The sequence below is a fragment of the Mesorhizobium sp. M0664 genome, from assembly GCF_040320565.1.
GTDB lineage: Bacteria > Pseudomonadota > Alphaproteobacteria > Rhizobiales > Rhizobiaceae > Mesorhizobium.
Genome location: NZ_JAMYPW010000002.1, coordinates 340,508 through 398,178, shown reverse-complemented (window position 1 = coordinate 398,178; position 57,671 = coordinate 340,508). Strand labels below are relative to the sequence as shown.

The following is a 57,671-nucleotide window of genomic DNA, read 5'->3' as shown; positions in this document are numbered from 1 at the left end:
CAGTCTCAAGGCGCATCGCCTGATCACCAAGGCCAATCAGGAAGGCCTGGTCAAAGTCTACATCGACGGCGAAGTCTCAGAATGCGTGGAGCTTGAGGATGAGTTGTCCGGCCGGTACGGCCTCGACTACTGCGAGGTGGTTCCGGACTTCGATGCCGAAGACCTGCCGCTCAAGGCGCTCGGCATTGCCGGCGCGCAGTTTCTCAAGCGCGAGATCGAACGCGGCGAAGAGGCGCTGATCGGCGTCGGCCACGGCCGCACGCTTGCCGCCTGCGTGGAATATCTGCCGCGCATATCGGCCGGCAGGATCCGTTTCGTCTCGCTGCTTGGCGGCCTGACGCGCAAGTTCTCGGCCAACCCCCATGACGTCATCCACCGCGTCGCCGAACGCACCGGTGCGGAGGCCTATGTGATGCCCGTACCGATGTTCGCCAACACGGTCGAGGATCGAACAGTATTGCTCGGGCAGAAAGGCGTCAGCGATGTCTTCGACCTCGCCAAGTCCGCCGACTTGCTCATCGCCGGCATCGGCACCGCCGAACGTGAGGCCTCGCTTGTCGCCACCGGTATGATCGAGAAGGGCGAGATGGAGGAGATCCGCCGCAACGGCGGTGTCGGCGAACTGCTCGGCCATTTCTTCGACGATGCCGGAAAGGCCGTTGCGACGACGCTTTCCGACCGGGCGCTGGCACTGGCGCGCGAAGACATCAGCAACCGCAGGATTGTCGCCGTCGCCGGCGGCAAGGTGAAGGTTCGCGCCATCAAGTCAGTGCTGGAGGGCCGTTATCTCAAAGGCTTGATAACCGACGAGCGGACGGCGCGATCGCTCGTGGAACAGACGCCGGTCGGGTAGCCGGCAACCATTTCGTTGAAACTACCCTGTGGAGGAGAAGAGAAATGCATGAGAAAGAGAAAGACCTCATCGACGCATTCCTGCGTGGACAAGTCGACCGCCGTGGGCTGATCAAGGGCCTCGGTGCAATGGGCCTTGCCGCCAGCACCGCCGGCACACTGCTCAATTTCGGGCAGACCCGCGCCCTGGCGGCTGATTTCGACTGGCAGGCGCATAAGGGCAAAACCATCAAGCTGTTGCTCAACAAGCATCCTTACGCCGATGCGATGATCGCCAACCTCGACAATTTCAAGAAGCTGACCGGCATGGAAGTCGTCTATGACGTGTTCCCCGAAGACGTCTATTTCGACAAGGTTACCGCCGCGCTGTCGGCCAGCTCGCCCGAATACGATGCCTTCATGACCGGCGCCTACATGACCTGGACCTACGGTCCGGCCGGCTGGATCACCGACCTCAACGAATGGATCAAGGATCCGGCCAAGACCAACCCGAAATATGCCTGGGACGACTTCCTGCCCGGCGTCAAGAACTCCTGCGCCTGGAACGGCCAGCCGGGCGGCGCCCTCGGTTCGGCGGACGCCAAGCAATGGTGCATTCCGTGGGGCTTCGAGCAGAACAACATCACCTACAACAAGGGCATGTTCGACAAGGTCGGCGTCAGCGTTCCCGGCAATATGGATGAGATGGTCGCTACGGCGGCGAAGCTCACCAAGGACGTCGGCGGTGGCGTCTACGGCATCGGCGTGCGCGGCTCGCGCTCTTGGGCGACGATCCACCCGGGATTCCTGTCGGCTTACGCCAATTTCGACCAGAAGGACCTGAACGTCTCGGCTGACGGCAAGCTGTCGGCCGCGATGAGCACCGCCGAATCCAAGGCTTTCCACAAGCAGTGGGTCCAGATGATCCAGGAGAGCGGCCCGAAGGACTGGTCGACCTACACTTGGTACCAGGTCGGCACCGATCTCGGTGCAGGTGCTTCGGCGATGATTTACGACGCCGACATCCTTGGCTACTTCATGAATGGCGGCGACAACAAGATGGCCGGCAAGCTCGCCTTTTCGGCATTCAAGGCCAATCCTGCCGCCAAGGCGCCGACGCCCAATATCTGGATCTGGTCGCTGTCGATGTCCAACTTCTCCAAGGACAAGGACGCCACCTGGTACTTCATGCAATGGGCATCCGGACCCGAGCATGCATTGTTCGGTGCGACCAAGATGGACTTCGTCAATCCGGTTCGTCAGTCGGTCTGGAACGACGAGATGTTCCGCGAGAAGCTGAACAAGAGCTATCCGGGTTATGTCGAGATGTTCGACGTCTCGGCGCCGGGCGCCAGCATCAAGTTCACCCCGCAGCCGCTGTTCTTTGATCTCACCACCGAATGGGCGGCGACGCTGCAGAAGATGGTGGCCAAGGAAGTGCCGGTCGACGAGGGCCTCGACAAGCTGGCCGAGAGCATCAACAGCCAGCTCAAGGAAGCCGGGCTTGGCTAAGCCGCGGCCAAGGCTGGCCCGTCCGCGGGCCAGCCTTTGAGATGTGATACGTTTGCGACGCGGTCCCGAAAGGTGCCGCCTGCTCGCCCGACCGGCCGCCTTGCTCCCTTGGGCGGCCGGGACGGCGAAGCAACAGGATGACGGAGCAGCCGATGACTGCGGCGACAATACAAAGAAACAGGCCGTCGGGCTTCAGGATCAGCAAGCGGGTGCTGCCCTATCTCCTCAGCCTGCCGGCTCTGCTGGTCTGCATCGGCATCCTGATCCCGTTCCTGACGTCGGTGGTCTATTCGTTCCAGCGCTACCGGTTGAGCCAACCCTGGGCGCGGCAGTTCAACTGGGGCGACAACTATATCTCCTTCTTCACCGACCCGAAGTTCTGGAACACGCTGGAGATCTCGCTGCTCTACGCCGGCATCACCGTTGTGCTTGAACTGCTTCTCGGTCTCGGCATCGCCATGCTGCTGCAAAAGCGCTCGACGCTGAACAACTTCATCTCGATCATGCTGCTGATGCCGCTGATGACGGCGCCGGCGCTCGCCGCGCTGATGTGGAAGCTGATGACCAATCCCGGTTTCGGCGTGCTCAGCTATCTCGCCAGCCTGATCGGGTTGCAGGATTTCCGCTGGGCCTCGTCTCCGTCGACGGCGCTGCTCACCGTCGTGCTCGTCGACATTTGGGTCTACACGCCCTTCATCATGATCCTGCTGCTTGCAGGTCTGCGCAGCCTGCCGACGCAGCCCTTCGAGGCGGCAGCACTCGACGGCGTGCCACGCAGCTTCGTCTTCTTCCGCATCACACTGCCGATGCTGACCCCCTACATCCTGACGGCGACCCTGTTCCGCCTGCTTGATTCCATCCAGCAGTTCGACATCATTTACGCCATGACGCAGGGCGGTCCGGGCGACACACTGACCGTGTTCCAGGTCGAGGCGTATCTCAATTTCTTCCAGTCGACCAATGTCGGCCGCTCGGCGGCACTGATGATCATCCTGTGGGCGATCACCTATTTCCTCTCGAACATTTTCATCAAGAACTGGCTGCGGCTGCGCGAACGCGCCCGCGGCCAGGCATAGGAGGCTGGCGTGGAACACACCTCGCTTCTCGAACGCATCCTGCGCGGCATTGCCCTGGCGCTGGTCGTGATCTTCTTCATGTTCCCGATCGTCTGGATTCTGATGATGTCGTTCCAGACCAACGAGACAATCCTGCGGATTCCGCCGCAGCTTGTCTTCGAGCCGACGCTCGCCAACTACACTGCCTTGATCACCGGCAAGCTGATGACGGCGGCCGGCACGCTCGACATCGCCTTCATGCGCAACCTCTGGAATTCCGTCTTCCTGTCGGTCACCTCGGTTGCCGTCGCGTTGCTGCTCGGCGTTCCGGCGGCCTACGCCTTTGCGCGGCACAAATTCCGCGGCTCGGAGGACATTGCCTTTACGCTGCTGTCGTTCCGGTTTGCGCCGGCGCTGCTGGTGCTCCTGCCGCTCACCCTCTATTTCCAGAAGCTCGGGCTGGCCAACACCTATATCGGGCTGATCTGGGTCTATCAGTTGATCTGCCTGCCGTTGATCCTGTGGATCGTGCGCGGCTATTTCGAGGACATTCCCGCCGACATCGAATACGCCTACCGCATTGCCGGACATTCCTGGTTTGCCACCTTCCGCAAGATCGCGCTGCCGCTCGCCGGCCCAGGCATTGCCGCTGCCGGTCTGCTCGCGTTCATCTTTGCCTGGAACAATTTCGTTTTTGCGCTGGTGCTCGCCTCGGCCGACAAGCAGCCGGTGACGGTCGGCGCGCTCGCCTTCATCACCTCCTCGGGCATCCAGTATGGCCAGATCTCGGCGGCGATCGTGCTGTCGATCACGCCAACGCTGGCGCTCGCGCTCTATGCGCAACGCTATCTCGTCGAAGGCCTGTCGCTTGGCGCGGTGAAAGGATAGTCCGATGGCAAGCCTCGAACTGCGAAACATCGTCAAGCGCTATAAAAGCCAGACTGTTCTCGACAATCTGTCGCTGACCGTCGCCGACGGCGAAACGCTGGTCCTGTTCGGGCCGTCCGGCGCCGGCAAGACCGTGCTGCTGCGGCTGGTGGCCGGCGTGATCGACCCCGACGAGGGAAAGATACTCATCGGCGGCGAGGACATGACCGATCTCGACGCCGAGTTCCGCGGCGTCGGCATGGCATTTCAGAACTTCGCGCTGTTCCCGCATATGACGGCGTTCGATAACATTGCGACGCCGCTGCAGGCGAAGCACTCATCGCAAGGCACGATAAAGACCGGCGTCGAGAGCGTCGCCAAGCTGTTGAAAATCGGCCATGTGCTCAGCCACAAGCCGCGGGCGCTGTCCAATGGCCAGAAGCAACGCACCGCGCTTGCCCGCGCCCTGGTCGGCTCGCCGCCGCTGCTGCTGCTCGATGATCCCTTGCGCAACGTCGATGCCAAATTGCGCTTCGAAATGCGGCTGGAACTGCCAAGACTGCTGGCGGATCGTGGCGCGACCGTTATCTACGTCACCCAGGACTACAAGGAAGCGATGGCGCTCGGCGACCGCATCGCGGTGATGTCGCAGGGCGTCGTCAAACAGCTCGGCACGCCCGAGCAGATCTATCGCGAGCCGGCCAATGTCGAGATTGCCCGGCTGTTCGGCGACCCGACCATCAACCTTCTGGACGTCAAGCCGGCGCGGGACGCCAAGGGCATCTATGTCGGCCTGTCCAACGTCCAGGTCCATCTTGCCGGCGCTCATGAGGCGGCGGTCGCCCGCGACTGCGTGATCGGTTTGCGGCCGGAGGCGCTGGCGTTTGTCGATGAACGCACGCTCGGCGCCATCCCGGTGACGGTCGAGGCTGAGACGCCGCTCAACGAGAAGATCGTCACGCTGGTGCGCACCGTGCGCGGCCGTGAAATTCTGGTTTCGCGTCCTTCCGGGACACCGGGCCAATCCGAGGGCAAGGTCTACATTGCCGTCGACAGTAAAAGCGCCCTTTTGTTCGATCGCACAAGCGGCGAGCGCATCGGCTCGAAAAACGTCGTCAATTTGCGTAGCGGAGAAGCGGCATGAGCCCGACCGCAATCACCATTTCGGGCGTCGACAAGTTCTACGGTCCGATCGACCGTGGCGTACACGCCGTCAAGAACCTGACGATGGAAATCGTCAAGGGCGAGATCGTGGCGCTGCTCGGCTCGTCCGGCTGCGGCAAGACCTCGACATTGCGCATGATCGCAGGCTTCGAAGAGGTCTCGCGGGGTAGCATCTCGGTTGCCGGCCGCAAGGTGCACACGTTGCCGCCGGTCAGGCGCAACGTCGCAATGGCCTTCGAGGGCTATTCGCTCTACCCGCCGCTGACCGTGCGCGAGAACATGGCCTTCGCCCTCAAGGCCGCCAGGCTGGCGAAGAGTGCGGTCGATGCAAAGGTTGCCAACATCGCCAAGCTGCTCGAGATCGAGGACATTCTCGAGCGCTATCCGAGCTCGATCTCCGGCGGCCAGCAGCAGCGCGCCAGCCTCGGCCGGGCGCTGATCCGCGAGGCCGACCTGCATCTGCTGGACGAGCCGATGGGCCAGCTCGAGCCGCAGCTTCGCGCCGTGCTGCGCGGCCGCATCAAGCATTTCATCAAGGAGCGTGGCCTGACCGCGATCCTTGTCACCCACGACCAGACCGAGGCCAATGCTCTGGCCGATCGCATCGCTGTCATGGAGGGCGGCGTGCTGCAGCAGTTCGATACGCCTGACAGGCTCAAGGAGCGGCCGGCAAACCTGTTCACCGGCACCTTCGTTGGCGAGCCGCCGATGAATGTCTTCGAGGCCTATGTCGGCACAGCTGCCGGCAAGATCAGTCTCAAGCTGCCCGACGGGCTTTCGCTCGAATACGACAAGGATGCGTTCAGCGGCCCGGTTCGCGACGAATTGCTCAACCGGCAGCGCGTCGTCATCGGCGTCAGGCCCTATGCGGTCCGCCGCTCGAAAGATGGTGTGCCGGCGACGGTTTCGGCCAATCAATGGCTCGGCGACCAGACCCATATCGCCGCCGATTTCGCCGGCGGTTCGCTGGTCCTGGTCGAACATGACCGAACCCGCTTGGAGCTTGGCGCGCCGATCAAGATCAGCATCGATCCGAAAAACCTTCACGTCTTCGATCAGGCGAGCGGCAATGCCATTTCGCACGGCACGGAGCTGGCTTGATGCAGGATGTGCTGATCGGCATCGACGCCGGCACGTCTGTCATAAAATCCGTCGCCTTTGACACGGCGGGCAGGCAGATCGCGTCCGCCGCGCTGCCCAATAAATACGAGACACTGCCGGGCGGCGGCGCCGAGCAGGACCTGACACGCACCTGGGCCGATACCGCGACGACCTTGTGCGAGCTTGCCGACAAGGTGCCGGATCTCGCCAGCCGGACCATTGCCATCGCCGTGACCGGGCAGGGCGACGGTACCTGGCTGATCGACAAGGATGGCGAGCCGGTTGCCAAGGGCTGGCTGTGGCTCGACGCGCGCGCTGCCGCGGTCGTCGAGGAGATCCGCGCGCGGCCGGAGGACCGGCTGCGCTTCGAAAAGACCGGCAGCGGGCTCGCTGCCTGCCAGCAGGGATCGCAGTTCGTGTTCATGAAGCGCCACATGCCCGCGATGCTTGCCAATGCAGCGACCGCGTTCCACTGCAAGGACTGGCTCTATTTCAAGCTGACCGGCCACCGCGCCACCGACCCGTCCGAGGGCACCTTCACCTTCGGCGACTTCCGCACGCGCGGCTATTGCGATGATGTGCTCGAGGTACTCGGCGTCACCGATCTCCGGCATCTGTTGCCGCCCATCGTCGATGGCACCAGGCAAAGCACCTCGCTGTCGGCGGCAGCAGCCGATGCGACCGGCCTGCTCGCCGGCACACCGGTCGTTCTGGCCTATGTCGATGTCGCCTGCACGGCGCTCGGCGCCGGCCTGTTCGATCGCGAACGCAAGCCGGGATGCTCGATCATCGGCTCCACCGGAATGCATATGCGGCTTGCCGAAACGCCGGACCAGGTTCTGCTCAACGAGGCTGCAACCGGCTACACGATGACGATGCCGGCACCCGGCGTCTTTGCGCAGATGCAGTCGAACATGGCGGCAACGCTCAATATCGACTGGGTCCTTGGCCTCGCCTCCGGCATTCTCGCCTCGCAAGGTATTACGCGGACCAATGGCGAGATGATCGCGCTGGTCGACCAGTGGATATCGTCGTCCGAGCCAGGCGCGCTGCTCTACCAGCCCTATGTCTCGGAGGCCGGCGAGCGCGGGCCGTTCGTCGATGCCAATGCCAGGGCCGGCTTCATCGGCATTTCGTCCAGGCACGGCTATGCCGACATAGTCCGCGCGGTGTTCGAGGGGCTGGCTTTCGCGGCGCGCGATTGCTACGCCGCCATGGGGCCCCTGCCCAAGGAAATCCGCCTGACCGGCGGAGCGGCCAGGAGCCCGGCTCTGCGCAAGATCCTGGGTGCTGCGGTCGGCGCCGACATTCGCACCAGCGAGCGCGAGGAGGCCGGTGCTGCGGGCGCCGCAATGATTGCTGCGGTCTGCGTCGGCCAATACGCATCGATGGACGATTGCGTCAGCGAATGGGTCACGCCTTTGCTCCGTACGGCCGAACCCAGCGATCGGAAACTTGCCGCTGCCTATGAGGCGATGGCTCCGTCCTACACATTGGCGCATGAGGCGCTGCGGCCGGTCTGGCGCTCGATGGCCGCGTCCAGGCAAACCGACGTGAATTGAGAAGAGCATGCCCAAGAAAATTGCGATCATCGGCGACCGCTTCATGCTTCCGGAAGTGTTTCGCGAGAAAATCGAGGCGGCCTGCGGCGACAATCTCGACATCCGCAGCATTGAGACCGCTTGGCCCGACGAGCCGATGCAATTCGGCAATGCCGCGCTTGGTCTGGACAAGGTCAAGGAGTATTTCGGCGATCCCGACGAGGTGGTGGATTTCATCGGCGACGCCGAAATCTTCGTCACCCAGCTTGCGCCGCTCTCCGAAAGCATGATGCAGCGCCTGCCCACGCTCAAGCTGGTTGCGGTCTCGCGCGGCGGACCGATCAACATCGACATGGCCGCCGCCAAGGCCCACGGCATCACCGTGGTCAATGTGCCCGGCCGCAACGCCAGCGCCGTGGCCGAGTTCACCATCGGCGCCATTCTCGCTGAAACGCGGCTGATCCGCGTCGGTCACGAAGCCTTGCGCAAGGGCGAATGGCGCGGCGATCTCTACCGCGCCGATCGCACCGGCCGCGAGCTCAACGAAATGACCGTCGGCGTCATCGGCTACGGCAATATCGGCACCAGGCTGGTTCGCCTGCTGCGCGCCTTCGGCTGCCGCATCTTGGTTTGCGATCCCTATGTGCAATTGAGCGCCGAGGACCGCAATGCCGGCGTCGAACTGGTTGCGCTGGACGATCTGCTGTCGCGCTCCGATGTGGTCACGCTGCATTCCCGGGTCACCGAGGAGACGCGCGGCCTGATCGGCAAGAACGCCATCGCCCGGATGAAACCCGGCGTAATCTTCGTCAATACCGCGCGCGGACCGCTGGTCGACTACGATGCGCTCTACGATGCGCTCGTCTCGGGGCAGATCGGCAGCGCTATGCTGGAGACGTTCGCCATCGAGCCGGTGCCTGCCGACTGGCCGCTGTTGCAACTGCCGAACGTGACGCTGACGCCGCATATCGCCGGCGCGTCGGTACGCACCGTGACCTACGCGGCCGAGCAGGCGGCCCAGGAAGTGCGCCGCTACATCGCCGGGCTGCCTCCGGTCAATCCATGCTGACGACAGGGCATAGAGCGAGATGAACGGTGAAACCGAAATCGTCGACCTCTTCGTCATCGGCGGCGGTGTCAATGGCGCCGGAATCGCGCGCGATGCGGCGGGCCGGGGTCTGTCGGTCATTCTTTGCGAAAAGGACGATCTTGCCGAGGGCACCAGTTCGCGATCGGGAAAGCTCGTTCATGGCGGTTTGCGCTATCTCGAATATTACGAGTTCCGCCTGGTGCGGGAGGCGCTGATCGAGCGCGAGGTGCTGCTCGAATCCGCGCCGCACATCATCTGGCCGATGCGCTTCGTGCTGCCACACAGCCCCGATGATCGGCCGGCCTGGCTGGTGCGGCTCGGCCTGTTCCTCTACGACCATCTTGGCGGCCGCAAGCGACTGCCGGCCACCCGCACGCTCGACCTGCGCACCGCGCCAGAAGGCGCGCCGATCAAGGACAGCTTCAAGCGCGGCTTCGAATATTCCGACTGCTGGGTCGACGACGCCCGCCTGGTCGTCATCAATGCGCTCGACGCCGCGGAGCGTGGGGCCAGGATATTCACCCGCACTGCCTGCACCGCTGCCCGCCGCGAAAACGGCCTGTGGTCGGTGGAGATGCGCGACGGTCGAACCGGCGTCAGGACCACAGTCCGGGCACGGGCGCTGATCAACGCCGCCGGACCCTGGGTCAACGACGTCATCAACCGCGTCGGCGGCCAGAATTCCAGGCGCAACGTGCGCCTGGTCAAGGGCAGCCACATCGTTGTGCCGAAATTCTGGGAAGGGCGGCAGGCCTATCTCGTTCAGAACAGCGACAAGCGGGTGATCTTCATCAATCCCTATCAGGACGATCTGGCGCTGATCGGCACCACTGACATTCCCTATGAAGGGCGGCCGGAGGACGTGACCGCCGATGCGAGCGAGATCGATTACCTGATCAAGGCAGTCAATCGCTACTTCAAGCGCCAGCTCGCACGAAGCGACGTCGTCTACTCGTTTTCCGGCGTCAGGCCGCTCTATGACGACAATGCCGACAATCCGAGCGCGGTGACCCGCGATTACATATTCGAACTCGACGCACCGGCTGGGCAGGCGCCGCTGCTTTCGGTCTTCGGCGGCAAGATCACCACCTTCCGCAAATTGGCCGAGCACGCGCTCGACCGTATCGCCCCGTTCTTTCCGAAAATGGGCAAGCCGTGGACCTCGAAAGGGCACCTGCCGGGCGGCGATATCGCCAATGCCGATTTCGAGCAGTTCCTCGGCGACCTCGGCCATGAATTTCCCTGGATGCCGGCATCGCTGGTCAAGCATTACGGCAGGCTCTTCGGCACAAGGACGCGCGATCTGGTCGGCGCGGCCACCTCGCTCGCCGAACTGGGCCGGCGCTTCGGCAAGGATTTTTTCGAGCGCGAAGCCAATTACCTGTTCGAGCATGAATGGGCCGAGACCGCCGCCGATATTCTCGAAAGGCGCACCAAGCACGGCCTGCATCTGTCCGCCGCGGAAAGAACCGCCTTCGAGGACTGGTGCTCGAGCCGGCTGGCAAAGGCCGGCTGATGGCCTTTACGCTTTCGCTCAACACCAATCCGCTGGTCAACCGCTTTGCGGAGCCGGACGACCTGATCGACGCGATCGCCTATCAGATCGGTATCAGGGACGTCCAACTCACCCATGAATTCGTCAATCCCGGCTGGCCGGCGGCGACGATCGCCAAATTCGTCCGCCTGTTCCGCTCCGCGCTCGACCGCACCGGTGTGCGCGTGACCTCCGCGATGACCGGCCCTTACGGCCGGCTCAATCATTTCGGCCATCCCGATGCCGACGTGCGGCGCTACTACGTCGACTGGTTCAAGACCTTTTCAGAAGTTTCGGCCGAGCTCGGCGCCGCAGGCATGGGCACGCAATTCGCGATCTTCACTCGCCGGGATTACGACAATCCTGAACGTCGCGCGCGGCTTTTCGACATCGCGCTGGAATGCTGGCGCGAGGTCGCCGAGCATGCCAAAGCAGCCGGCTTGACCTACCTGTTCTGGGAGCCGATGTCGGTCGGCCGCGAATTCGGCCATACGATCGAAAGCTGCCGGGCACTGCAGCGCGAGATCGAAGCGGCCGGCATGGCCGTCCCGCTCAAGATGATGGTCGACATCGACCATGGCGACGTGACCTCGAGCAATCCGGCGGACACCGACCCTTATGCCTGGGCCGAAGCCTTTCCCAGGCAATCGCCGATCATCCACGTCAAGCAGTCGTCGATGAACAAGGGTGGTCACTGGCCGTTCATTGCCGCTCATAACAAGGACGGCCGCATCACGCCGGAAAAGCTGCTGGAGACGGTTCGCCGTGGCGGCGGCGTCGACAACGAGATCTGCCTCGAATTGTCGTTCCGCGAGCGCGAGCCCGTCGACCACCAGGTCATCGCCATGATCCGCGAGTCGGTCGACTACTGGGCACCCTTTATCGAGACCGGCCGGGCCGATCTCTTGCCGCGAGCATGATCGGATGAGCAGGAGCTGAGGCAGCTCCTGCTCAGAGCCGGAATACGTCAGCCAAATTTCGGATCGAGGCTTCCGGACTTGTAGCGCTTGGCCATTTCCGACAGCGGCAGCGGCTTGATCTTCGGTGCGTTGCCGGCGGTGCCGAATTGCTCGAAGCGCTCCTTGCACAGCTTCCGCATCGCGGCCATTGCCGGCGTCAGATATTTGCGCGGATCGAATTCGCTCGGGTTCTCGGTCAGCACCTTGCGGATTGCGCCGGTCAGCGCCATGCGGTTGTCGGTATCGATATTGATCTTGCGCACCCCGTGCTTGATGCCGCGCTGGATCTCTTCGACCGGCACGCCCCATGTCGGCTTCATCTGGCCGCCATATTTGTTGATGATCTCCTGCAACTCCTCCGGCACCGAGGACGAGCCGTGCATGACGAGATGCATACTCGGCAGACGGCGGTGGATTTCCTCGATGACGTTCATGGCCAGTACAGCGCCGTCCGGCTTGCGGCTGAACTTGTAGGCGCCGTGGCTGGTGCCCATGGCGACTGCCAGCGCATCGACACGGGTGTCGCCGACGAACTGTTCGGCCTGCACGGGATCGGTCAGCAGCTGGTCGTGGCTGATGACGCCCTCGACGCCATGGCCGTCCTCCTGCTCGCCGCCGCCCATCTCCAGCGATCCGAGAACGCCGATCTCGCCTTCCACCGAGACGCCGCCCCAATGCGCCATGTCGACGACGCGGTGGGTGATGCCGGAATTATAGGCGTAGTCGGCCGGCGTCTTGCCGTCTTCCTTCAGCGATCCGTCCATCATCACCGAAGTGAAGCCGTGCTGGATCGCGGTGACGCAGGTCGCTTCGTTGTTGCCATGGTCGAGATGCATGCAGACCGGGATATCGGGATGGATTTCGACCAGCGCTTCGATCAGCTTGGCCAGCACCACATCATTGGCGTAGGCTCGTGCGCCGCGGCTCGCCTGCAGGATAACCGGCGATTTGGTCTCCTCGGCTGCCTCCATGATGGCGAGGCCCTGTTCCATATTGTTCATGTTGAAGGCAGGCACGCCATAGCCGTATTCGGCGGCATGATCGAGCAATTGTCTCAGTGTGATGCGAGCCACTCAGTAGTCTCCCGTATCCGGTTTCGAGCCAGTGTTTGCGGGCCGTTCGGTTGTCGACGAGCCCCTGATGCTTCTGGCCGGATTTCCGCGGCACCGCAACCGCTGGGCGCTCGGCCGGCAGCAATTCTTGTTACAGGACGCGACCAGAAGCGTCATGATATCCCAAAGAGATATAACATTATCACAAAAATTTGGTGGCTTGTGCGACGTTTGCTGTTATATCTCGGAACCGGATTGCACAAGGATGCCGCGGAAATGAAGAGCGACGGCCGCCGGCAAGGCATCATGGATTTTCTGATGGACATCGGCACCGCCAGTGTCGACGATCTTGCCTCACGCTTCGGCGTGTCAAAGATGACTGTCCACCGCGACCTCGACGAGCTCGAGGAAAGCGGCTTCCTGCGCAAGGTGCGCGGCGGCGCCTCGATCCAGCCGAGCAGCCTTTTCGAGAGCGATTTCCGCTACCGCCAGCGGCTGGCCGGCGACGAGAAGAAGCGCATCGCCGCCGCTGCCGTGACGATGATCGAACCGGGTCAGACGGTGATCATCGACGATGGCTCAACCGCGGGCGGCGTTGCTCGGCATCTTGCCGATCTGCGTCCGCTGACGGTGATCTCGAACAATCTGGCCGTCATCCAGGATTTGGCGGGCGTTGCCGGCATCAACCTGATTGCGCTCGGCGGCCAATACAACAAGAAGTTTCACGGCTTCTTCGGCCTGCTCGCCGAGGACACGCTGAAATCATTGCGCGCCGATGTCGCGTTCCTGTCGTCATCGGCCATCCATGGTGCCTCTGCCTTTCACCAGGATCAGGAAGTGGTCCAGACCAAACGGCTGATGATGGCCGCAGCAGCGCGCAAATATCTGCTGGTCGATCATGGGAAATTCGGCCGCACTGCCTTGCACTTCCTGACAGATCTCAAGGCCTTTGACACGGTCTTCACCGGCCGCGAGCCGCAGCCGCAGATGCGCGCCGCGCTGGATGGTGCCGGCGTTTCGCTGACAGTGATCGCAGAATAGGAGGGCACGTACGGTTTATTGGGTCGGCACCAGCTGGAAAATGAACAAGACGCTCGCCGAGGCGATGGCTTTCGCCGAGGCGCTGGCGGAGTTCGTCCCCGGTTTCGACGAGCGCATCCAGCCTTTCGTCATCCCGCCCTTCACGGCGATCCGCGAGGTCAAGAAAGCGCTGTCGCCGACGCGCATCAAGGTCGGCGCGCAGAACATGCATTGGGCCGACGCCGGCGCCTGGACCGGCGAGATCTCGCCGGTCATGCTGAAAGACTGCGGCCTCGACATGGTCGAGCTCGGCCACAGCGAACGGCGCGAGCATTTCGGCGAGACCGACAACGCCGTCGGTCTGAAGACTGCGGCGGCGGTGAAGCATGGTCTCGTGCCACTCATCTGCGTCGGCGAGACCCTGGCTCAACGCGACAGCGGGCAGGCCGCTGCGGTGCTGGCCTTGCAGGTGCACGGCGCGCTGCAGTTTCTCGAAGGCGCGGCGAAGGCGGCGACGATCCTGTTTGCCTATGAGCCCGTCTGGGCGATCGGCGACAAGGGCGTGCCGGCCAGTTCGGACTATGCCGACAGGCAGCAGGCGCTAATCAAGAAAATCGCACGCGACCTGCTGCCGGTGGTGCCGCCGGTGCTTTATGGCGGCAGCGTCAATCCGCAAAATGCCGCCGAACTGGTCGGCCAGCCCAACATCGACGGCTTGTTCATCGGCCGCTCGGCCTGGCAGGCGGACGGCTATATCGACATCCTCAAGCGCGCCTCGGCGGCGATCTGAATCACCAAACAGGAAGGAAACGGAACATGAAAATTGCCATTGGAGCTGATAGCGCCGGTAAGCCGCTGCTCGACGTCATTGCCGCTCACCTCGCTACCAAGCCCGGCCTCACGGTTAGCGACCTCAGCCAGTCGGGCTACTATGCCGACCTGTCACAGAAGCTCGCCCAGACCATCCTGGACGGCGAAAACGATCGCGGCATCCTGTTTTGCGGCACCGGCATCGGCGTATCCATATCCGCCAACAAGGTGCCCGGCATTCGCGCCGCACTCACCCACGACACCTATTCGGCCGAGCGCGCGGCAAAATCCAACAACGCCCAGATCATCACCATGGGCGCCCGCGTCATCGGCCCGGAACTGGCCAAGTCGATCGTCGATGCATGGCTTGCATCGGAATTCGATGAGAAGGGACCGTCGGCCGGCAATGTCCAGGCGATCGACAGGCTCGACGCGGCGAAGCGGGGCTAAGCCAGACTGTTCCACATCGCTCTGATAATCGTCACGGCCGATGCGGCGCCGGGGTCCATATGCCCGAGCGAGCGCTCGCCGAGCCGCGATGAGCGGCCCTTGGCGGCGATCATGCCCTTGGTCGCCTCGGCACCTCGTTCGGCCGCTGCAAGTGCAGCCTCCAGGCTCTCGGACAGGCTCTTGCCGGCTTCCTGCGCGGCACCCGCTGCTTGCGCAGCCGGCAGCCAGGCGTCGACCATGGTCTTTTCGCCGAGCTCGGCCTTGCCGCGATCCTGGATGCCTTGCGCCATCGCCCGGAGCATGGCGATGGTGTCAGCGTCCTCCAGAATTGCCTTGCCTTTGACGGCGGCGGCACCGCGCATGAAGGCGGTCGCATAGAGCGGGCCTGACGAGGCGCCGACCGCGTTGAGGAAGGATTTCGCCGCAGTGTTGAGCAGCGCCGTCGGCTCGGTCGCCGCGAGGTCGAGTTGCGCTAGTGCATCGCGCGCAGCTGTGAAGCCTAGTGCCATGGCGATGCCATGGTCGGCGTCGCCGATGACGCCGTCGAGTTGGCTGAGCCTGTCCTTGTCGGCGTCGATCGCCGCCGCGATCTCATCGAACATTCTTTTCAAGCCGACTGAATCGATCGAGGTCATGATGCTTTCTCAGCCGGCGCGGAACATGGCGCCGTCGCAAGGATGGTCGAGCATCGCCTGCAACTCGCCGTCGAGATGCATCAGCGTCACCGAGGCGCCGGCCATTTCGAGCGAGGTGCAGTAATTGCCGACCCAGGTCGCGTGGACGGAAATACCGACGTCATCCAGCCTCTGCTTGACGCGTCGGTTCATGATGTAGAGCTCCATCAACGGCGTTGAGCCGAGCGAATTGACCAGAACGGCGACCTTATCGCCGCGCGCCGGCGCCATCTCGTCGAGGACCTTGTCCAGCATTTCGTCGGTGATCTCGTCGGCCGTTTTCAACTTTCCGCGCGCGATGCCTGGCTCGCCATGGATGCCCATGCCAATCTCCATCTCGTCCGGTCCGATCTCGAAATTGGGCCGGCGGGTCTGCGGCAGCGAGCAGGGCGACAGCGCCACGCCCATGGTGAAGGTGTGATCGTTGGCCTTCCTGGCGATACGCTCGCATTCATCGAATGACAGCATCTGGTCGCATGCGGCACCGGCGGCCTTGAAGATGAAGAAATTGCCGGCGACGCCGCGCCGCTTCTGCCTCTGGTCGCGCGGCGCCGAGGCGACATCGTCGGTGGTCAGCACGGTGCGCACCTCGATGTCGTCCATTGCCGCCATTTCGGCGGCCATGTCGAAGTTCATCACGTCGCCGGCATAGTTGCCGTACATGAACAGCACGCCGGCGCCACCGCTGGCCGCCTTGGCGCATTCGAGGATCGGGTCCGGCGGCGGCGAGGCGAAGACATTGCCGATCGCGGCGGCGTCGGCCAGCCCCTTGCCGACGAAGCCGAGGAAGGTCGGCTCGTGGCCCGAGCCGCCACCGATGACGAGACCGACCTTGCCTGGGCGCGGTCCGTCGCGGGCGATAATGGCGCGCGGACTGCCGTCCGCGCTTCTGAGATGGCGCGGATGCGCGGCCAGGATGCCCTCCAGCATCTCGTCGACGGAGCGGTTACCGTCATTGATGATCTTCTTGGTCTGCACCGGCATCCTCCCTGGTTTTCGTGAGATACTACAGCGCCTTACCGGGATTTCCACCCGGCGGTGGAGGTTTCACGCCGCGATGTGTTCGCGTGCCGCCAGCAGTTGCACGCAGGCACTGGCCGCCTCTTTGCCTTTGACCCTGAAATGCTCGAAGAAGAAGCGGTGATGGTCCGCGCTGTCATGGTAGTTGTGTGGCGTCAGCACCGCCGAAAGCACCGGCACGCCAGTCGACAATTGCACATTCATCATACCGTCGATGACCACGCTTGCAACAAACTCGTGCCGGTAGATGCCGCCATTGACGACGAACGCGGCGCCGAGGATAGCGGCATAGCGGCCGGTCACGGCAAGCGTCTTTGCATGCAGGGGAATCTCATAAGCGCCAGGCACATCGAAGACATCGACGGCAAAGCGTTTCTCTCCGAGAACCGCCAGTTCCGCCTCGAATGCTTCAACGCATTGGTCGACGATATCGGCATGCCAACGCGCGCGAATGACGGCAACGCGGATCGCTTCATAGTCGTTGTGGGAATGCTGATTCATGGGTCCATCCTTCCGTTTCGAACCAGAATCAGGACGCACGATACGGAGTCCGAACCGCGAAAGCGGACCGTCTTCCATTTCGTTCTCTTCCATCCGGACTGTGACCGTCGGCTCCGGAATCACACCGGATCTGCTGACCTCTCCGGCTAACCGGAAAGCGCTCGCGGGCTTGGGCCGAGACCCTTACCGCCGGTGGGGACTTTCACCCCGCCCTGAGAACATTGACGGCGTTTGTATGGAAGGGTCGGAAAGCGCTGTCAACCACCGGCGTCGTCGTCGATGGCGCAGAAATAGCGATCCGTTTCGACCTGGTCACCGTTGAGGGCGAGGGAGGAGAGCGTCAAATAGCGATCACAGGTAAGGCAGGCAGCACCTTGTCCAAGGTGATGGGAAATTCACGCACTCGCACGCCGGCCGCGTTGTAAACGGCGTTGGCGACAGCAGCCCCCGCACCGCACACGCCGAGCTCGCCGAGACCCTTTGCGCCAAGCGGGTTGGCCTTGTCGTCGTCTTCCTCGAGGAAGGCGACCTCCATATCGGGGACATCGCCATTGACCGGCACATGATACTCGGCAAGATCGTGATTGACGAAGTGGCCGTAGCGCGGGTCGAGCACCGTCTGCTCCATCAGCGCTGCACCGATCCCCCAGGTCATGCCGCCGATGATTTGCGAGCGCGCGGTCTTGGCGTTGAGGATACGGCCCGCGCCGATCACAGCCAGCATCCGGCGCATGCGGATTTCACCGGTATCGCAATCGACAGCGACCTCTGCGAAATGCGCGCCATAGGAATGCTGCGAATAGGTCTTGTATGACTGGGTGGTGGCGCCCGCGGCTACGGAGCCTTCGGCTTCGAGTCCATCGGGAGAGATCCCTCGGATAAGATCGGTCAGGCTCGCCGATCGCTGGCCGACCCTGACCTCGCCGTCGGCAAAGCTTGCCTCGGTGGCGTTCGCGCCGCGCAACGGCGAGGCTTCGTTCGACTGCGCCGCCTCCAGGATCCGTTCCTTGAGGACGTTGCACGCATTATACAAGGCCGAACCCGCGCTTGCTGCGCCCCAGGACCCGCCGGAGCCGGCGGTACGCGGGAAGCGGCTGTCACCGAGCTCCACCTTGACGGACGAGATCGGCAGGCCGAGGCTCTCGGCGGCAATCTGGGTCAGGATCGTATAGGTGCCGGTCCCAATATCGGTCATGTCGAGCCGCGCCGTCACCCGACCGTCCCGGTCGATCGCAACCCGCGCCGTCGCCGCGCCGATATAGTTCGGACGGATCGCCGCCGCCATGCCGTGGCCGATAAGCTTGCGGCCCTCCCGAGTTCGGCCCGGTGTCGGGTTTCTCCGCTCCCAGCCGAAACGGCGGGCGCCTTCCTCCATGCAGGCGACGAGATTGCGGGTGGAGAACGGCACGCCGCGCTCGGGATCCTGTGCCGGTTCGTTGCGGATCCTGAGTTCGATCGGGTCCAGACCGGCGCGCTCGGCGAGCTCATCCATGGCGCATTCGAAAGCCAGCATGCCGGGCGCTTCGCCGGGCGAGCGCATCCATTCGCCGCGGTTGATGTCCAGCGGAACCAGGCGATGGCGGGTGAGACGGTTCGGCGCCGCGTAGAGCGAGCGCGCAAAAACTGCCGTTTGTTCGCAGTACTCCTCGAAGCTGGACGTTGCCGACCAGACATCGTGTGCGATCCCGGTGAGCCGCCCGTCAGTGTCCGCGCCGAGACGTACCTGTTGGACCATCTCCGCGCGATGACCGGCATTGGCGAACATCTGTTGTCGCGTCAGCGCGATCTTCACGGGGCGCTGCAGCACCTGCGCTGCAAGTGCGGCCAGGATCGTGTCGGCATGGGCAATCAGCTTGGAGCCGAAGCCTCCGCCGATGAAGGGACTGACGATGCGCACTCGCTCGAGCGGGATGCGAAGCGTGCTGGCGACCCCGGCCCGGAAGTTCGCGAGGGTCTGCGCCGATGTACGGATCGTCAGCTCGTTGCCTGACCAGGCAGCAAGCGTCGCATGCGGCTCCATCGGATTGTGATGTTCGAAGGGGGTCCCGTAAGTGGAATCGATCTTGATCGGCGCCGTCGCAAAGGCGCGCTCGAAGTCGCCGACCACGCTGTCGGTCTCGAAGCCGGCATTGGTCCGCTTTGGCGCGTAGGCGTCGGCGATATGTCCCGGTAGATCGTAGAGGCCCGGCTCCTCGTCGTAACGTACTCTGATGAGGCCCGCAGCAGCGCGCGCCGCCTCGAACGTCTCCGCAACGACCAGCGCGACCGGCTCGTCGTAATACCGTACCTGATCGCTGTTGAGCGCGGGCCGGGGGCGCGTGAAGACCTCCGGCACCGTTGGCGTGACCGTTGGGCCGAAATCCGGCTGGGCCGGCGCATTGCGGTGCGTCATGACGAGCAGCACTGCCGGCGCCCGTTCGGCTTCGGTCGTGTCGATCTCGGCGATGCGGCCCTTGGCGACGGAGGCGCCGAGAATGTAGCCATAGGCTGTACCATCCAGCTCATTCTCGTAAGCGTATGTGGCGCCGCCCGTCACTTTGAGCGGACCGTCGATGCGGTCGATCGGCCGCCCGATGATGCCAGCATCGGCACGAGGTTTCACCCTTGAATGGGTGGCGGAGCCGGGCAGTCCGGGTATGGTCTCGTTCATAAGTCACCTAAAGATTTTTCATCTGGAGTTCGGAGGCATCGAGGCCGCGACGACGCCGCTTCCTCGCACCTTTATGTTCGTCGCGCGGCGGCCGGAGCTCACGCGGCGATCTCGCCGAAATCTCGCGAAACTCGACCAGCCTCCCTGTTGGGCCGGCTCGCATGAAGATCGCATGCAGGCCAGTGTAGGGCGCGCCACCGATTGTCCCGCTCCCGCGATCGCAGACGATGACCCAGTCGGCGGCGAAGAGCTTGAGATCGACGGTCGATTTCGTGATCCTGTTCCCCTGCGCTTGATGCGCGGCGGTCCAGGCTGCGAGTGCCCGTTTGCCCTCTGGCGGTCCGTGTCGGCCTCGTTGCTCGCCGACAGGGAATTGGAAGGTCATCGTCTCATCGCAACAGTCAAGGAATGCCGTCCAGTCGCCAGAGGCCCAGCCGGCAAAGAAGGCGTCTACGGCGGCCTCGAGCCCGTGACGAGCTCCCGGATCGGATGTGGCGCCCCAGGCTGTGGCGGCAGAGACGAGAAGGCCGCCACCCGCGGCGGCAACGGCGCGTCGCGTGAGTTTCATATCGATCTCCTGCTCGGCGCCGGCATCTGGGAACAGCGGTTCGGGGTCGTCGTCTCTGTCATCGCATCGCCTCATGCACTCTCGGCGGCAGCAGCCAGCGTGTGCCGTATCGTCCGTTTCGCCAGCGGGATCTTGAAACCATTGGCGCCATGACCGACGGCTCCGGCGAGCGCGGCTTCGGCCGCGTCGCTAAAGGCACCGTCGGATGCCGCCGCGCCTGCCAGCGCGCGCTCCGCCTCCGTCGCGCGCCAGGGTTTCGCTGCCACGCCGCCCATGGCGATCCGAGTGCTTCGGATACGGTCGCCGCTTTTCTCGACGATTGCTGCCACCGACACCAGCGCGAAGGCGTAGGAAGCACGGTCGCGCACCTTGCGGTAAACCTGTCGGCCGGGTGGCGGCGGCGGCAGGGCAACCGAGACGACTATTTCGCCGTGGCCGAGCACGGTCTCCAGCTGGGGCGTCGCCTCGGGCAACCGATGGAAATCGCCGATCGGGATCGTGCGGGTCTCGCCGCCGGGCGAGACGGTCTCAATCCTGGCGTCGAGCCCGGACATGGCGACCGCCATGTCGGAGGGATGGACCGCAATGCAGGCTTCGCTCGCGCCGAGTACGGCGTGCATGCGATTGAAGCCCTGAAGTGCCGCGCAGCCCGAACCCGGCTGGCGCTTGTTGCAGGGCATGTTGCGGTCGTAGAAATAGGGACAGCGCGTGCGCTGCAGGAGATTGCCGCTGGTCGAGGCCTTGTTGCGTATCTGTCCGGACGCTCCCGCCAGCAGCGCTTGCGTGAGCATCGGATAGCGCGACCTTACCCGCGGGTCGGCGGCAAGATCGCTATTGCGGACCTGGGCACCGATCCGAAGCCCGCCTTCCGCCGTCTCCTCGATCCGATCAAGCGGCAGCCGGCTGATGTCGACGAGATGCGCTGGGCGCTCGATCTCGAGCTTCATCAGGTCGAGCAGGTTGGTGCCGCCGCTGATGAACTTGGCGTCCGGCCGGGCCGCAACCGCGGCCGCCGCCTGCTCAGCACTCGCCGCACGTTCATAAGTGAAGGACTGCATTGCTCATGCCTCCTCTGCCGCGTCGCGGATTGCGGCGACAATGTTCGGATAGGCGGCGCAACGGCAGATGTTGCCGCTCATCCGCTCGCGGATCTCGGCATCGGTGAGAGCGACGGAAGCCGCTGCCACGTCGGCGCTCGCATGGCTTGGCCAACCGGCCCGCGCCTCGCCCAGCATGCCAACCGCCGAGCAGATCTGGCCTGGCGTACAGTAGCCGCACTGGAAACCATCGCGGGCGACGAAGGCGGCCTGGACCGGATGCAGCCGGTCACCCTCGGCAAGGCCCTCGACCGTGGTGATCTCGTCGCCTTCATGCATTGCGGCAAGCGTCAGGCAGGAATTGATCCGGCGCCCATCGACGAGCACCGTGCATGCGCCGCACTGGCCGTGGTCGCAGCCCTTCTTCGAGCCGGTGAGGCCGAGATGATTGCGCAGGGCGTCGAGCAGCGTCGTCCGCGGGTCGAGCTCGACGGCAAGATCCTTCGCGTTGATCCGTAACGACATCGTCATCGTCGGTAGCGGCGAGGACGATGCAGCCGCCGTGACGGTCTCGGCCGGCTCGGCGTCAACCGGTAGTCCGGTAGCCAGGAGCACCCCGGTCGCAACACCGCCTTCCAATACCATCCGACGCGTCGGCCCGCTCCTGTTGTCCGTTTTGGCCATGCATGATCTCCCAGTCGCAATGAAGCGCAGACGGCAACTTGACCCGAGCGAACCCTCGAGTTCTGTCACCCAACGACACTGGAGGTGGGAGTGCGGGCGGCGGCTTTCTTTCAAGAAACCGGCGGCACTATCAGGATTCTGGAGAAGAATTCACCCGATAGGCACGAGGCGTCATGCCCCTCAGACGTCGGAAGGTCGTGGTGAAGTGGCTCTGGCTTGAGAAGCCGAGCCGAAAGGCAATGACACCGATCGACAAACCCGTTTCGCGCAGCAGCGCCTCCGCTCGCCGCACCCGTTCCTCGATCACATAGGCGTAGGGTGCAAGGCCGGTCGTCGCCTTGAAGCGACGCGCAAAACTGTCGACGGCCATGCCCGCGGCGGCTGCCAGCTCGCTTAGCGAAATGTCGGAATTCATATGCGCATCGATGTAATCCCGAACGCGACCAAGCGCCCGGCGGCTGAGACAGCCGTGACGTACAAACCGCGGTTGCTCCCCGCTCAGGTTGGCCACGCGGAGACTGACGAGGGCGACCAGATGCTCGACATAGGCAGTGTCTGGCTTGTGGCCGAGTGCCATCTCGTCACGAAGCGAACTCAAGAGCGTGGCGACGACCGCGTCTTTCTTGTTTACCAGTATAGGCAGGTTCTTCAGGCGTTCGCATCCGGGAAGCCCGATATCGGGATCGATCCACAGGGCTGAATAGGAGAGGTTTACATCGCGATAGAAGCCCTGTCGTTCCGCGCCTGCCGGGACGAAGGTGAGGGCTCCGGGACGGTCCATTCCGTCGTAAAGGGATCGTGCCTCGTGCCGGATGGATGTATGGGACGTGCCGCCTTCTTCGGTCAGCACGATCAGATGATGAGGGGCTGTCCAGCGGAGCTCCGCCTCCCGGCACGCCCACCGCCGGTTGTCGAAGACGATCGAGGAGCTGACCCATGACGCGGTTTGCAGGGGCTCCGACTTCTCGTCCTGGCTCCGAACCCGTCCGTCACCAAGCAACGGTCTGAATGACATCGCGGTATCCCGCTGGTTCACTCGCCGAGCCGTGGGCAGCCCCGGCTTCGAGCGTTGGGCGCCGCCCCGCCGCTACGCATACGGCCGTCCATGTGGGACCGGCAACGGGCGTTTTTAACCGTGCCGTGTTCAAGAAATCGTGAGATCAGGCAAATCCGGAGCACCCTCCCGGAAAAGCCGATCATCCGCGCTCGGGAAACATCACCCTCAGGCCTTCGCGCGAGGCCGTAGCGACACCGCGTTCGGTGATCAAGCCGGTGACCAGCCGCGCCGGCGTCACGTCGAAGGCCGGATTGGCCGCCGGCGTGCCTTCCGGGGATACGCGGACCTGGGCGATCTCGCCGGAAGCGGTCTTGCCCCAGACCAGTGAGACCTCGTCGGGCGAGCGCTGTTCGATCGGGATGTCGGCCAGCCCGTCGCCCACGGTCCAGTCGATCGTCGGCGACGGCAGCGCGACATAGAACGGCACGTCGTTGTCGGCGGCCGCCAGTGCCTTGAGATAGGTACCGATCTTGTTGCACACATCGCCGTCGGCGGTGGTCCTGTCGGTGCCGACGACGACCATGTCGATCTGGCCGCGCTGCATCAGATGGCCGCCGGCGTTGTCGACGATCAGCGTATGCGGCACGCCGTGGCCGGCCATCTCCCAGGCGGTCAATTGGGCACCCTGGTTGCGGGGTCGCGTTTCGTCGACATAGACATGGACTGGAATACCGGCTTCCGTCGCCAGATAGATCGGCGCGGTGGCAGTGCCGTAGTCAACGGTGGCCAGCCAGCCGGCATTGCAGTGGGTCAGGATATTAACTGGTTCGCCCGGCTGCTTGCGCGCCGCGATCGCCTTGATGATTTCGAGCCCATGGGCGCCGATGGCGCGGTTGAGGCCGACATCCTCGTCGGCGATCTCGCCGGCACGCCGATAGGCAGCCGCGGCACGTTCTGCCAGCGGAAGCGTCAGCAGGAAGCGCTGCATTTCGTTCAGCGCCCAGCGCAAATTGATCGCCGTCGGGCGCGTTTCGTGCAAGGTTGCCCAGACGGCGTCGAGTGCTGCGTCCGACGGATCGTCGGCCATCTGCATGGCGACGCCATAGGCCGCGGTGACGCCGATCAGCGGCGCCCCGCGCACCCACATGTCGCGGATTGCCGTGGCGATGCCGACGACGGTATCGATCTTTTCGATACGGAAATCATGCGGCAGCCAGCGCTGGTCGATGATCTCCACCGAACGCCCGTCGTCACTCGGCCAGATGGTGCGGTAGTGGCGGTCGCCGACGTTCAAATCCTGCTCTCCCGTTCGATCAGCGCGGCCAACCGGTTGACCTCGTCGATGCTGTGGATCTGGCGCCGGTTGACGGCGAGATGACGGCCGAATTTCAGCGCCTTTGCCTCACATCTGGCGCGCAGATCCGGATCGGCAATGGTCTCGAAATCGGCATTGTGGGCAAGGCCGAGAATTCGCCGGTGAACCTCGACGCCGGCAAAGCCGAGCAGATCGGTCCAGATCGAATGCAGCATGTGGTCTAGCGCCTGCTCGGCGCCAAGCCTGTCGCCCTGATCTTCGAACAGGCTCTTCTGGTAGAGCATGCCGGTACGCTCGGTTCGCCACAGATGCGAGAACTCGGCGCGAAACACCGACCATGTCTCGACCGTAACGCCGATCAGATAGTCACGCATGGCGTCGCGGCTTCCGTCCTGTTCATGGCCGCGCTGCGAGAAGAACGCCATCCAGAAGTTGGCGAGCAGCATGCCGACGTCGAAGGCGATCGGCCCGTAGAAGGCGAATTCGGGGTCGATCATCCTCGTTTCGGTGTCGGTGACCATGATCGAGCCGGAATGCAGGTCGCCATGCAGCAGCGTCTCGGCATTGGCAGCGAAGATGTGCTTCATGCGCTGCGCCTCGACCTTGAGGTCGCGGTCGGCGCGCAGCTCGGCGACAATGCCGTCGAGCTGCGGGCTGGTGTGCCGGTTCATCTTGGCATCGAAATACGGATCCGAGAAAACCAGGTTCTCGGTGATGTCGCAGAGTTCGACATTGTCGGCGAACAGCGCCAGATCGGCCTTGCGGTCCTTGGTCGCCATATGCAGGTCGGAGCCGCGAAACAGCGTGCGGGCCATGAACAAGCCGATGTCTGTCGCGATGTTGGGCAATTGCCGGCCTTCGATCAGCGCCCGCCGCAGGATAATGTGCGGCGACAGATACTCCATGATGATCAGCGCCTGGCCTTCGTCGAAGTGATAGATATAGGGCACCGAACCCGGCGCCCGCGCCTGTTGCCGCGTCAGCGCATGGTATTCGAAGAAGGAGCGTTTTAGCGGCAGCGGCCAGCTGTCGCCGACCAGCCGGACGTAGGGCAGGGCCTGCTTGACGACGGCCGCACCCTCAGCACCCTCGACGATGAACACCAGGTTCAGATTGCCGTCGCCGACTTCACGAACCTTCCACTGGCTCGTATCCTTGCCGATCTGCGAACACAGGGCCTCGTTGGCACCGAGACGGCCCGCCAGTGTCTCGACCGACAGTGCTTCGAACGGCGATTTCCCAGTCATCCTCACCTCCCGCTCATGTGCTCCGATGATAGCGGAGCCAACGCGGTCGGGCCAAGCTAGGAAGCCTGCTGGCAATTGTCAATCGTGTTGACAATTGCCGATATAGCCCATAGCGTCATGTTCAGGGAGGAACGAATGGGCAATGATGCCGTGTTCCGCGTCGACGGCCTGAGGAAATCCTTTGGCCATATCGAGGTGCTTGGCGGCGTCTCGCTCGAATTGCGTGCCGGCGAAGTGACCGTGCTGATGGGCGCCAACGGCGCCGGCAAATCCACCCTCGTCAAGATCATCAGTGGTGTCTACGACCATGGCGGCGGCACGATGTCGCTTGCCGGTCACGTGTTCGACCCGAAAACGCCGGCGGAGGCGATCCGCGCCGGCGTCGTTACCGTCCACCAGAACATCAATGACGGTGTCGTCGCCGACCTCGACGTCGCCACCAACCTTACTCTCGACAGGTTGAGCGGCAGCGGCGTGCCGACCCTGTTCAATCCAGGCCGGGTGCGTCGCGAGGCAAAGGCGGTGGCCCACCGCATGGGACTGGCCATCGACCTCAAGGCCCGGATCAGCGATCTCTCTCTGGCCGACCGCCAGATGGTGGCGATCGCCCGCGCCATGGCGCATCGGCCGAAAGTGCTGATCCTCGACGAGCCGACCTCCTCGCTGTCCAGCGCCGAAGCCGACCGGCTATTCGCGCTGCTCGACCGGCTTCGCCAGCAAGGCGTGGCCATCCTCTACATCTCGCACCGTATGTCGGATATCAGACGGCTTGCCGATCGCATCATTTCGATGCGCGATGGGGTTATCTCAGGTATCTTCGACAAGAAGCCGCTGGATTACGAAGGTGCGGTCAACGCCATGCTCGGCCGCAAGATCCAGCTCGAGCGGATCGTCGCCAGGAATTCGGCCAAAGCAATTTTCACTGCCGACGCGCTGCGGATTGCTGAAGGCGCCAGGCCGATCTCGCTGACCCTCGGCGATGGCGAGGTCGTTGCCATCACCGGCCTTGTCGGTGTCGGCAAGACCGTGCTCGCCGAGACGCTGTTCGGCCTGCGCCAGCCGCTGGCCGGGACCATGGTGCTGAACGGGAAACCTTATGCTCCGGCATCGACCGGCGAAGCGATTGCCGCCGGTGTGTTTCTCGTCGCCAAGGACCGGGGCGAAAACGGCATCGTCGGCGACTTCAACATCCAGGAGAATATCAGCCTGCCGTTCCACAGCCGCATGTCGCGTCTCGGTGTTCTCAAACGCCGTATCGAACGCGCCATTGCCCGCCAGCAGATCCAGGAGCTCGGCATCGTCTGCCGCTCGGAGAGGGACGAGATGGCGTCGCTTTCCGGCGGCAATCAGCAGAAGGTGATGGTCGCCCGCTGGATGTCGCAGGCGGCAAGGCTTTTCATCCTCGACGAGCCCTTTCAGGGCGTCGACATTTCGGCTAGGCGCGACATCGCCGCCAAGCTGCGGGCCAGCGCCCACGGCCGCGCGACGCTGCTGTTCGTCACCGAACTCGACGAAGCCCTGGAGACGGCCGATCGCATCCTGGTGATGTCGGAGCAGACGATCGTCGGCGAGCACCGCAATACCGATGTCGATCTCGAGCGTCTGCTGGCCGAAGTGGCGGGCGGGCCGTTGCACAGCGCAGCCTGACGGCGGGATGACGATGAGAATTGGAATGGAGAGGGCATGAATTCGGGTTGGATAAAGACGGTGCCGGCGTGCGGGAGCGCTGAATGATCCTGCGCGACAATGCTATTCGCTACGGCTTCATCGTTCTGTTGTTCGGGCTGATCGGCTATTTCGCCGTCGCTGCCGATGGTTTCGTCTCGCCGCAAAGTGCTGTCTTCATCTTCCAGTCGGTCGCCATCACCGGCGTTCTGGCGCTCGGCGTCACCGCCACGCTGGTCGTCGGCGGCTTCGACCTGTCGATCGGCTCTGTCGCCACCAGCGCCATGATGGCGGCTGCCTATGTCATGGTGGTGCTGGGGCAGAACGCCGTCGTGGCGGTCGTCGTCTGTCTTGTGATCGGCGCCGTCGTCGGCCTGATCAATGGCTGGCTGATCGTCTATATGCGGGTTCCGGACCTTTTGGCGACGCTCGGCATGATGTTCCTGCTTGTCGGCCTGCAGCGCATCCCGACCGAAGGCCGTTCGATCGCCACCGGCATGACCATGCCCGACGGCTCGGTCGCCAACGGCAGCTTCGGCGCCGCGTTCCTGGCGCTTGGCCGCCATCGCTTCGATTTCTTCATCCCGAACCTCATTCCGGTGTCGGTCGTCGTTCTGCTCGTGCTGGCGGTGCTGATCTGGTTTTTTCTCGAATACACGCGTTTCGGGCGCATGATGTATGCGGTCGGCAGCAACGAACGCGCCGCAGAACTCGCCGGCGCGCCTGTCAAGGCATACAAAATCTGGGCCTACGTTATTTCGGGAGTTTTTGCCTCGATCGGCGGCATTTTGCTCGCTGCCCGGCTTGGACGCGGCGACATCGCCTCGGGTAATAATCTGTTGCTCGACGCGGTGGCTGCGGCACTCATCGGTTACGCGGTTCTCGGCGCCGCCAAGCCGAACGCCTTCGGCACGGCTGTCGGCGCGGTGTTTGTCGGCGTGCTGCTGCAAGGCCTGACGATGATGAACGCGCCTTACTACACGCAGGATTTCGTCAAGGGCGTGGTTCTCGTGGTCGCCCTTGTCTTTACCTTCGCCCTTTCCGGCAGGGGCAGGAGATAGGGTTCGACCGGGTCATATTTTGGGTTCAACAAGTGGAGGAAACGACGTGAACATCACAAGAAGGCTTTTGGGGAAGGCAGCGCTCGGGCTTGCCGGCGCAACATTGCTGATGCAGATGCCGGCAATAGCGCAGGACAGGCCGGCGCCGTTCGACAAGCCGGGTGCCGTCAAGATAGCGCTGGTCCGCTATCTCTCGACCGGCGACTTCTTCCAGGCCTACCTTTCCGGCGTCGAGGCGCAGGCCAAGGCGCTCGGTGTCGACCTGCGCGTGCTCGATAGCCGCCAGGACGCGGCGCTTCAGGCGGACATGGTCGACCAGGCTATCGCGCTCGGCGTCCAGGGCATCATCATCCAGCACGGACTGACGGAATCGATGAAGGACGCCGCCCAGCGTGCGGTCGACGCCGGCATCAAGGTTGTCGCCTTCGACGTCAATGTCGAAAACCCCAAGATCCCGCAGATCGAACAGTCCGACCGCGACCTCGCGCGCCTGGCGCTCGAACAGGCGGTCAAGGACAATGGCGAGAGCTGGAAGGCCGGCTATGTCTATGTCGCCGGCATCGCGCCGCTCGACCGCCGCAACGAGACCTGGGTCGAATTCAAGAAGAAATATTCGGGCATCAACGAAGCCGCCATGTTCGGCACGCTCGACAATCCGATCGCCAATTCGGTCGCCAACCAGGCCCGTTCGGTGCTATCGGCCCATCCCGACATCAAGGTGATGTTCGCGCCCTATGACGAATTCGCCAAGGGCGTGAAGATCGCGGTCGACGAGGCCGGGCTGAACAAGGACATCAAGATCTATTCGGCCGACATCTCGACCTCGGATATCGCCGCGATGCGCGAGCCGGACAGCGCCTGGGCGGCAACCGCCGCCACCAACCCGGCCGTCGTCGGCCAGGTCTCGGTGCGTGCGCTGGCGCAGCTCCTGGCCGGCGAGGATCCCGGCCACAACGTCATCGTGCCGCCGACGCTGATCACCCAGAAGGATCTGCTCGACAAGGACATCAAGAACATGGAGGACCTCTCGGCCAAGCTGCCGCAATTCGCCCATGCCGATGTCGCGATGCCGACCTGGATGCCGAACCCGAACGCGAAGTAGCGTTTCAAGCAAAAGGAAAGAGCGGACAATGCTATAAGCCTTTGGCGGACATGTGGAACTAGACGCGTACTCGGAACCAAGAGCCGCCTGCTGCAGGGTGTTGCAGGCGGCTCTTCTTGTCTTGCGGAAGATGTTTTCACCGCGGGTTTGCCGGATTTAATTGTCGCCAGTTCCGATTTTGCAACGTTGCAAAAATCATGCGTGAAAGTATCGGTTTATCGGGAGTTTTGCGAAAGGCTGATGATGTCAGCGAATGAGATTGATGTTGAAGTCTTTAAGCAGATCGAACAGCAATTGCACTGGCCAGAGGTTCGTTCTTCCCGGGACGCCGTCTCCCCATTTTTGGGGGAAATTTCTTGGATTTTGGCAGTTCTGGCGGGTTTATGACAAAGCTGTAGTGATTGATTCTCTGTTCCAAGAAACGCACTCGGGCAGACCCACTCTACCTGAAATCCGTGATTTCGCCGTCAAGCCCATCGCGGCGGATGCTGTCTTGGTTCTATATCGTAGTATCCGCCGATCAGATGGGGGGACGCCTGAGAGGAGGACTCTTCGGAGTTCGATCTGGAAGCTTTTTGATGGGCGATGGCAGATGCTCTTCCATCAAGGAACGATTGTTCCGTATGTGTCGTCAGTTTCGGATATTTGCGAACCTCGGAGAGGTAGCTTGTGAAGATTGAGGTTTTGACAGAGGCAACTCCGACCGTGACGGAAGCGATCTCCCAATTGGTGTCTCAACTATCAACGACGGCAGCCACCCCAACATTCGACAGCATCACTAGGGTCGTAAAATCGCCTGCTACTATTCTTCTCGTAGCCCGTTCGGAAGAGGGTGCCTACGTTGGCATGTTGACGCTCGTGCTCTTCGAAATCCCTACGGGGATCAGGGCTATAATTGAAGATGTCGTTGTTGACGCTGGTCATCGAGGTCAGGGCTTCGCGGAAGCCCTGACACGAGAAGCGCTGAGGCAGGCACAAGAGGCTGGCGCAAGAACAGTGGACTTAACTTCCCGCCCGTCGCGAAAGGCTGCCAACGCCTTATATCAGAAACTTGGTTTCGAGCGGCGGGAGAGCAACGTGTATCGCTTCTCGTTCCCTTTCCAGTCGCAGAATTCCTAAGTTTCGCGACAGCTTCGGCTATTCGTTGAACAGATCGGAATGGGAGCCGGTGCGAGCTAGCTGGAGTTCATCGCCGGCAACTCGGTAGATCAAGAGCCAGTCCGGTTCTATGTGAGCGTCACGAAAGCCTTTCCAATCGCCTTTCAGCGAGTGGTCCTTATAGCTCGCCGGTAGCTCATCTCCGGCGAGCAGGAGGCCTAGCAGTTCGCGCAACTTGCCAAGATCTTTGCCCCGCTTCTCCGCACGTTTCACGTCGCGACGGAATTGCCCAGAGCGAACGGGCGTCAGCACGTCACATTCCCAAATCCTTGAACAACTCATCGGCCGAGGCGAAAGGCTTGCCCTTGCCACGTTCCAATTCGGTCATGGCCTTTCGAGTCGTTGCGTTCGGCACTTTCACCGGGAAGGGAAATTCCTTGTCGGCGGCGACGCGGACCAGCAGCAGGCGAATGGCGTCGGAAACGGACAATCCCATTGCCGCCAAGGCCTCCGTTGCCTGATCCTTTGTCGCCGTATCGATCCGAGCGCGGACCACGGTATCCGTTGCCATGTTGTGACTCCTTAAGAGAGCCACAATGTAGCTACAAAATACCAATTACGCAAGTGTGATCCCCGATCGCGCCTACCTCAACGCCGCCGCGATGTTGCCGCCATCGACCGTCGTCACATCGGCGGTGGTCCGCTCGGCCAGCGCCTGATGCAGGAAGGCCTGGGCCACGTCTTCTGCCGTCACTTCCTGCCCGAGCAGGTTGCCCGACATGTACTCCTTCTCCGACACGCCGCGCGCGCCCGAGCGGCTGGCGATCATGGCGTCGGTCAACAGCCCCGAACGGATGCGGTCGGCGTTGACGGCATTGGAGCGGATGCCATGCGCGCCGTAGTCGAGGGCATATTGCCTGGACAAAAACAGCGTTGCCGCCTTGGGAATGCCATAGGCGCCGAATTTCGGCCCCGGATTGACCGCCTGCTTGGAGGTATTGAACAACAGCACGCCGCCGGTGCCCTGTTCCAGCATGATGCGCACGGCATTCTGCGCCGCCGACTGGTGGGCGAAGAAATTGAGTTCGAAACTCTTGCGCAAGGTGGCGTCGTCGAGCTCGCCGATCCGGCCCTCCCAGGCAGCACCGGCATTGGAGACGAGAATGTCGAGGCCGCCGTAGACGTCGACCGCTTTGTCGAAGGCGGCGCGCATCTGCACCGGATCGGTGATGTCGGCGCCAATGCCGATCGAATTGTTACCGGCCTTTTTTGCCGCCTCGGCAGCCCTTGACCCATCGAGATCGACGACGACGGCATGGGCACCGTTGTCGGCGAACAGCTTTGCCGTGGCAGCACCGATCGCGCCGGCGCCGCCGGTGACCAGCATCACCTGGCCGGTCAGCGGCTTCGGCTTGTTGGCGGCAAGCTTGGCCTGTTCGAGCGACCAGTATTCGAGCGGGAACAGGTCGGCTTTGGAGAGCGGGCGGAAATCGCCTACGGCTTCGGCGCCGCGTACCGCCTCGATCCACATTTCGCCGACGTCGGAGGCGATCTTCGCATCCTTGAGCGTGCGGCCGTGGCCGAACATGCCGAGGCTGGGCACCAGCGTCAGCCGCGGCATCGGGTCGAGCATGGTGCGCTTCACGCCGTCGAGCGCATCATTGGTTTCGAAATAGGCGCGATAGTCCTTGGCGAATTTCTCGACATGCTGGCGGATGACGGATTTGTAGTCGCCGACCTTGTCCGCGTCGGGCGCCGGCAGTGCCATCGGTCCGGTCTTGATGCGGATCGACAGGTCGGGTGTCGACACACCGCGGCCGGCATAGTCGGCAATTTTTGCCGAATTGATGAAATCGACGATCGCATCCGAGGTGCGGAAATCGCTGATCATCCGATCGAAGCGGCCTTCGCCGCGTGCCACCGCCACCGCGCCGCGCAGCATCGGCGCAATCTCCGCGGGCTTCGCCAGCCTGGCCGGCAGTGCCACCTTTTCGGTGCGCGGCTTGCCGTTCCCGGCGATGAAATCCTCGGCTACGTTCACATAATGGATCATCCGGTCATAGGCCTGCCTGGCATCGTCGCCGAAGGTGAAGATGCCGTGCTTGTCTAGGATCAGGCCTTCGACCGTCGGATCGGCGTCGAATACATCGGCGGCCGCCTTGGCCAGATCGAAGCCCGGCATGATGTAAGGCACGAATCCCATTTTCGCGCCGAACACCTTCCGGCTCAGCGCTTCGCTGTCCTCCTGGTCGACGATGGCCAGGATCGCCGTCGAATGCGTGTGGTCGACGAATTTGTGCGGCAGGAAGGCGTGCAGCAGCGTCTCGACCGAAGGGTTGGGCGAGGACGGATCGATGAGGTTCGCCCGCTGCAGCGCGACCATGTCCTCGTCGAAGAGCTTCTTGAGCGACCGCGCCTTCAACAGCGCGCCGAGCTTGACCGCCGGCAGGCCCTGCGGCTCGATGACGCCCATGTCCCAGCCGCTGCCCTTGACGCAGAGCACGTCCCATTCGTCGCCGACGAGATCAATGGCCTTGGTCTTGCACGATGTGTTGCCGCCGCCGTGGAGGACGAGCCGCGGCTCGCCGCCCAGCAGCCTGGTCGTATAGACGCGCAGCGCCAGGTCGCGGGCCACACCGTTCTTTGCATAGTCGGCGACCAGCTTCTCCGCCTCGCCGTCATTCCACAGGTTCTTCATGTCAGCTTCGTCCGATTTCTCTTTTGTTGTGAACAGGAATACCGCGACGCCTTGATGACAATGCGTCGGCGGCTCTAGGTATCAGGCGACCTCTTTTGCTGCTGCTCCGGCATGGTCGAGCAGCCGTCGCGCCATGCGCGCGCCTACGACCAGATGGGTGCAGAGCCCGCCGGCGATCGCCGCGACGAGCGGTTCGAACTTGCTGTCCTCCTGCACCACCACAAGGCGCTTTTCGATGCTGCGCAGCGATGACAGCTCTGCCGAAATCAGCCGGCGGTTGTAGCTGCAGTCGAGCGCCTGGCCTCGGGCGTCGATGATCTGCCCGGCAATGACGCCGGCCGCACCCGCCTTGCGCAATGCAGCCATTTCGCTCTCGGTCAGCGCGCCGCATTTGACCAGATGGCTGTCGGTGTCCACCGAGCCGACCGAATACAGCGCCAGGTCGCACTCACCGATGCCCGACAATTGCTCGCGGATCACCGGCTCGGCGCGCAGGCCGCGTGCCAGTTCTTCCGTCGTCAGCACCAGCGGCGCGTAGAAATTCAGCCCCTTGGCATTGAGCCGGCGCGCGATTTCCATCGTGCATTGGTCCGGCCGGTACGAATAGGGGGCGCCCAGATTGCCGCAGAGCTGCACCACGGTGACGTCCTGCAGATCGGCATAGGACATGATGTCGGCGATGGTGTAGATGGTCCGCCCCCAGGCGACGCCGATGCGGTCGCCCTTCCTGACCAGCTCGAGAAAGACGCTTGCCGCCAGCACCGCGATGTCAGTGGACGGGTCGGCGACATAGCCGTTTTCCGGCGCTATCCAGACGGCGTCGAGTTGCAGTGCGTCTTCGAGCTTGCGCGCCAGCACGTCGTCGGTGAAAAGCTGGGTCGAGGTCGAGATGTTGACGATGCCGGTCTCGCGCGCCTTGCGCAGATACATCGCCACCGAGGCACGGGAAATCTTGAGCTGACTGGCTACCTGGTCCTGGCGCAGGCCGTGTGCATAGTAAAGCCAGGCGGCCTTGTGGATAAGCTGTTCTGCCGGTCGGATCGCCATGCCATCTCCTTGCTGACATTATTCACGGCTCTCGACAAAAGTCAAACCTTAGGCTGCGCACCTGATCCGACACTTGGCATCCCGGATGTCAGTAATTGCGCATTTATTGTTATCTCGGTACAATAAACCGATCAGGAGGTCCGACAATGAACGTATCACTGGGAGAGCGTTGGGAAACCTTTGTTTCCAACATCGTCAAGCGCGGCCGCTACGGTTCTGCCAGCGAAGTCGTGCGCGAGGGCCTGCGCCTTGTCGAAGAGCGCGAGGAAAAGCTGAAGGCGCTCCGTGCCATGGTGGACAAGTCGTTTGCTGAAGGCGGCGAAGCCACCGAGCAGGATATTGACGCCGCCTTGGAAGCCAAGGCCAAGCAACTCGCAAGGGAAGGCTTTTAGGAGTGCCACGGCTGCGCATGCTGCCGTCGGCACAAGCAGATTTGGTCAATATCCTTGAATACCTCACTCGTGAAAGCGGCAGCCTGTTTATTGGCGGGCGTTTTGTGGATGCTCTGCGCCAGAAATGCCGTGATCTGGCGAGCTTGCCGGCGACGATTGGTCGTGCTCGTCCCGAACTCCGGCCGGACGTCCGAAGTTTCGCTTTCAGGGGATACGTGATTTTCTTCCGCTATAATGGCGACTTTTTCGAAGTGGCGAATATCGTGGAAGGGCATCGGGACATCGACGCTTTGTGGCCGGAGGGTGAGGGCGGGGAGGGGCGTCCCAAGTAATGGGCGAAGGTGGTAAGAAGGCTCGACCAGACATTCGGAGGACGGGATGGGCAATCCCTACGAACAGGATCTCGACAGGAACCCGGCCAACCACCAGCCGCTGACGCCGCTGACCTATTTCGAGCGGGCGGCAAAAACCTTTCCCGACCGGACTGCCATCATCCATGGCCGCCAGCGCACGACCTATCGCGATTTCTGGAAGCGCTCGCTGAGGCTTGCCTCGGCGCTGGCGAAGCGCGGCGTCGGCAAGGGCGACACCGTCACCGTCATGCTGTCCAACACACCGCCGATGCTGGAAGCGCATTTCGGCGTGCCGATGACCAGGGCGGTGCTCCATTCGCTCAACACCCGCCTCGACGCCGCCGTCATTGCCTTCCAGCTTGATCACGCCGAAAGCAAGGTGTTGATCGTCGACCGCGAATTCGCCGGCGTGGTCCGGCAAGCGCTGGCGCTGGCCAAGGTCAGGCCGCTGCTGATCGATTACGACGATCCCGACTATGCCGCCGATGCGCCCTATGCCAAGGGGGAGCGGATCGGCACGCTCGACTACGAGGCGTTTGTCGCCGACGGTGACGAGGATTTCGCCTGGTCGATGCCGAACGACGAATGGGATGCCATTTCGCTCAACTACACCTCCGGCACGACAGGCAATCCGAAGGGCGTCGTCTGCCATCACCGCGGCGCGGCACTGATGGCCTATGCAAACACCATCCATGCCGGCATGGGCAAGCACCCGGTCTATCTGTGGACGCTGCCGATGTTCCACTGCAACGGCTGGTGCTTTCCCTGGACGCTTGCCGTGCAGGCTGGCACCCATGTCTGCCTGCGCTGGGTGCGGCCGAAGCCGATCTACGACGCCATCGCCGATCACGGCGTCACCCATCTGTGCGGTGCACCCATCGTCATGTCGGTGCTGATCAACGCCAGGGACGAGGACAAGCGGCAGTTCCCGCAGACCGTCACCTTCAACACCGCCGCGGCGCCGCCGCCCGAGGCGGTGCTGTCGGGCATGGCCGATGCGGGCTTTGCCGTCACCCATCTCTACGGCCTGACCGAAACCTATGGCCCGGCCGTCGTCAACGAATGGCATGGCGAGTGGGACCGGCTGGAGAAAGGGGCGAGGGCGGCGAAGAAGGCCAGGCAAGGCGTACGTTATGCCGCGCTCGAAGGCCTGACGGTGATGGACCCGCAGACGATGCAAGAGACGCCGGCTGACGGCGAGACGATCGGCGAGGTGATGTTCCGCGGCAACATCGTCATGAAGGGCTATCTCAGGAACCGCAAGGCGAGCGATGAGGCCTTTGCCGGCGGCTGGTTCCATTCGGGCGACCTCGGCGTCATGCACCCGGACGGCTACATCCAGCTCAAGGACCGTTCCAAGGACATCATCATCTCCGGCGGCGAAAACATCTCCTCGATCGAGGTCGAGGAGGCGCTGTACAAGAATCCCGCCGTCGCTTCTTGCGGCGTTGTCGCCCGATCCGACGACAAATGGGGCGAGGTGCCGGTCGCCTATGTCGAGCTGAAGCCGGGCAAGGCGGCGACCGAGGCGGAGGTAATCGAGCACTGCCGCGCGCTGCTCGCCCGCTTCAAGGTGCCGAAAGCGGTGATCTTCGCGGAAATCCCGAAGACTTCGACGGGCAAGATCCAGAAGTTCCGGCTGCGGGAGATGGCAAAGCAGCCTTAGGGCCTGATCCGAAAACGGAACCGATTTCGGAAAGCATCTTTTCAAGATCCTTCGCAAAAAAACACGGGGCGGCGTTGCAGGCGCGCCCGGCGGAAACCACATGCGTTTCGTGGGCCAACTCCGTCCGGGGATGTCACCATCTGTCACTAGTAGCCAAAATGGTGCCTTGACAGGTGATGGTTTTCAATTTACGAGTGACGAAATTCTAAATTCGTCAGTCGTAAATTTGGCCAACGAGATGCTTGAAACCCTGGACACCACCGCCGATTCCGCCCGCCAGGAAAATGTCACGCGCATCCTGGATTGCGCGGAGCGATTGTTCCGCCACTACGGCTACGGCAAGACCAACGTCGCCGACATTGCGCGCGAACTCGGCATGTCGACTGCCAACATCTACCGCTTCTTCGCCTCCAAGGTGGAAATCCATCAGGCGGTTTGCGGCCGTATGCTCGAGACCTGCTACCGGTTGAGCTACGAAGCCTGCCATGGTTCCGGCACCGCCAGCGAAAAGCTCCGCCGCTACGTGCATACGCACTATCAGTGGACGCTGGAAACCATGATCGACCAGGAGAAGGTGCACGAGATGGTCATCGTCGCCATCGAGCGCGACTGGCACGTCATCGAAAAGCACATCGACAGCATCCATGAACTGGTCGCGGAAGTGATCCGCGAGGGAATCGCTACCGGCGAGTTCATCGATCAGGATCCGGTGATCGCTTCCCGGTGTTTCGGCGCTGCCATTATCAGCCTCTCTCATCCGCAGATAATGGCCCAGTGCCTCGCCAAGAAGAACCGGGCGACGCCGGACGAGCTTACCGAGTTTGCCATCAGAGCCTTGAAGAAATGACCATTGCCGCCCGTCGGGCGGTGATGTCGGCAATTCATCTCCACAGTTCGGGAGTACGAAAAGTGTCTTTGTCCAAGTCCATCACCTACAGGCGACCGGCCGCCGGCCTGGCACTGATTGTCGTTGCCGCTCTCGGCCTCGCCGGCTGCTCGCAAGAGAAAGCCGAGGTCACCGAGATCATCCGCCCGGTCAAGGTGGTCGAGATCACTAAGGCGAGCGATACCCGTCAGCTTTCCTATTCCGGATCGGTGCGTGCCCGCACCGAGATGAATCTCGGTTTTCGCATCAACGGCAAGATCACCGAGCGCCTTGTCGACATCGGTGACCGCGTCAAGCCGGGCGACGTTCTCGCCCGCATCGATCCCACCGACTACGAGCTTTCGGTGAGAAGCGCTCAGGCCAGCCTCGATGCTGCCGACCGTCAGGTCGAGACAGTCGAGCTTACGCGCAAGCGGGCCGAACAGCTCTACGCCAAGAATTTCGCGCCGAAGTCGCAGCTCGAGCAGGCGACGCTCGCCTATAATCAGGCGGTCGCCACGCGAGACTCCGCCCGCTCGCAGCTTGCCCAGGCACAGAACCAGGTCCGCTATACCGATCTCAAGGCGGACAAGAACGGCATCGTCACTGCCGTTGCCGCCGATGTCGGCCAAGTGGTCGGCTCCGGCACGCCGGTGGTGACCGTTGCCATCGACGGCGAGAAGGAAGTCCTGATCGCTGTTCCGGAAACCGATATCGCCGAATTCAAGCCGGGCAAGACCGTCAAGGCTGGCTTCTGGTCCGATGAGGCGCTGACGCTCGACGGCAAGGTCCGCGAAGTCGCCGGCAGCGCCGATCCGCAGTCGCGCACCTTTGCCGTTCGCGTCAGCCTGCCCAACGATCCTCGCGTGCTGCTAGGCATGACCGCCTCCATCGAAGCCGCGGCGGACAACCGGCAGCAACTGGTGTCGATCCCGCTGGCCGCGTTGGCGCAAAAGGACAGCCAATCGATCGTCTGGACAGTCGACCGCAACGGCGGGACCGTCCATGCGCATCCGGTCAAGGTCGCCGCCTTCACCCCCGACGGCGTCAGTGTCGCCGATGGGCTGAAGCCGGGTGACGTCGTCGTCGCCGCCGGCACGCAGTTCATGACCGAGAATCTGAAAGTCAAGCTGACCGGTGATGCAGCGCAACAGTCGGCGTCGGCCGATGACGCTGCAAGGCGCTTGCGCTGACGGCCAGGCAATTCACGGTTTCCGGGCGGCAGGCGCCCCCGATTTTCGAGATCTCAGGTCGATGTAACCCCCACGTCGATCCTCGCGTCCCACCGCGATGTAGATCTCTCAACTCGGAAAGCCACGCCGCCCGGAAGCCCACATCGGAAGTTCCTTGGGCATGCGAAAGCGCGTGCTCTGTTGATCAAATTGAAACGGACTGACGCCGATGACCATCGACACCAATGAAAAGCGGTCTTTCAATCTTTCGCGTTGGGCAATCGGCCATCCGAGCATTGCCCGCTTCCTGTTCGGGCTGATCATCGTCGCCGGTGCACTCGGCCTGATGCGCATGGGCCAGAAGGAAGACCCCGATTTCACCTTCCGCGTGATGGTCGTCCAGGCGATCTGGCCAGGCTCCTCGATCAAGGAGATGGAGGACCAGGTGGTCAACAAGATCGAGCGCAAGCTGCAGGAAACGCCGCACCTCGATTTCGTTCGCTCCTACACCCGCGCCGGCAGCGCCATCATCACCTTGCAGGTCAAGGGCGACACCAATCCAGCGCAGGTCGCCGATGCTTTCTATCAGGTGCGCAAGAAGGTCGGCGATATCGCCAATGAGCTGCCACAGGGGCTGCTCGGGCCTTACTTCAATGACGAATTCGGCGACACGTTCATCACCCTGCATTCGATCAGCGGCGACGGCTACAGCTATCCCGAGCTGAAGAAATTCGCCATCCAGGCGCGTGACATGCTGCTGACGACGCCCGGTGTCGAGAAGGCCGTGATCATCGGCGACCAGCCGGAAAAGCTCTACATCGACGTTTCATCCAAGGTGCTTGCCGAACGCGGCCTGACGTTGACCGACCTGCAGAATGCGATCCAAGGCCAGAACAATGTCGACCCGGCAGGTTCGGTCGACACCGGCCAGCGTTCGGTGCGCATTTCGGTCGAGGGCGATGTCACCAGGGCGGCCGACATCCGCGAGCTTCGCCTGCGCGCCGGCAACCAGGTGACGCGCCTCGGCGACATCGCCACCGTGACCTCCGGCCTCGAGGATCCGTACCAGCGCAAATACCGTTTCAACGGTCACGACAGCGTCCAGCTCGGCGTCGTAATGGCCAAGGGCTTCAACGTCACCGACGTCGGCAAGGACGTCGAAGCGACCTATAAGCGCTTCGAAGAGGCGCTGCCCTATGGCGTTTCGGTCGATCAGATTTCCGACCAGCCGCATGTCGTGAAGGAGGCTGTGAGCGAGTTCATGGAAGCGCTCGGCGAAGCGCTGCTGATCGTGCTTTTCGTATCGTTCCTGTCGATCGGCTGGCGCTCGGGCCTGGTGATCGCGATCGTCATTCCGCTGGTCCTGGCCGCCACGTTCGCCATCATGTACGAGCTCGGCATCGACCTGCAGCGCATTTCGCTCGGCGCGCTGATCATCGCCCTTGGCCTCTTGGTCGACGACGCGATGATCGTCGTCGAAATGATGGAGCGAAAGCTCGAGGAAGGCTTGGTCAAGGTCGAGGCGGCGAGCTTCGCCTATTCCTCGACCGCCTTCCCGATGCTGACCGGCACGCTGATCACCACGGCCGGCTTCATCCCCGTCGGTTTCGCGGCCTCGACGGCCGGCGAATATGTGCGCACCCTGTTTTACGTCGTCGGCATCGCGCTGGTCGTGTCCTGGTTCGCGGCGGTCTATTTCACGCCGTGGCTCGGCCACATGATCCTGAAGCAGCGCAAGCACGCCGGCAACCATCACGATGTCTTCGACACGCGCTTCTACCGCCGTCTTCGCTCGACCGTTGCATGGGCGGTGCGCCACCGCATCATCGTCCTGGTGATGACGCTGATGACGTTTGCCACCAGCCTGTGGGCGTTCCAGTTCATCCCGCAGAATTTCTTCCCGCAATCGTCGCGCCCGGAAATCCTTGTCGACCTCTGGCTGCCGGAAGGCACCAGCATCAAGGAAGTCGAGACCCAGGCCAAGGCGCTCGAAGCCAGGATGATGGACGACAAGGACAAGCGCTTCATCGCCACCTATGTCGGCGAAGGCGCGCCGCGCTTCTTCCTGCCGCTCGACCAGCAGCTTCGCAACCCGAATTTCGCCCAGCTTCTGGTGATGGCCAATGACGAACCGGCCCGCGAGCGGCTGATTGTCAAGCTGCGCACCATCCTGGCCAATGATTTCCCATCGATCCGCGCCAAGGTCGACCGCCTGTTCCTTGGTCCGCCGACCGGCTGGCCGGTGCAGATGCGCGTCATGGGTCCGGATCGCCAGGAGGTGCGCCGCATCGCCGACGAGGTGAAGGCGAAGTTCCAGGCAAATCCGCTGCTCGGCGCCATCCACGACGACTGGCTGGAGCCGGTGCCGGCGATGAAGCTGGTGATCGACCAGGATCGCGCCCGTGCGCTCGGCGTCACCTCGCAGCGCATCCGCCAGACGCTGCAGGCGGCCATGTCGGGAGCGCCGCTCGATGACTTCCGCGACGGCGAGGAGACGGTTTCGATCGTCGCCCGTGAGCCGGAGGCAAGCCGTCACCTGCTGTCGGCGGTCGACTCCGTCTACATCCCGACCGATTTCGGCGGCTCCGTGCCGCTGTCGCAGGTCGCCAAGGTGGTCCCGGTGCTGGAGCAAGGCGTCGAATGGCGGCGCGACCGCTTGCCGACCATCAGCGTACGCGCCACGCTTCCGGACGGCGTGCAGCCGAACGATGTCGCCATGAAGATGTACAGCGACATGCAGGGCCTGCGCGCCAGCCTCGCACCCGGCTACAAGATCGAGATCCAGGGCGGCGCCGAGGATGCGGCCGAAAGCCAGGCCTCGATTGCGGCGAAAGCGCCGATCATGCTGGCCGTCATCGTCGTGCTGCTGATGATCCAGCTGCAGCATTTCGGCAAGGCCATGCTGGTGCTGGCGACCGGTCCGCTCGGCATCATCGGCGCGGCGGCGGCACTTTTGATCAGCGGCGCGCCGTTCGGCTTCGTCGCCATCCTCGGTGTCATCGCCCTGCTCGGCATCATCATGCGCAACTCGATCATCCTGGTCGATCAGATCGACCAGGACATCGCCGCCGGCGTGGAGCGTTCCGAGGCCATCATCGGCTCGGCGGTGCGCCGGTTCCGGCCGATCGTGCTGACGGCGCTGACGGCGGTGCTGGCGCTGATCCCGATCTCGCGTGGCGTCTTCTGGGGGCCGCTCGCCTACGCCATGATGGGCGGCATTCTCGTCGCCACGGTGCTGACCATCCTTGTCCTGCCGGCAGCCTATGCGCTGTTCTTCGGCAGGGAGCCCAAGAAGGTGGTGGAGCAGCCGGCCGAGACGGAAGAAAAGAACGAAAGGCCGCAACTGGCCCTGGCGGCCGAATAGCGGTCGAGCGAACGTCTTCCATAGATAACCCCGCCGAGGCGGGGTTATCAGGGTCGGGTCAGGCCGCAATCAGTTCGTACGGCCGAGCATCGTTATTCATTTTCTGTATTTTGATCGGTTGCTCTTCCGCGGTAGGAACGCTCCGACGCGACAACTCATCGATTCCCGCGTCAACAGGCAGCCCCAGCTTTTCGATTGCCAAACGACGCACCAGGGCCTCAGCCGAGCTGTCAATGTCGATTTCGTTGCGCTCCCATCGGCCAATCGACTGCTTGTCACGGTGGACCATGGCGGCCAATTCAGCTTGGGTCAGACCCATTTCGGAGCGCAGGAAACGAAGCTCGTCCCCGCTCATGCCCTTGGCATGGCTTACGATCCCAAGCGCGATTACTTGATGCAGTTCATTCACAGCAGGAATCGTGATGATGTCGTCGCCATCGTCATCCACCTCAACGGCGATGCCTTCGATGTAAACGTTGAGCAGACCGCTTTCTGTGTAGTGGTGTGCGTTATTCATCAGCTTCAACTCCAATTATCGAGCCCGCTTTTCGCTCGAACTCATCGATCCACATGACCGAAATAACTTTGACGAGACATCCGTTCTTGGAAGGGATGATAACGACCCCGATGGATCGACTCCCGCTGTTCGGTGTCTTGCACTCCACGCGATAACGGAAATGACCCGGCCGGGTTGCGGGCACAGGTGGTTGGTACACATTTCCAAACTTGAGCGCATGCAGCACATCAGACATGATCAAGCCGCGTTCGGAAAGCCGATCCTGCGCATGCAGCTTGTACGAGATGTTTAGTTTCAGATTTCTCGCGATAGATCTTATTTCAATCGTCGCACGGCCGGCATCCCAAGGTTGCGTGATCGTCACAAATCCCCCTTCTATGGCATTCCTTCCGGTGCTTCATCTATCATGGTGATACCTTACATAAGTGCTGAACGTCAATAAACAAGCGGCATGCCATTGACGCCCGTTGGGTGGTGACAAATTCGCTACCGAACACAGGACGACACCGCTATTAAGACTAGCGCGTGGTTGGAGGACAGTCATGACCATAGCTCAGACAAAGGCACCGCTGCGGCTGCCGATCGACGGGCGCCATCGCCGGATGTTCATCGGCGGCGGCTGGGTCGATGCCCGCTCCGGTCGGACCACGGAGAGCCGCAATCCCGCCACCGGCGCGGTCATCGCCACGGTGCCGCGCGCCGACCGCCAGGACATCGACTTGGCGGTGACTGCTGCGCGCAAGGCGTTCGAGGGCCCGTGGAGCCGGTTCAAGCCTTACGAGCGGCAGGTGCTGCTGCTGAGGATCGCCGACCTCTTCGAAAAGCACTGGGAAGAGATCAGCCGCTCCGACACCACCGACATGGGCATGCCGATCATACGCACCCGCGCCAATCGCAACCGGGTCATCGGCATGCTGCGCTACTATGCCGGCATGGCGACGGCGCTGCACGGCGAGACGATCGACAACTCGCTGCCCGGCGAAATCGTCTCGTTCACCCGCAAGGAGCCGGTCGGCGTCGTCGGCGCCATCATTCCCTGGAACGCGCCAACGGCGGCGTCGATCTGGAAGATCGGCCCGGCGCTGGCGACCGGCTGCACCATCGTGCTGAAACCATCGGAAGAGGCGCCGCTGACGCCGCTTTTGATCGCCGACATCATGAACGAGGCCGGCGTTCCGGAAGGCGTCGTCAACATCGTCACCGGCACCGGCACCGAGGCAGGTGCCGCACTCGCCGAGCATATGGGCGTCGACAAGATCGTCTTCACCGGCTCGACGGCGACCGGTCGGTCGATCGTGCGGGCCTCGGCCGGCAACCTCAAGCGCGTCTCGCTGGAGCTCGGCGGCAAGTCGCCGGTCATCGTCTGCGCCGATGCCGATCTCGACAAGGCGGTGCCGGTGGCGGCGATGTCGGTGTTCGCCAATTCCGGCCAGATCTGCATCGCCGGTTCGCGCCTTTTCGTCGAACGCGCCGTCCATGACGAGTTCGTCGAGCGGCTCGCGGCATACGCCAAGGGTCTCAGGGTCGGCGACGGCATCGACCCGGCGACCGAGATCGGTCCGCTCGTCTCCGAAAAGCAGCTGCAACGGGTCACCGGTTACCTCGAGGCCGGCACCGCGGAAGGGGCGAAACTCGTCACCGGAGGCACCCGGCTTGTGGAAGGCGCGCTTGGCGCCGGCAATTTCGTCGCGCCGACTGTCTTTGCCGGCGTCTCGGACGACATGAAGATCGCCCGTGAGGAGATCTTCGGGCCGGTGATTTCAGCCTTGCCGTTCGATACGCTGGACGAGGCGGTCGAGCGGGCCAACAACACGCCTTACGGCCTGGCTGCAGGGGTCTTCACCCAAAATCTCGCCACCGCCCACCAGCTGTCGCGCAAGATCCGCGCCGGCTCGGTCTGGGTCAATACCTATCACGCCATCGATCCGGCCGTGCCCTTCGGCGGCTACAAGATGAGCGGCTACGGCCGCGAGGGCGGCGCCGAGCACCTCGCCGAATATCTCAACACCAAGGGCGTGTTCATCAAGATCGATTGATTTGTCCGCCGCCCGCACAAAAAATGCTCCCCGACGCCGGTTTTGCAAAACAGAATTCCTTCCCATGGCCGCAAAGCCATCCCATGCTCGAGCAATTGGAGCGTTACGCTCGTCGTCATCGGTGCGTTTTTCCATGGCAGAAAATCGACAATTGCGGCTTGGCGCTTTCATGCGGCCCGTCAGCCTTCATACCGGCGCCTGGCGCTACCCGGGCGCCTATCCCGACGCCAACTTCAATTTCGCGCATCTCAAGCACTTCGCGCAAAGGCTGGAAGCGGCAAAGTTCGACGCCTTCTTCATGGCCGACCACCTGGCCGTGCTCAACATGCCGATCGAGGCGCTGCGGCGCAGCCACACGGTCACGTCCTTCGAGCCGTTCACGCTGTTGTCGGCGCTTGCCGCCGTCACCGATCGTATCGGGCTGATCGCAACCGCCTCGACGACGTTCGACGCGCCGTACCACATCGCCCGTCGTTTCGCCTCTCTCGACCATATCAGCGGCGGGCGCGCCGGCTGGAATATCGTCACCACATCCAATCCCGACGCCGCGCTGAATTTCGGCCTTGACGAGCATGTCGAGCACGACGAGCGCTATCGCCGGGCGCGGGAGTTTTACGATGTCGTCACCGGCCTGTGGGACAGTTTTGCCGACGATGCCTTCATCCGCGACGCCGAAAGCGGGCTCTATTTCGATCCGGCGAAGCTGCATGTGCTCGACCATAAGGGCGAATATCTTTCGGTGCGGGGACCGCTCAATATCGCGCGGCCGGTGCAGGGCTGGCCGGTCATCGTGCAGGCCGGCGCGTCGGAGGCCGGACGGCAGCTCGCGGCGGAAACGGCCGAGGTGATCTTCGCCGCCCATGCCGATCTCGCCTCGGGGCAGCGCTTCTTTGCCGACGTCAAGGGACGTGCGCAAAAACTTGGCCGGTCGCGCGACGACATCAAGATCCTGCCCGGCGCCTTCGTCATTGTCGGCGAGACCGTCGAGGAGGCGCAGACGAAGCGGGCCAAGCTCGACAGCCTCGTCTACTACGAGAGCGCGTCGCCTCGCTGTCGATCGCGCTCGGCCACGACGCGTCGCGGTTCGATCCGGATTCAGTCTTGGCCGAAATCCCGGAAAGCAACGCCAGCAAGAGCGGCCGCGAGCGCGTCATCGAACTGGCGCGCAAGGAAAACCTGACCGTCAGGCAGCTTGCGCAGCGGCTGGGCGGCTATTCCGGTCTTGCCTTCGTCGGCACTTCGAAAACCATCGCCGACGAGATGGAGGAATGGCTGGTCACCGAAGGCTCGGACGGGTTCAACGTCATGTTCCCCTATCTTCCCGCCGGATTGGATGACTTCGTCGAGAAAATCGTGCCCGAATTGCAGCGGCGCGGCATTTTCAGGAGCGAATACGAAGGATCGACCCTGCGCGAAAATCTTGGCCTGAAGCGGCCGCCAAACCGGTTCTTCCAACCTGAGACGGCAGCGATCCGCAAAGCTGGCTAGAACCGGTAATGATTTTAGACCGTGGCAAGCATCCGTTCTTTTCGTTCGGCCCGAATGTCCATAGGGTCAGCAGCGGGCTGGCAGCCCGAAATCATCGCGAGGGCTTTGCATCATGACCAATCCGGCCGTTGTCGGTTTCTCAGGCAATTTCACCCGGCCGTCCAAGACGCGCGGCTTCGTCGATCGTATCGTGAACGAGGTAGCCGGCAGATATGGCCTGGCCGCCAGCACGCATGACGTCGTCGACCTCGGCCCCAGCCTCGGTGGCGCCAAATGGGCGCGTGAACTGGATGCGCAAGCGGGCGATATCCTCAAGCGCGTCGTCGCGGCGGACGTGCTCGTCGTTGGCTCGCCCACCTACAAGGGCAGCTATACCGGCCTGTTCAAACACTTCTTCGATCTTGTCGACCCAACGGCGCTCAGGGGCAAGCCGGTGGTGCTGCTGGCGACCGGCGGCGGCGACCGGCATGCGCTGATCATCGAGCACCAGCTGAGACCGCTGTTCGGCTTCTTCGAGGCCTTTACGCTGCCGACCGCGATCTACGCTTCGGACAGGGATTTCATCGACGGCGTGCTTGCGTCCGAGACGATCCAGGCGCGCGTCGGACAGGTCCTCGAGGATATCGGTGCAGCGCTTGGCGGTCGCTCCCGCGCCGGCACCGCTGCCGAATAGCCCCTAAAAAGAAAAACCCGCCTCAGCGGCGGGTCTCGGGGCGAATCAGCACCATACCAAAATTAGTAGCATAGCTGCCGGCACAAAGCAAGAACAAAATGCAGGAATCGAGCGCGCCTTGCGTGCCCGATCCCTCAACGCAGCCGTCAGATGACGAACAGCCAGTTGGCGAGCAGCATCACCACGACGCCGGCGACCAGCGTCAGATAGGGCAGCATCCCCGCCTTTTTCACCGCAAGGTCGGACGAGCTCATGCCGAGATCGGCCAGCATGTGGTCGGGGAATTTGCCCTTGTCCTGGATGTAGTGCCGGAAGCAGAACACCGGGATGATCAAGGCTGCCGTGATCAGCCCGGCCCACAATGCCATCGGGTTCCACACCTTGGCGCCGGCGCCCATGAAGACCGCATTGACGTAGGCAAAGATGGCGCCGAGGCCGAGCACCCAGCTCGGCGCCTTCCATGGCCGCGCGATGTGGCCATTGTCGATGCGGTGGATCCAGCCGGCATTGAGGTTAAGGAAGTTGAAGATGATGTAGCCGCAATTCGACACGGCGAGGATGAAGAAGAAGCTTGTTGCGTCGGCCGAGGCGATGGCCAGCACGATCAGGTTGAAGATCAGGTCGGTCCACATCGCCCGCGTCGGGGCGCCGTGCTCGTTGACATGGCTGAGATAGCGCGGCAGCCAGCCGTCGACCGAACCTTGATAGAGCGTGCGCGAGGAGCCGGCCATCGCCGTCATGATGCAGAGCACCAGCGCCAGGATCATCAGCATCACCAGCAGGCTGTGGATCAGCTGTCCGCCGCCGACCATACCGGCCAGCGCATCGGCAACGCCGGAGCCGTCGACGATCGGCGTCGCCAGCATGCCGTTCAAGCCGAGCACGCCCTGGAAGGTGAACGGCACCAGGATGAACAGCAGCATGCACAGCAGGCCGGAATAGAAGATCGCCTTGAAGGTATCGGTGCCCGGGTTTTTGAACTCGGAGGTGTAGCAGACCGCAGTCTCGAAGCCGTAGGTCGACCACGCCGCGATGAACATGCCGCCGAGCACCAGCGTCCAGCCGGCGATGTTCCACGCGCCGGGCTCCGGCGCATAGGCTGCCGCGAGCGGCACCAGCGGCGAGAAGTTTGCCCAGTTGATCTGGCCGGTGACGATCGGCACCACGCCGACGATCAGCATCGGGATGATGACCAGCAGGCCGATATATTTCTGCACGTTGGCCGTGCCCAGGATGCCGCGATGCTGGATCGAGAAGATGATCAGCATCAGCACCGCGCCGATGAAGAAGGTGGCGTTGAAGGTGAAGGAAACCGGGCCAAGCGTGTGACCGTAGAGCGTCCAGTTACGGATCGCCGGCGTCGCCGCCGCGGTGACCGCGGTGATGGCGTCGGCGGCGCTGGTTCCGGCATGGGCCGCGATATAGGCGGCGACCTCCGGCGACGTGTCGGTGAACAGCGGCACCGGCGCCAGTGCGTTGAGGATATAGGCGGCGGCGATCGAGCAGCCGAGCGACAGCACAGGCGACCAGGCGAACCAGTTGCACCACACCGAAAGCGGCGCGATGAATTTCGAATAGCGCAGCCACGCGGTGGCGCCGTAGACCGAGGCGCCGCCGGATTTGTTCGGGAACAGCCCGGCGATCTCCGCATAGGTGAAGGACTGCAGGAAGCCCATGACCATGGATACGGCCCAGATCAGGAAGGCCAGTGTTCCGGTGGTGCCGGCGATGCCGCCGATCGAAAACAGGACAAGGGCCGGAACGCCGCTTGCCACCCAGAAGGCGCCGCGCCAGTCGATGTTCCGGTGCAGCTGCCCTTCGGCAGGCGGCACCAAGGTGGTGACTATCGTGCTCATTTACGTGGATTCCCCATTTTTGATGTTCCCCATCGGCAACAGCCGCAATCTCGCGAGGCGTCATCGACGCTCACGTTGAACGGCCCCAGGCGTTTTCCGCTCAGTAGTATTTTTTTCTTAGCAGTGAAGATTGACCCAAGGCGCTTTCACGTCAAGTGGTTTGTGACGCTGTGCACATTGCGTTTGTGAAACAGTCGAGCTTCGCTGGCGCTGCCAACGGGTGCGGTCTTCCTTCTCCCCTTGTTGTGGGAGAAGGGAAGAACCAGACAGCGTCGATCAGGAGCGCGGCCTGGTCTTTTGCGGGTCGTAATGGGCGAAGGCGACGACGCGCGCCGGCAGCCGCTTGCTGTGACCATCGAGCTTGCCGATTTCGACCTCGGTGCCGATCGCCGAATGCGTGACGTCGAGCCTGGCCAACGCGATGGTCTTGTTCAGCACCGGCGAGCGCATGCCCGAGGTGACGACGCCGATCTGGGCCCGGCCGACATGCACGCAGTCGCCGTGGCCGACCGCGATATTGGCGTCGACGTCGAGGCCGACCAGCTTCTTCTGCGGGTTTTCCTTGCGCCGGATCAGCGCCTCGCGGCCGATGAAATCGTCGCTCTTGGTCTTCAGCGGTACGGTGAAGCCGATGCCGGCCTCGAACGGATCCGTCTGGTCGGAAAACTCGTGAGCAGCAAAGATCAGCCCGGCCTCGATGCGCACCATATCGAGCGCCTGCAGCCCCATCGGCTTCAGGCCGTGCGTCTGGCCGGCCTGCCAGATCGCGTCGAACACCTTTTCGGCGTCGCGCGGATGGCACCAGATCTCGTAGCCGAGCTCGCCGGTGTAACCGGTGCGCGAGACAACGACCGGAATGCCGTTGCCGCCGCCGATGCGGGCGACGGCGAAACGGAACCATTCGAGCTCGTCGATCGACGGCTGCAGCGGCGAGGTCCAGATGATCTGCCGCAGGATGTCGCGGCTTTTCGGCCCCTGCACGGCAACATTGTGCATCTGGTCGGTCGAGGAGCGCACCAGCACGGTGAGGCCGAGTTTTTGCGCCGTTTCCCGCAGCCATTGGCCGGATAGATCGTCGCCGCCGACCCAGCGGAAATTATCCTTGCCGAGCCTGAGCAGCGTGCCGTCGTCGATCATGCCGCCATGCTCGTAGCACATGGCGGAATAGACGACCTGGCCGACGCCGAGCTTCTTGATGTCGCGGGTCAGCGTGTATTGCAGCAGCGCCTCGGAGTCCGGCCCGGTGACCTCGAACTTGCGCAGCGGCGACAGGTCCATGATCACGGCGTCCTGCCGGCAGGCCCAGTATTCAGCGATCGGGCCTTGCCTGGCGAAGGAATTGGCCAGCCAATAGCCCTTGTACTCGACGAAGTTGCGGGTGTGCTTGGCAAAGCTCGAATGAAAGGCGGTCTCGCGGGTCATTTTCGGTTCCGAATCGGGCGTCATGCGTCTGGCGATCGCTCGCGAGAATTTGTGCTGGCCGGGATAGGTTCGCACATGGATGTCGGTCAGGTTCCAGCCATTGGCCGGCGTCGTATCGTCGGGGCAGGCGGACGAGACGCAGACGATGTCCGTGAGCGCCTTGAGTAGCACGTAGTCGCCCGGCCGCGACCACGGCTCGTCCGATACCACGACGCCATGCGCGTCGATGGCCGTGTTGAAGAAGAAGTTGATCGCCATCCAGCCGGCGCGAGGCGTGACACCCTTGTCGGCCAGCGCGCGGTTGAAATTCTCCGAGCAGTTGGGATGGCCGGGATAACCGATGTCGTCGTAATATTTGGCCGCGCAGGCGAGCGCGAATGCATCGTGGCGGCCGCAAGTGTCCTGCACAACCTCGACCAGCGGCTCCATATCCTGGTCGTAGTATTTTGAGTGCAGACCGGGCATCGGATAGCTCGAACCCATCAGCGTGCGCGTCGTCGTCACGTCGAGCGGATGATCGCGGCCCTTGTCCAGCTTGCGCGCCGAAAAGCACTGGAAGTCGGTGCATTGGCGCCCGTCGACATCGATGATCTGCAGATAGTCGCCCGCCTTGACGAAGTAGGCCTCCGCCGTCGCCGAATGGACGCGCAGGTCGAGCACGGGATCGGCCAGCGGGTCGGCAAGCCTGGATTTCGCTGCCGGGCGGATGGTGGCGCGGCGGACGATGACGCTAAGCGGCGTCGCCGTATCGTGGCCGTCGACCAGCATCGGCCCGCCGGGCGCGGCAATCAGCATCGACCCATCGCGGGCGACGGTAAAAGCCTGTTCGGTACCGGCAGGGGTGGCGCCGCCGAAAACGCGAACCGCCTTCGCCTGGTCGAGCTGCACCTGGCGCCGGTCGAGCCCCCGGCGCAAGGATGCGAGGCTGTGGTCGCCTTCGGCCAGCAGCGCCTTGATGCCGGCGGCATTGCTGTTCGATTTCTCGCCGAGAATGCCGGGATCGGCCGCCTCGCTGCTGTCCCATGCCAGCAGCTCGCAGGCCTGCCCGCCCTCGACATCGCGCACGGTGACAATGTCGCCGGCCTCGACCTCGATCAGCACCGCGCCATTGCCCTGAACCGTGTAGCGCTCCATTCCGGCCGGCAGCGTAATCTGGCCTGGCCGCAGGATCAGGCTCGGCCGGGGCGGTCCGGCGACGACGGCGGGGTAGGGCGACTGGCTCATCTCAACCTTGGTTTCGAGAAACAAGTTTGCCTGTGTGTGAAATTATTTTAGCGGGAAGAATAGGATAGAAGAGCCGGAGTTGGCAAGTGAAGGCGAGGCGCGCGCCTCTTCCTTCTCCCCTTGTGGGAGAAGGTGGATCGGCGCGCAGCGCCGAGACGTTGAGGGGTGTTGGACGGAGTGCCGTCATAGCCAAGCTGGAGCACCCCTCATCCGACCGAGCTTCGCTCGGCCACCTTCTCCCACAAGGGGAGAAGGGAAGGTGGCGCACAATCCTACCCCAATTCCTCGGAATGCCCGATCTCGACGCCATACTCGGCGGCAGCGTCCAGCATCGTATGCCACAGGCTTTCCGCGAAGGTGGCGAACACCAGAAGATTGAACACCGCCTGTCCGTCCGGCCGGTCATTGGCGCGCCAGAGATTGATGCTGGTGTGATCGACCGAGGTCGCCGCAGCGGTGCCGGCCGGGAACACCGCGGGGTGCAGGTCTAGCGACGACAGTTTGGCCAGCATCGCGCGCGCCTTTTCTCCGGAAACGCTGATCAGCGCGCGGGCATGCGACTGGTCGGACAACGAGGCGGATTGCGCAAACGCCTGGCTCAGCGGTTCGCTTGCGTGCTTGCCGCCATTGGACAGGACCAGGAACTGATCCGGTCCCGACCAGATCAGCGTAGCGTCGGGAGTTCGGGTCGCCTTGGGCGTTTCCGGGGCGGCAACGCCGAAGCGGGTTTCGGCGGCCTTCGGCAGTTCTGCCGCTTTGCCGCGCCGCGCCATCACCTGGATCAGGTCGAAATTGCGGATCTCGGTGAGCGATACGCCGGCCGCCGTGCCGCGCGCGCCATAGGCGCCGACAACAAGCGCTTTCTCCAGCGGACTGCGGGCAATCCAGGAAAACTCAGCCACGCTGGCGCCCTCCATCCGGATCGTAGAAGACCGGGCTGCACAGCTCGACGTCGTAGTCTTCGCCGCGCAGCGGGTCATGCGCATGGACGATCTCGCCGATGCGCTCGCGGCCACGCTCAACAAGCGCCAGCCCGATCCACTGGTCGAGCATGGGCGAGAAGCAGACCGAGGTGACGTAGCCCTGGTCGTTGCCGGGACCGGGCGTCTCGCCCTTCGGGATAATATGCGCGCCGGAACGCAGGCGGCGCGTCTTGTCGACCGGCTTGATGCCGACCACGACCTGCCGGTCCGGCGCAATCAGCGCCTCGCGCCCGGCCATGACGCGGCCGATGAAGTCTTTTTTGGTCGACATCATCTTGCCCAACCCGAGGTCGGCGGCGGTCGTCGTGCCGTTCAGCTCCGGGCCGGCGACATGGCCCTTTTCGATGCGCATGACGCCGAGCGCCTCGGTGCCGTAGGGCGTAACGCCGAACGGCTTGCCGGCCAGCATCAAATTGCGCACCAGCGCCTCGCCATAGCGGGCGGGAACCGAAATCTCGAACGCCATTTCGCCCGAAAACGAGATGCGGAACAGCCGCGCCTTGATGCCACCGCGAAGCGTGACTTCCCGCGCCCCCATGAAGGGAAAGCCCTCGTTCGACAAATCCTCCGCCGGATCGACGATTTCCCGAAGCAGGTCCCGGGTCTTCGGCCCGGCGATCGAGAACTGCGCCCATTGATCGGAGACGGATGTCAGCTGCACGTCGAATTCGGGGAACAGCACCTGCCGGCAGAATTCGAGATGCTGCATCACCAGCCCGGCCTTGCCGGTGGTGGTGGTCAGGAAATAGCGGTCCTCGGCCAGCCGTGACGTCGTGCCGTCGTCATAGACGATGCCGTCCTCGCGCAGCATCAGCCCGTAGCGGGCTTTACCGACGGCGAGATTGGAGAAGGTGTTGATGTAGACGCGGTCGAGAAAGGCGCCGGCATCCGGGCCGCGCACGTCGATCTTGCCGAGCGTCGAGACATCGCAGAAGCCGACGCCGGAGCGCACCGCCTTGACCTCGCGGGTGACCGATTCCAGCCAGTCCTTTTCGCCGGCGCGCGGATACCATTGCGCGCGCTTCCACAGGCCGGTGTCGACGAACACCGCGCCCTGTTCGGCTGCCCAGTGATGCGACGGCGTCAGCCTCGTCGCATGGAAGTCTTCGTCGCGATGATGGCCGGCGAAGGCGCCGATGGCGACCGGCACATAGGGTGGGCGGTAGATCGTCGTGCCGGTTTCGGGGATCGATTTGCCGCTGATTGCCGCCATGATGGCGAGACCGGCGACGTTCGAGGTCTTGCCCTGGTCGGTGGCCATGCCGAGCGTCGTATAGCGCTTGAGATGCTCGACCGATTCGAAACCTTCGCGCTGCGCCAGTTCGATGTCGGACGCGGTCACGTCATGCTGGTAATCGACGAAGGCTTTCCCTTTGCCGGCCACATACCAAAGCGGCGTCAGCGAAAACGCCTCGCTGTCGGCGACCGGCGATGTGCCGGCATTGCCGCCGCGTCCAGCACTCTGCGCTGCCGCAGCACCCGCGGCAAAGCCCTGGCGCAGGCAGTCGCCCAGCCCGAAGGCGCCGTTGGCGGCGCCGACGGCCATCATGCCGGGCGGCGCACCATCCGGCACGAAGGCTGCGATATCGTCCTGCCATTTCGGCCGGCCGCGATGATAGGAGGTCAGCCCGACCGCCGGATTCCAGCCGCCGGACACGGCAAGCCCGTCGGCTTCGACTTCCGCCCGTGCGCCGCCGGTCAGCGCCACCACGATTTTCCGGACCCCGTCCTTGCCGCCTTCGACCCCGCTGACCGAGCCGTTGAGCACGGCAAAGCCGCCCTTGGCGGCAAGCGCTCGATGCACGGCGGAGACGTCCGGGCGCGCATCGACGACCGCCGCGATCTGCAAACCGGCGCCAAGCGCGGTCTCGACCGTGCGCCAGCCATCCTCATTGTTGGTGAACAGCGCGATCCTCCTGGCAGGGGTAACCGCGTAGCGCGCGACATAGGTCCGCATAGCCGAAGCCATCATCACGCCCGGCGTGTCGTTACCGGCAAAGACGATCGGTCGCTCGATGGCGCCGGCGGCGACGACGCAGCGCTTGGCCACGATCCGCCACAACCGCTGGCGCACCTGGTGCTCGGGCGGCGAGGGCAGGTGGTCGTTGACCCGCTCGATGGCGCCATAGGTGCCGCCATCATAGACGCCGAACAATGTCGTGCGGGTCATGATGCGGACATCGTGCAGTGCGGCGAGTTCGGCCAGCGTGCGCGTAATCCATTCGGCCGCCGGCGCGCCGTCGATCATGCCGCCGTCGGCGAGCAGACGGCCGCCAAGCGCAAAATCTTCCTCGCACAGGATGACGCGGGCGCCGCCGCGCCCGGCCGCCAGTGCCGCAGCCAGCCCGGCCGGGCCGGACCCGGCAATCAGCACGTCGCAATGCGCCCACGCCTTGTCGTAATGGTCGGGATCGGCGACGCCTGCAGCGCGGCCGAGGCCGGCGGCGCGGCGAATCGTTGGCTCGTAGATCGTTTCCCAGAATTTCGCCGGCCACATGAAGGTCTTGTAGTAGAAGCCGGCGACGAAGATCGGCGCGAACAGCTGATTGACCGCCATCAGGTCGTGGCGCAGCGACGGCCAGCGGTTCTGGCTGGCGGCTTCGAGCCCGTCATAGAGTTCGGCCGTGGTCGCCTTGGTGTTCGGCTCGCGCCGCGCTCCGCTGCGCAGTTCGACCAGCGCGTTGGGCTCCTCCGAACCAGCGGTCAGGATGCCGCGCGGCCGATGGTATTTGAACGAGCGGCCGACCAGCTTGACGCCATTGGCGATCAGCGCCGAGGCCAGCGTGTCGCCTTGGAAGCCGGCAAAGCTCTTGCCGTCGAAGCGGAAGGCCAGCGGCGCGGCGCGATCGATGAGACCGCCTGATACGAGACGATGGGGCTGGCTGGAGGTCACGTTTGCTGGCCCTTAAGCAGGAGCGCCGCGCTGCCCCTCATCGCCCTGCCGGGCACTTCTCCCCGTATAGGGACGGGGAGAAGGGGGCTGGCCGCAACCTCGGCGCCTTTCAGGGAACGTCGATGATTGGCGAAACAATCGATGGCGGCGCCCCTCTCCCCGTCTCTATACGGGGAGAGGAGGCCGGCAGGCAGGTGAGGGGCGGCGCTAACCTGGACAGAATTCATCTTGCAGCCTGCCTTGCACCAACGCCGCCCGCCGGCTCGACGGAGGAAATCTCATGCGTCAGCGTGTTGCGGGCGACCTTCAGCCAGGCTCGGCAGCCGCCGCCATGGTACCAGTATTCGCTCATCGGCCCGGCGACATTGTCGCGCAGATAGACGTAGTCGAAGACCTCGTCTTCGGTGGCGCCGGCCGCCGGACGCACCGGCTTGGCGTCGCCCAGATAGGTGAACTCGCCGAGTTCGCGTTCGCCGCAGAAGGGACAGACAATGCGCATGCTTCTTCAGCCAGTCTTCAATGCAGGTTCGGTTGGGCGCCCTGGCCCTTTTCGTCGATCATCGCACCTCGCCGGAAGCGGTCGAGGCGAAAGCGGGCAGCCTCCTTGTGCGGCTCGTCGCGCGCCAGCAGATGGGCAAAGACCAGGCCGGAGCCGGGCGTCGCCTTGAAGCCGCCATAGCACCAGCCGGCGTTGAGATAGAGCCCGTCGACCGGTGTTTTGTCGATGATCGGCGAGCCGTCCATCGACATGTCCATGATGCCGCCCCACTGACGCAGAAGCCGTATCCGGCCGATCATCGGCATCAGCGCCATGCCGCCTTCGCAGACGTCTTCCATGACAGGCAGATTGCCGCGCTGGGCGTAGGAATTGTAGCCGTCTATGTCGCCGCCGAAGACCAGGCCGCCCTTGTCGGACTGGCTGACGTAGAAATGCCCGGCGCCGAACGTCATGACATTGGGGATCAGCGGCTTGATCGCCTCGGAGACGAAGGCCTGCAGCACATGGCTTTCGATCGGCAGCCGCATGCCGGCCATCGCCGCGACGCGCGACGAGGAGCCGGCGACCGCCATGCCGACCTTGGCCGCGCCGATCCTGCCGCGGCTCGTCTCGACGCCGGTCACCTTGCCGCTGCCATCGCGGACAAAGCCGGTCACCTCGCAGTTCTGGATGATGTCGACGCCGAGCGCGCTCGCCGCATGCGCGTAGCCCCAGACCACGGCATCGTGGCGCGCCGTGCCGCCGCGTCGCTGCAAAAGCCCGCCTTGCACTGGAAAGCGCGCATTGTCGAAGTTCAGGAACGGCATCATCTTCCTGACCGCCGCCAGATCGAGCAGTTCGGCATCGATGCCGTTGATGCGCATGGTGTTGCCGCGCCGCGCATAGGCGTCGCGCTGCGCGTCGGAATGGTAGAGGTTGATGACGCCGCGCTGGCTGACCATGGTGTTGTAGTTGAGGTCCTGCTCCATCCGTTCCCACAGCTTCATCGAAAGCTCGTAGAAACCGGTATTGCCGGGCAGCCCGTAATTGGAGCGGATGATGGTGGTGTTGCGGCCGGCATTGCCGGAGCCGATCCAGCCTTTTTCCAGCACCGCGACATTCCTGATGCCGTATTCGCTGGCGAGGAACCATGCCGTCGCCAGGCCATGGCCGCCGCCGCCGATGATCACCACGTCGTAGTGGCTCTCCGGGCTGGCGTCGCGCCAGGTGCGCTGCCAGTTCTTGTGGCCGGAAAATGCCGCCCGGGCGAGGGAGAAGATCGAGTATTTCATGAACCTGTTTCGCGCCGGGCGTGCAACAATTCCGGATCAGATGTCGAGCGTGTGGTCGCGCTCCCACTGGGTGAAGTGGGAAGCATAGGAATTCCATTCCTGCTGCTTGAGCTTTAGATAGGCCGACGAGAATTCCTCACCCAGCGCCGCCTTGAGCGATTTGTCGTTGTCAAACTCGCGCAACGCGTCGAGCAGGTTGAGCGGCAGCTTCGGCGCGCCCTCGACCGTATGGCCGAACTGGTACATGTCGATATCGTAGCGCCTGCCGGGGTCGGCCTTCGAGCGGACGCCGTCAAGGCCGGCGGCGATGATGACGGCCTGCAGCAGATAGGGGTTTGCCGCGCCGTCCGGCAGGCGCAGCTCGAAGCGGCCGGGGCCGGGCACGCGCACCATGTGGGTGCGGTTGTTGCCGGTCCAGGTCACCGTGTTCGGCGCCCAGGTGGCGCCGGAGATGGTGCGCGGTGCGTTGATGCGCTTGTAGGAATTGACCGTCGGGTTGGTGATGGCGGCAAGCGCGGACGCATGTTTCATGATGCCGCCGAGGAAATTCCTGCCCTTGGCCGACAGGCCGAGCTCCATCGCATTATCGGCAAAGACATTGGTCTTGCCGTCTTTGTCCCACACCGAGATATGCGCATGGCAGCCAT

General features: G+C 63.3%; 50 protein-coding genes, 2 pseudogenes and 1 riboswitch (2 of these 53 running past the window's edge). Of the genes and pseudogenes, 28 read left to right on the top strand and 24 right to left on the bottom strand.

The window, feature by feature from the left end; translation table 11 throughout:
- The 10 genes from NKI39_RS04625 to NKI39_RS04580 all read left to right on the top strand — a co-directional run.
- Nucleotides 1-853 carry the 3' portion of a sugar-binding transcriptional regulator gene (locus NKI39_RS04625; RefSeq protein WP_023676028.1) on the top strand. Its footprint begins 122 nt before the window's first position, so 853 of the gene's 975 nt are visible here — the last part of the coding sequence; the start codon falls outside the window, past its left edge; the stop codon is at nt 851-853.
- Between the two features lie 44 nt (nt 854-897).
- On the top strand, nt 898-2,343 hold the full coding sequence (locus tag NKI39_RS04620; protein WP_352455241.1) for an ABC transporter substrate-binding protein: 1,446 nt from the start codon (nt 898-900) through the stop codon (nt 2,341-2,343).
- 152 nt (nt 2,344-2,495) lie between these two features.
- The gene (locus NKI39_RS04615) at nt 2,496-3,419 is read left to right on the top strand and encodes a carbohydrate ABC transporter permease (protein WP_352452414.1); all 924 of its coding nucleotides are present in this window, start codon (nt 2,496-2,498) and stop codon (nt 3,417-3,419) included.
- 9 nt (nt 3,420-3,428) lie between these two features.
- Complete coding sequence (locus tag NKI39_RS04610; RefSeq protein WP_023676025.1) at nt 3,429-4,286, top strand: carbohydrate ABC transporter permease; 858 nt, start codon at nt 3,429-3,431, stop codon at nt 4,284-4,286.
- A gap of 4 nt (nt 4,287-4,290) precedes the next feature.
- Nucleotides 4,291-5,409 (top strand): ABC transporter ATP-binding protein, encoded by a 1,119-nt coding sequence (locus NKI39_RS04605; RefSeq protein WP_352830838.1) that lies wholly within the window; start codon nt 4,291-4,293, stop codon nt 5,407-5,409.
- Nucleotides 5,406-6,530, top strand: a complete 1,125-nt coding sequence (locus tag NKI39_RS04600) for an ABC transporter ATP-binding protein (protein ID WP_352502997.1) — start codon at nt 5,406-5,408, stop codon at nt 6,528-6,530. Before NKI39_RS04605 ends, NKI39_RS04600 begins: the two co-directional genes overlap by 4 nt.
- Complete coding sequence (locus NKI39_RS04595; protein ID WP_352472265.1) at nt 6,530-8,092, top strand: FGGY-family carbohydrate kinase; 1,563 nt, start codon at nt 6,530-6,532, stop codon at nt 8,090-8,092. Before NKI39_RS04600 ends, NKI39_RS04595 begins: the two co-directional genes overlap by 1 nt.
- A 7-nt stretch (nt 8,093-8,099) precedes the next feature.
- Nucleotides 8,100-9,140 (top strand): 2-hydroxyacid dehydrogenase, encoded by a 1,041-nt coding sequence (locus NKI39_RS04590; RefSeq protein ID WP_352502998.1) that lies wholly within the window; start codon nt 8,100-8,102, stop codon nt 9,138-9,140.
- Nucleotides 9,141-9,159: 19 nt separating this feature from the next.
- On the top strand, nt 9,160-10,677 hold the full coding sequence (locus tag NKI39_RS04585; RefSeq protein ID WP_352542233.1) for a glycerol-3-phosphate dehydrogenase: 1,518 nt from the start codon (nt 9,160-9,162) through the stop codon (nt 10,675-10,677).
- On the top strand, nt 10,677-11,615 hold the full coding sequence (locus NKI39_RS04580; protein WP_352830938.1) for a sugar phosphate isomerase/epimerase family protein: 939 nt from the start codon (nt 10,677-10,679) through the stop codon (nt 11,613-11,615). Before NKI39_RS04585 ends, NKI39_RS04580 begins: the two co-directional genes overlap by 1 nt.
- A 47-nt stretch (nt 11,616-11,662) precedes the next feature.
- Here NKI39_RS04580 and fba read toward each other — a convergent pair whose 3' ends face one another.
- Nucleotides 11,663-12,727, bottom strand: coding sequence for a class II fructose-bisphosphate aldolase (gene fba, locus NKI39_RS04575; protein ID WP_352830836.1), 1,065 nt, complete (start codon nt 12,725-12,727; stop codon nt 11,663-11,665).
- 255 nt (nt 12,728-12,982) lie between these two features.
- On the opposite strand from fba, the gene NKI39_RS04570 reads away from it, so the two are divergent.
- The 3 genes and pseudogenes from NKI39_RS04570 to derI all read left to right on the top strand — a co-directional run bounded on the left by NKI39_RS04570 (nt 12,983) and on the right by derI (nt 14,986).
- Nucleotides 12,983-13,747: a DeoR/GlpR family DNA-binding transcription regulator gene (locus NKI39_RS04570; protein ID WP_023676017.1), complete on the top strand. Its 765-nt coding sequence runs from the start codon at nt 12,983-12,985 to the stop codon at nt 13,745-13,747.
- 19 nt (nt 13,748-13,766) lie between these two features.
- Nucleotides 13,767-14,516 (top strand): annotated as a pseudogene (locus NKI39_RS04565) (triose-phosphate isomerase); the annotation flags it as partial.
- A gap of 26 nt (nt 14,517-14,542) precedes the next feature.
- Entirely contained in the window at nt 14,543-14,986 is a 444-nt protein-coding gene (derI, locus tag NKI39_RS04560) for a D-erythrulose-4-phosphate isomerase (protein WP_023676015.1), read from the top strand.
- On the opposite strand, the gene dhaL is transcribed toward derI, so the two are convergent.
- The 10 genes from dhaL to mtnK all read right to left on the bottom strand — a co-directional run bounded on the left by dhaL (nt 14,983) and on the right by mtnK (nt 25,679).
- Complete coding sequence (gene dhaL, locus NKI39_RS04555) at nt 14,983-15,621, bottom strand: dihydroxyacetone kinase subunit DhaL (RefSeq protein WP_352503002.1); 639 nt, start codon at nt 15,619-15,621, stop codon at nt 14,983-14,985. The two genes, derI and dhaL, sit on opposite strands and share 4 nt — an antisense overlap.
- Before the next feature lie 9 nt (nt 15,622-15,630).
- Nucleotides 15,631-16,638, bottom strand: coding sequence for a dihydroxyacetone kinase subunit DhaK (locus NKI39_RS04550; RefSeq protein ID WP_352503003.1), 1,008 nt, complete (start codon nt 16,636-16,638; stop codon nt 15,631-15,633).
- A 69-nt stretch (nt 16,639-16,707) separates the two neighbouring features.
- Complete coding sequence (locus NKI39_RS04545) at nt 16,708-17,181, bottom strand: 6,7-dimethyl-8-ribityllumazine synthase (RefSeq protein WP_352503004.1); 474 nt, start codon at nt 17,179-17,181, stop codon at nt 16,708-16,710.
- 77 nt (nt 17,182-17,258) lie between these two features.
- A riboswitch (FMN riboswitch) is annotated at nt 17,259-17,405 on the bottom strand.
- Between the two features lie 116 nt (nt 17,406-17,521).
- Nucleotides 17,522-19,831 (bottom strand): xanthine dehydrogenase family protein molybdopterin-binding subunit, encoded by a 2,310-nt coding sequence (locus NKI39_RS04540; RefSeq protein WP_352503005.1) that lies wholly within the window; start codon nt 19,829-19,831, stop codon nt 17,522-17,524.
- Nucleotides 19,832-19,838: 7 nt separating this feature from the next.
- Complete coding sequence (locus tag NKI39_RS04535; protein ID WP_352830834.1) at nt 19,839-20,399, bottom strand: nuclear transport factor 2 family protein; 561 nt, start codon at nt 20,397-20,399, stop codon at nt 19,839-19,841.
- Between the two features lie 71 nt (nt 20,400-20,470).
- Nucleotides 20,471-21,457, bottom strand: a complete 987-nt coding sequence (locus NKI39_RS04530; RefSeq protein WP_352503007.1) for an FAD binding domain-containing protein — start codon at nt 21,455-21,457, stop codon at nt 20,471-20,473.
- 3 nt (nt 21,458-21,460) lie between these two features.
- Nucleotides 21,461-22,120 carry a 2Fe-2S iron-sulfur cluster-binding protein gene (locus tag NKI39_RS04525; protein WP_352503008.1) on the bottom strand — a complete coding sequence of 220 codons (660 nt, stop codon included), beginning with the start codon at nt 22,118-22,120 and terminating at the stop codon, nt 21,461-21,463.
- A 130-nt stretch (nt 22,121-22,250) separates the two neighbouring features.
- Nucleotides 22,251-23,135 carry a helix-turn-helix domain-containing protein gene (locus NKI39_RS04520; RefSeq protein ID WP_352503009.1) on the bottom strand — a complete coding sequence of 295 codons (885 nt, stop codon included), beginning with the start codon at nt 23,133-23,135 and terminating at the stop codon, nt 22,251-22,253.
- Between the two features lie 181 nt (nt 23,136-23,316).
- A complete protein-coding gene (gene mtnA / locus NKI39_RS04515; protein ID WP_352503010.1) occupies nt 23,317-24,411 on the bottom strand; it encodes an S-methyl-5-thioribose-1-phosphate isomerase in 1,095 nt (364 codons plus the stop codon).
- Complete coding sequence (gene mtnK, locus NKI39_RS04510; RefSeq protein ID WP_352472279.1) at nt 24,408-25,679, bottom strand: S-methyl-5-thioribose kinase; 1,272 nt, start codon at nt 25,677-25,679, stop codon at nt 24,408-24,410. The genes mtnA and mtnK overlap by 4 nt, the downstream gene beginning before the upstream one ends.
- Nucleotides 25,680-25,814: 135 nt before the next feature.
- Between mtnK and NKI39_RS04505 the strand changes: the two genes are divergently transcribed.
- The 6 genes from NKI39_RS04505 (at nt 25,815) to NKI39_RS04480 (ending at nt 30,626) form a co-directional block, all read left to right on the top strand.
- Complete coding sequence (locus NKI39_RS04505) at nt 25,815-27,326, top strand: sugar ABC transporter ATP-binding protein (RefSeq protein WP_352472280.1); 1,512 nt, start codon at nt 25,815-25,817, stop codon at nt 27,324-27,326.
- Nucleotides 27,327-27,409: 83 nt separating this feature from the next.
- Nucleotides 27,410-28,405 carry an ABC transporter permease gene (locus NKI39_RS04500; protein WP_352472281.1) on the top strand — a complete coding sequence of 332 codons (996 nt, stop codon included), beginning with the start codon at nt 27,410-27,412 and terminating at the stop codon, nt 28,403-28,405.
- Nucleotides 28,406-28,451: 46 nt separating this feature from the next.
- Nucleotides 28,452-29,507, top strand: a complete 1,056-nt coding sequence (locus NKI39_RS04495; protein ID WP_352472282.1) for a substrate-binding domain-containing protein — start codon at nt 28,452-28,454, stop codon at nt 29,505-29,507.
- A gap of 201 nt (nt 29,508-29,708) precedes the next feature.
- Nucleotides 29,709-29,894 carry a hypothetical protein gene (locus NKI39_RS04490; protein ID WP_352503011.1) on the top strand — a complete coding sequence of 62 codons (186 nt, stop codon included), beginning with the start codon at nt 29,709-29,711 and terminating at the stop codon, nt 29,892-29,894.
- Nucleotides 29,895-29,904: 10 nt separating this feature from the next.
- A complete protein-coding gene (locus NKI39_RS04485) occupies nt 29,905-30,180 on the top strand; it encodes a DUF4440 domain-containing protein (RefSeq protein ID WP_352503012.1) in 276 nt (91 codons plus the stop codon).
- Nucleotides 30,177-30,626, top strand: coding sequence for a GNAT family N-acetyltransferase (locus NKI39_RS04480; protein ID WP_352472283.1), 450 nt, complete (start codon nt 30,177-30,179; stop codon nt 30,624-30,626). The genes NKI39_RS04485 and NKI39_RS04480 overlap by 4 nt, the downstream gene beginning before the upstream one ends.
- 18 nt (nt 30,627-30,644) lie before the next feature.
- Here NKI39_RS04480 and NKI39_RS04475 read toward each other — a convergent pair whose 3' ends face one another.
- The 4 genes from NKI39_RS04475 to NKI39_RS04460 all read right to left on the bottom strand — a co-directional run bounded on the left by NKI39_RS04475 (nt 30,645) and on the right by NKI39_RS04460 (nt 34,350).
- A complete protein-coding gene (locus NKI39_RS04475) occupies nt 30,645-30,917 on the bottom strand; it encodes a type II toxin-antitoxin system YafQ family toxin (protein ID WP_352502059.1) in 273 nt (90 codons plus the stop codon).
- Between the two features lies 1 nt (nt 30,918).
- Nucleotides 30,919-31,176: a type II toxin-antitoxin system RelB/DinJ family antitoxin gene (locus NKI39_RS04470; RefSeq protein ID WP_352472285.1), complete on the bottom strand. Its 258-nt coding sequence runs from the start codon at nt 31,174-31,176 to the stop codon at nt 30,919-30,921.
- Between the two features lie 72 nt (nt 31,177-31,248).
- Nucleotides 31,249-33,303, bottom strand: coding sequence for a bifunctional aldolase/short-chain dehydrogenase (locus NKI39_RS04465; RefSeq protein WP_352830830.1), 2,055 nt, complete (start codon nt 33,301-33,303; stop codon nt 31,249-31,251).
- A gap of 81 nt (nt 33,304-33,384) precedes the next feature.
- Nucleotides 33,385-34,350, bottom strand: coding sequence for a sugar-binding transcriptional regulator (locus NKI39_RS04460; RefSeq protein WP_352472287.1), 966 nt, complete (start codon nt 34,348-34,350; stop codon nt 33,385-33,387).
- Nucleotides 34,351-34,496: 146 nt separating this feature from the next.
- Between NKI39_RS04460 and NKI39_RS04455 the strand changes: the two genes are divergently transcribed.
- The 6 genes from NKI39_RS04455 (at nt 34,497) to NKI39_RS04430 (ending at nt 42,162) form a co-directional block, all read left to right on the top strand.
- Nucleotides 34,497-34,742, top strand: a complete 246-nt coding sequence (locus NKI39_RS04455; RefSeq protein WP_352453248.1) for a type II toxin-antitoxin system ParD family antitoxin — start codon at nt 34,497-34,499, stop codon at nt 34,740-34,742.
- A 17-nt stretch (nt 34,743-34,759) separates the two neighbouring features.
- Nucleotides 34,760-35,074: a type II toxin-antitoxin system RelE/ParE family toxin gene (locus tag NKI39_RS04450; protein WP_352472289.1), complete on the top strand. Its 315-nt coding sequence runs from the start codon at nt 34,760-34,762 to the stop codon at nt 35,072-35,074.
- Between the two features lie 46 nt (nt 35,075-35,120).
- A complete protein-coding gene (locus tag NKI39_RS04445; protein ID WP_352830828.1) occupies nt 35,121-36,761 on the top strand; it encodes an acyl-CoA synthetase in 1,641 nt (546 codons plus the stop codon).
- Between the two features lie 238 nt (nt 36,762-36,999).
- Nucleotides 37,000-37,608 carry a TetR/AcrR family transcriptional regulator gene (locus NKI39_RS04440; protein WP_352502064.1) on the top strand — a complete coding sequence of 203 codons (609 nt, stop codon included), beginning with the start codon at nt 37,000-37,002 and terminating at the stop codon, nt 37,606-37,608.
- A 62-nt stretch (nt 37,609-37,670) separates the two neighbouring features.
- Entirely contained in the window at nt 37,671-38,819 is a 1,149-nt protein-coding gene (locus tag NKI39_RS04435) for an efflux RND transporter periplasmic adaptor subunit (protein WP_352502056.1), read from the top strand.
- A 208-nt stretch (nt 38,820-39,027) separates the two neighbouring features.
- Entirely contained in the window at nt 39,028-42,162 is a 3,135-nt protein-coding gene (locus NKI39_RS04430; protein WP_352502055.1) for an efflux RND transporter permease subunit, read from the top strand.
- A gap of 58 nt (nt 42,163-42,220) precedes the next feature.
- On the opposite strand, the gene NKI39_RS04425 is transcribed toward NKI39_RS04430, so the two are convergent.
- Entirely contained in the window at nt 42,221-42,679 is a 459-nt protein-coding gene (locus tag NKI39_RS04425; protein WP_352502054.1) for a helix-turn-helix domain-containing protein, read from the bottom strand.
- Nucleotides 42,672-43,043, bottom strand: coding sequence for a DUF4258 domain-containing protein (locus NKI39_RS04420; RefSeq protein WP_352472295.1), 372 nt, complete (start codon nt 43,041-43,043; stop codon nt 42,672-42,674). Before NKI39_RS04420 ends, NKI39_RS04425 begins: the two co-directional genes overlap by 8 nt.
- 178 nt (nt 43,044-43,221) lie before the next feature.
- Here NKI39_RS04420 and NKI39_RS04415 point away from each other — a divergent pair, with 178 nt between their 5' ends.
- The 3 genes and pseudogenes from NKI39_RS04415 (at nt 43,222) to msuE (ending at nt 46,876) form a co-directional block, all read left to right on the top strand.
- A complete protein-coding gene (locus NKI39_RS04415; protein WP_352830825.1) occupies nt 43,222-44,715 on the top strand; it encodes an aldehyde dehydrogenase family protein in 1,494 nt (497 codons plus the stop codon).
- Between the two features lie 133 nt (nt 44,716-44,848).
- A pseudogene (locus tag NKI39_RS04410) lies at nt 44,849-46,203 on the top strand (LLM class flavin-dependent oxidoreductase).
- 112 nt (nt 46,204-46,315) lie between these two features.
- Nucleotides 46,316-46,876: an FMN reductase gene (gene msuE, locus NKI39_RS04405; protein ID WP_352455213.1), complete on the top strand. Its 561-nt coding sequence runs from the start codon at nt 46,316-46,318 to the stop codon at nt 46,874-46,876.
- A 146-nt stretch (nt 46,877-47,022) separates the two neighbouring features.
- Here the strand turns inward: msuE and NKI39_RS04400 are convergent, their stop codons facing one another.
- The 7 genes from NKI39_RS04400 to glnT all read right to left on the bottom strand — a co-directional run.
- Entirely contained in the window at nt 47,023-48,732 is a 1,710-nt protein-coding gene (locus NKI39_RS04400; protein ID WP_352472299.1) for a trimethylamine N-oxide permease, read from the bottom strand.
- 276 nt (nt 48,733-49,008) lie between these two features.
- Nucleotides 49,009-51,378 (bottom strand): trimethylamine N-oxide demethylase, encoded by a 2,370-nt coding sequence (locus NKI39_RS04395; RefSeq protein WP_352830823.1) that lies wholly within the window; start codon nt 51,376-51,378, stop codon nt 49,009-49,011.
- Nucleotides 51,379-51,650: 272 nt separating this feature from the next.
- Nucleotides 51,651-52,280, bottom strand: coding sequence for a sarcosine oxidase subunit gamma (locus NKI39_RS04390; protein ID WP_352830821.1), 630 nt, complete (start codon nt 52,278-52,280; stop codon nt 51,651-51,653).
- Nucleotides 52,273-55,254 (bottom strand): sarcosine oxidase subunit alpha, encoded by a 2,982-nt coding sequence (locus tag NKI39_RS04385; protein WP_352830819.1) that lies wholly within the window; start codon nt 55,252-55,254, stop codon nt 52,273-52,275. The genes NKI39_RS04390 and NKI39_RS04385 overlap by 8 nt, the downstream gene beginning before the upstream one ends.
- 223 nt (nt 55,255-55,477) lie before the next feature.
- Nucleotides 55,478-55,753, bottom strand: a complete 276-nt coding sequence (locus NKI39_RS04380; protein ID WP_352830817.1) for a sarcosine oxidase subunit delta — start codon at nt 55,751-55,753, stop codon at nt 55,478-55,480.
- A 17-nt stretch (nt 55,754-55,770) separates the two neighbouring features.
- Nucleotides 55,771-57,024, bottom strand: a complete 1,254-nt coding sequence (locus NKI39_RS04375; RefSeq protein WP_352830815.1) for a sarcosine oxidase subunit beta family protein — start codon at nt 57,022-57,024, stop codon at nt 55,771-55,773.
- Nucleotides 57,025-57,060: 36 nt separating this feature from the next.
- On the bottom strand, nt 57,061-57,671 hold the 3' end of the coding sequence (gene glnT / locus NKI39_RS04370) for a type III glutamate--ammonia ligase (RefSeq protein WP_352830813.1). 697 nt of this gene lie beyond the right edge of the window; 611 of the gene's 1,308 nt are visible here — the last part of the coding sequence; the start codon falls outside the window, past its right edge; the stop codon is at nt 57,061-57,063.

What these genes read in the sequence shown, in the direction of transcription:
- NKI39_RS04620 (WP_352455241.1), top strand. Translation starts at nt 898, where the DNA reads ATGCATGAGAAAGAGAAAGACCTCATCGACGCATTCCTGCGTGGACAA.
- NKI39_RS04615 (WP_352452414.1), top strand. Translation starts at nt 2,496, where the DNA reads ATGACTGCGGCGACAATACAAAGAAACAGGCCGTCGGGCTTCAGGATC.
- NKI39_RS04605 (WP_352830838.1), top strand. Translation starts at nt 4,291, where the DNA reads ATGGCAAGCCTCGAACTGCGAAACATCGTCAAGCGCTATAAAAGCCAG.
- NKI39_RS04600 (WP_352502997.1), top strand. Translation starts at nt 5,406, where the DNA reads ATGAGCCCGACCGCAATCACCATTTCGGGCGTCGACAAGTTCTACGGT.
- NKI39_RS04595 (WP_352472265.1), top strand. Translation starts at nt 6,530, where the DNA reads ATGCAGGATGTGCTGATCGGCATCGACGCCGGCACGTCTGTCATAAAA.
- NKI39_RS04590 (WP_352502998.1), top strand. Translation starts at nt 8,100, where the DNA reads ATGCCCAAGAAAATTGCGATCATCGGCGACCGCTTCATGCTTCCGGAA.
- NKI39_RS04585 (WP_352542233.1), top strand. Translation starts at nt 9,160, where the DNA reads ATGAACGGTGAAACCGAAATCGTCGACCTCTTCGTCATCGGCGGCGGT.
- NKI39_RS04580 (WP_352830938.1), top strand. Translation starts at nt 10,677, where the DNA reads ATGGCCTTTACGCTTTCGCTCAACACCAATCCGCTGGTCAACCGCTTT.
- NKI39_RS04570 (WP_023676017.1), top strand. Translation starts at nt 12,983, where the DNA reads ATGAAGAGCGACGGCCGCCGGCAAGGCATCATGGATTTTCTGATGGAC.
- derI (WP_023676015.1), top strand. Translation starts at nt 14,543, where the DNA reads ATGAAAATTGCCATTGGAGCTGATAGCGCCGGTAAGCCGCTGCTCGAC.
- dhaL (WP_352503002.1), bottom strand. Translation starts at nt 15,621, where the DNA reads ATGACCTCGATCGATTCAGTCGGCTTGAAAAGAATGTTCGATGAGATC.
- NKI39_RS04545 (WP_352503004.1), bottom strand. Translation starts at nt 17,181, where the DNA reads ATGAATCAGCATTCCCACAACGACTATGAAGCGATCCGCGTTGCCGTC.
- NKI39_RS04540 (WP_352503005.1), bottom strand. Translation starts at nt 19,831, where the DNA reads ATGAACGAGACCATACCCGGACTGCCCGGCTCCGCCACCCATTCAAGG.
- NKI39_RS04535 (WP_352830834.1), bottom strand. Translation starts at nt 20,399, where the DNA reads ATGAAACTCACGCGACGCGCCGTTGCCGCCGCGGGTGGCGGCCTTCTC.
- NKI39_RS04530 (WP_352503007.1), bottom strand. Translation starts at nt 21,457, where the DNA reads ATGCAGTCCTTCACTTATGAACGTGCGGCGAGTGCTGAGCAGGCGGCG.
- NKI39_RS04525 (WP_352503008.1), bottom strand. Translation starts at nt 22,120, where the DNA reads ATGGCCAAAACGGACAACAGGAGCGGGCCGACGCGTCGGATGGTATTG.
- NKI39_RS04520 (WP_352503009.1), bottom strand. Translation starts at nt 23,135, where the DNA reads ATGTCATTCAGACCGTTGCTTGGTGACGGACGGGTTCGGAGCCAGGAC.
- mtnK (WP_352472279.1), bottom strand. Translation starts at nt 25,679, where the DNA reads ATGACTGGGAAATCGCCGTTCGAAGCACTGTCGGTCGAGACACTGGCG.
- NKI39_RS04505 (WP_352472280.1), top strand. Translation starts at nt 25,815, where the DNA reads ATGGGCAATGATGCCGTGTTCCGCGTCGACGGCCTGAGGAAATCCTTT.
- NKI39_RS04500 (WP_352472281.1), top strand. Translation starts at nt 27,410, where the DNA reads ATGATCCTGCGCGACAATGCTATTCGCTACGGCTTCATCGTTCTGTTG.
- NKI39_RS04470 (WP_352472285.1), bottom strand. Translation starts at nt 31,176, where the DNA reads ATGGCAACGGATACCGTGGTCCGCGCTCGGATCGATACGGCGACAAAG.
- NKI39_RS04465 (WP_352830830.1), bottom strand. Translation starts at nt 33,303, where the DNA reads ATGAAGAACCTGTGGAATGACGGCGAGGCGGAGAAGCTGGTCGCCGAC.
- NKI39_RS04460 (WP_352472287.1), bottom strand. Translation starts at nt 34,350, where the DNA reads ATGGCGATCCGACCGGCAGAACAGCTTATCCACAAGGCCGCCTGGCTT.
- NKI39_RS04455 (WP_352453248.1), top strand. Translation starts at nt 34,497, where the DNA reads ATGAACGTATCACTGGGAGAGCGTTGGGAAACCTTTGTTTCCAACATC.
- NKI39_RS04450 (WP_352472289.1), top strand. Translation starts at nt 34,760, where the DNA reads ATGCTGCCGTCGGCACAAGCAGATTTGGTCAATATCCTTGAATACCTC.
- NKI39_RS04445 (WP_352830828.1), top strand. Translation starts at nt 35,121, where the DNA reads ATGGGCAATCCCTACGAACAGGATCTCGACAGGAACCCGGCCAACCAC.
- NKI39_RS04440 (WP_352502064.1), top strand. Translation starts at nt 37,000, where the DNA reads ATGCTTGAAACCCTGGACACCACCGCCGATTCCGCCCGCCAGGAAAAT.
- NKI39_RS04430 (WP_352502055.1), top strand. Translation starts at nt 39,028, where the DNA reads ATGACCATCGACACCAATGAAAAGCGGTCTTTCAATCTTTCGCGTTGG.
- NKI39_RS04425 (WP_352502054.1), bottom strand. Translation starts at nt 42,679, where the DNA reads ATGAATAACGCACACCACTACACAGAAAGCGGTCTGCTCAACGTTTAC.
- NKI39_RS04415 (WP_352830825.1), top strand. Translation starts at nt 43,222, where the DNA reads ATGACCATAGCTCAGACAAAGGCACCGCTGCGGCTGCCGATCGACGGG.
- msuE (WP_352455213.1), top strand. Translation starts at nt 46,316, where the DNA reads ATGACCAATCCGGCCGTTGTCGGTTTCTCAGGCAATTTCACCCGGCCG.
- NKI39_RS04400 (WP_352472299.1), bottom strand. Translation starts at nt 48,732, where the DNA reads ATGAGCACGATAGTCACCACCTTGGTGCCGCCTGCCGAAGGGCAGCTG.
- NKI39_RS04395 (WP_352830823.1), bottom strand. Translation starts at nt 51,378, where the DNA reads ATGAGCCAGTCGCCCTACCCCGCCGTCGTCGCCGGACCGCCCCGGCCG.
- NKI39_RS04380 (WP_352830817.1), bottom strand. Translation starts at nt 55,753, where the DNA reads ATGCGCATTGTCTGTCCCTTCTGCGGCGAACGCGAACTCGGCGAGTTC.
- NKI39_RS04375 (WP_352830815.1), bottom strand. Translation starts at nt 57,024, where the DNA reads ATGAAATACTCGATCTTCTCCCTCGCCCGGGCGGCATTTTCCGGCCAC.